General features: G+C 42.6%; 43 protein-coding genes and 1 tRNA gene (2 of these 44 cut by a window edge). 23 read left to right on the top strand and 21 right to left on the bottom strand.

Annotated features, from left to right (window positions below):
- From AC2FA3_RS03790 to AC2FA3_RS03750, 9 genes are all read right to left on the bottom strand, one after another.
- A protein-coding gene (locus AC2FA3_RS03790) for an SIR2 family NAD-dependent protein deacylase (protein ID WP_490508388.1) crosses the window boundary here: on the bottom strand, positions 1–2,112 show its 5' portion. Its footprint begins 1,422 nt before the window's first position; only the first 2,112 of its 3,534 coding nucleotides appear in the window; the start codon lies at positions 2,110–2,112; the stop codon falls past the left edge of the window.
- 331 nt (positions 2,113–2,443) lie between these two features.
- Complete coding sequence (locus AC2FA3_RS03785) at positions 2,444–3,715, bottom strand: site-specific integrase (RefSeq protein ID WP_490508387.1); 1,272 nt, start codon at positions 3,713–3,715, stop codon at positions 2,444–2,446.
- A 171-nt stretch (positions 3,716–3,886) separates the two neighbouring features.
- Positions 3,887–3,963, bottom strand: a tRNA-Ile gene (locus tag AC2FA3_RS03780).
- Between the two features lie 93 nt (positions 3,964–4,056).
- Positions 4,057–4,869, bottom strand: coding sequence for a pteridine reductase (locus AC2FA3_RS03775; protein WP_490508386.1), 813 nt, complete (start codon positions 4,867–4,869; stop codon positions 4,057–4,059).
- 46 nt (positions 4,870–4,915) lie between these two features.
- Complete coding sequence (locus tag AC2FA3_RS03770; protein ID WP_490508385.1) at positions 4,916–6,115, bottom strand: tRNA nucleotidyltransferase/poly(A) polymerase-related protein; 1,200 nt, start codon at positions 6,113–6,115, stop codon at positions 4,916–4,918.
- A 342-nt stretch (positions 6,116–6,457) separates the two neighbouring features.
- Positions 6,458–8,779, bottom strand: a complete 2,322-nt coding sequence (locus AC2FA3_RS03765; protein ID WP_490508384.1) for an NADP-dependent malic enzyme — start codon at positions 8,777–8,779, stop codon at positions 6,458–6,460.
- Positions 8,780–9,121: 342 nt separating this feature from the next.
- Complete coding sequence (locus AC2FA3_RS03760; protein ID WP_490508383.1) at positions 9,122–10,588, bottom strand: protein adenylyltransferase SelO; 1,467 nt, start codon at positions 10,586–10,588, stop codon at positions 9,122–9,124.
- 287 nt (positions 10,589–10,875) lie between these two features.
- A complete protein-coding gene (locus tag AC2FA3_RS03755; RefSeq protein ID WP_490508382.1) occupies positions 10,876–12,273 on the bottom strand; it encodes an acyl-CoA desaturase in 1,398 nt (465 codons plus the stop codon).
- A gap of 303 nt (positions 12,274–12,576) precedes the next feature.
- On the bottom strand, positions 12,577–13,308 hold the full coding sequence (locus AC2FA3_RS03750) for a glycerophosphodiester phosphodiesterase (RefSeq protein WP_490508381.1): 732 nt from the start codon (positions 13,306–13,308) through the stop codon (positions 12,577–12,579).
- A gap of 390 nt (positions 13,309–13,698) precedes the next feature.
- Between AC2FA3_RS03750 and AC2FA3_RS03745 the strand changes: the two genes are divergently transcribed.
- Positions 13,699–14,709 (top strand): hypothetical protein, encoded by a 1,011-nt coding sequence (locus AC2FA3_RS03745; protein ID WP_490508380.1) that lies wholly within the window; start codon positions 13,699–13,701, stop codon positions 14,707–14,709.
- Positions 14,710–14,848: 139 nt separating this feature from the next.
- Here AC2FA3_RS03745 and AC2FA3_RS03740 read toward each other — a convergent pair whose 3' ends face one another.
- Entirely contained in the window at positions 14,849–15,448 is a 600-nt protein-coding gene (locus AC2FA3_RS03740; RefSeq protein WP_490508379.1) for a cob(I)yrinic acid a,c-diamide adenosyltransferase, read from the bottom strand.
- Between the two features lie 233 nt (positions 15,449–15,681).
- Here AC2FA3_RS03740 and cysS point away from each other — a divergent pair, with 233 nt between their 5' ends.
- The 7 genes from cysS to AC2FA3_RS03705 all read left to right on the top strand — a co-directional run bounded on the left by cysS (position 15,682) and on the right by AC2FA3_RS03705 (position 26,728).
- Positions 15,682–17,142 carry a cysteine--tRNA ligase gene (gene cysS, locus AC2FA3_RS03735; RefSeq protein ID WP_490508378.1) on the top strand — a complete coding sequence of 487 codons (1,461 nt, stop codon included), beginning with the start codon at positions 15,682–15,684 and terminating at the stop codon, positions 17,140–17,142.
- 242 nt (positions 17,143–17,384) lie between these two features.
- On the top strand, positions 17,385–19,511 hold the full coding sequence (locus AC2FA3_RS03730) for a mechanosensitive ion channel family protein (RefSeq protein ID WP_490508377.1): 2,127 nt from the start codon (positions 17,385–17,387) through the stop codon (positions 19,509–19,511).
- 534 nt (positions 19,512–20,045) lie between these two features.
- Positions 20,046–21,518 (top strand): IMP dehydrogenase, encoded by a 1,473-nt coding sequence (guaB, locus tag AC2FA3_RS03725; protein WP_490508376.1) that lies wholly within the window; start codon positions 20,046–20,048, stop codon positions 21,516–21,518.
- A gap of 200 nt (positions 21,519–21,718) precedes the next feature.
- Positions 21,719–23,086 carry a phosphoglucosamine mutase gene (gene glmM, locus AC2FA3_RS03720; RefSeq protein ID WP_490508375.1) on the top strand — a complete coding sequence of 456 codons (1,368 nt, stop codon included), beginning with the start codon at positions 21,719–21,721 and terminating at the stop codon, positions 23,084–23,086.
- 63 nt (positions 23,087–23,149) lie between these two features.
- Positions 23,150–23,815: a pyridoxamine 5'-phosphate oxidase gene (gene pdxH / locus AC2FA3_RS03715; RefSeq protein ID WP_490508374.1), complete on the top strand. Its 666-nt coding sequence runs from the start codon at positions 23,150–23,152 to the stop codon at positions 23,813–23,815.
- A gap of 283 nt (positions 23,816–24,098) precedes the next feature.
- Positions 24,099–25,394 carry an alanine racemase gene (locus tag AC2FA3_RS03710; protein WP_490508373.1) on the top strand — a complete coding sequence of 432 codons (1,296 nt, stop codon included), beginning with the start codon at positions 24,099–24,101 and terminating at the stop codon, positions 25,392–25,394.
- Positions 25,382–26,728, top strand: coding sequence for a D-arabinono-1,4-lactone oxidase (locus AC2FA3_RS03705; protein ID WP_490508372.1), 1,347 nt, complete (start codon positions 25,382–25,384; stop codon positions 26,726–26,728). Before AC2FA3_RS03710 ends, AC2FA3_RS03705 begins: the two co-directional genes overlap by 13 nt.
- Positions 26,729–26,866: 138 nt before the next feature.
- Here AC2FA3_RS03705 and AC2FA3_RS03700 read toward each other — a convergent pair whose 3' ends face one another.
- The 5 genes from AC2FA3_RS03700 to AC2FA3_RS03680 all read right to left on the bottom strand — a co-directional run bounded on the left by AC2FA3_RS03700 (position 26,867) and on the right by AC2FA3_RS03680 (position 31,758).
- Positions 26,867–27,502: a glutathione S-transferase family protein gene (locus AC2FA3_RS03700; protein ID WP_490508371.1), complete on the bottom strand. Its 636-nt coding sequence runs from the start codon at positions 27,500–27,502 to the stop codon at positions 26,867–26,869.
- Positions 27,503–27,531: 29 nt separating this feature from the next.
- Positions 27,532–28,218 carry a type 1 glutamine amidotransferase domain-containing protein gene (locus tag AC2FA3_RS03695; protein ID WP_490508370.1) on the bottom strand — a complete coding sequence of 229 codons (687 nt, stop codon included), beginning with the start codon at positions 28,216–28,218 and terminating at the stop codon, positions 27,532–27,534.
- A 246-nt stretch (positions 28,219–28,464) separates the two neighbouring features.
- Positions 28,465–29,526, bottom strand: a complete 1,062-nt coding sequence (locus AC2FA3_RS03690) for an NADP-dependent oxidoreductase (RefSeq protein WP_490508369.1) — start codon at positions 29,524–29,526, stop codon at positions 28,465–28,467.
- Between the two features lie 154 nt (positions 29,527–29,680).
- On the bottom strand, positions 29,681–30,898 hold the full coding sequence (locus AC2FA3_RS03685) for an iron-containing alcohol dehydrogenase (protein WP_490508368.1): 1,218 nt from the start codon (positions 30,896–30,898) through the stop codon (positions 29,681–29,683).
- A gap of 257 nt (positions 30,899–31,155) precedes the next feature.
- A complete protein-coding gene (locus AC2FA3_RS03680; protein ID WP_490508367.1) occupies positions 31,156–31,758 on the bottom strand; it encodes a TetR/AcrR family transcriptional regulator in 603 nt (200 codons plus the stop codon).
- 350 nt (positions 31,759–32,108) lie between these two features.
- On the opposite strand from AC2FA3_RS03680, the gene AC2FA3_RS03675 reads away from it, so the two are divergent.
- A complete protein-coding gene (locus AC2FA3_RS03675; RefSeq protein WP_490508366.1) occupies positions 32,109–33,599 on the top strand; it encodes an aldehyde dehydrogenase family protein in 1,491 nt (496 codons plus the stop codon).
- 422 nt (positions 33,600–34,021) lie between these two features.
- Here the strand turns inward: AC2FA3_RS03675 and AC2FA3_RS03670 are convergent, their stop codons facing one another.
- Positions 34,022–34,252 (bottom strand): hypothetical protein, encoded by a 231-nt coding sequence (locus tag AC2FA3_RS03670; protein WP_490508365.1) that lies wholly within the window; start codon positions 34,250–34,252, stop codon positions 34,022–34,024.
- Between the two features lie 187 nt (positions 34,253–34,439).
- Between AC2FA3_RS03670 and AC2FA3_RS03665 the strand changes: the two genes are divergently transcribed.
- The 5 genes from AC2FA3_RS03665 to AC2FA3_RS03645 all read left to right on the top strand — a co-directional run bounded on the left by AC2FA3_RS03665 (position 34,440) and on the right by AC2FA3_RS03645 (position 40,132).
- The gene (locus AC2FA3_RS03665; RefSeq protein ID WP_490508364.1) at positions 34,440–35,846 is read left to right on the top strand and encodes a DASH family cryptochrome; all 1,407 of its coding nucleotides are present in this window, start codon (positions 34,440–34,442) and stop codon (positions 35,844–35,846) included.
- Positions 35,847–35,886: 40 nt separating this feature from the next.
- The gene (locus AC2FA3_RS03660) at positions 35,887–36,411 is read left to right on the top strand and encodes a DUF3429 domain-containing protein (protein WP_490508363.1); all 525 of its coding nucleotides are present in this window, start codon (positions 35,887–35,889) and stop codon (positions 36,409–36,411) included.
- A 149-nt stretch (positions 36,412–36,560) separates the two neighbouring features.
- Positions 36,561–38,009: a hypothetical protein gene (locus AC2FA3_RS03655; protein ID WP_490508362.1), complete on the top strand. Its 1,449-nt coding sequence runs from the start codon at positions 36,561–36,563 to the stop codon at positions 38,007–38,009.
- Positions 38,010–38,148: 139 nt separating this feature from the next.
- Positions 38,149–39,402, top strand: a complete 1,254-nt coding sequence (locus AC2FA3_RS03650) for an NnrS family protein (protein WP_490508361.1) — start codon at positions 38,149–38,151, stop codon at positions 39,400–39,402.
- A gap of 133 nt (positions 39,403–39,535) precedes the next feature.
- Positions 39,536–40,132 (top strand): Rrf2 family transcriptional regulator, encoded by a 597-nt coding sequence (locus AC2FA3_RS03645; protein WP_490508360.1) that lies wholly within the window; start codon positions 39,536–39,538, stop codon positions 40,130–40,132.
- A gap of 98 nt (positions 40,133–40,230) precedes the next feature.
- On the opposite strand, the gene AC2FA3_RS03640 is transcribed toward AC2FA3_RS03645, so the two are convergent.
- From AC2FA3_RS03640 to AC2FA3_RS03630, 3 genes are all read right to left on the bottom strand, one after another.
- Positions 40,231–40,977 carry a hypothetical protein gene (locus AC2FA3_RS03640; RefSeq protein ID WP_490508359.1) on the bottom strand — a complete coding sequence of 249 codons (747 nt, stop codon included), beginning with the start codon at positions 40,975–40,977 and terminating at the stop codon, positions 40,231–40,233.
- Between the two features lie 140 nt (positions 40,978–41,117).
- Positions 41,118–41,303 (bottom strand): hypothetical protein, encoded by a 186-nt coding sequence (locus AC2FA3_RS03635; RefSeq protein ID WP_490508358.1) that lies wholly within the window; start codon positions 41,301–41,303, stop codon positions 41,118–41,120.
- Between the two features lie 58 nt (positions 41,304–41,361).
- Positions 41,362–42,381, bottom strand: coding sequence for a dienelactone hydrolase family protein (locus AC2FA3_RS03630; protein ID WP_490508357.1), 1,020 nt, complete (start codon positions 42,379–42,381; stop codon positions 41,362–41,364).
- A 358-nt stretch (positions 42,382–42,739) separates the two neighbouring features.
- On the opposite strand from AC2FA3_RS03630, the gene AC2FA3_RS03625 reads away from it, so the two are divergent.
- The 8 genes from AC2FA3_RS03625 (at position 42,740) to mmsB (ending at position 54,754) form a co-directional block, all read left to right on the top strand.
- The gene (locus AC2FA3_RS03625) at positions 42,740–44,029 is read left to right on the top strand and encodes an MFS transporter (protein WP_490508356.1); all 1,290 of its coding nucleotides are present in this window, start codon (positions 42,740–42,742) and stop codon (positions 44,027–44,029) included.
- A gap of 347 nt (positions 44,030–44,376) precedes the next feature.
- On the top strand, positions 44,377–46,047 hold the full coding sequence (locus tag AC2FA3_RS03620; protein ID WP_490508355.1) for a fatty acid--CoA ligase: 1,671 nt from the start codon (positions 44,377–44,379) through the stop codon (positions 46,045–46,047).
- Between the two features lie 220 nt (positions 46,048–46,267).
- The gene (locus AC2FA3_RS03615) at positions 46,268–48,313 is read left to right on the top strand and encodes a propionate--CoA ligase (RefSeq protein WP_490508354.1); all 2,046 of its coding nucleotides are present in this window, start codon (positions 46,268–46,270) and stop codon (positions 48,311–48,313) included.
- A gap of 298 nt (positions 48,314–48,611) precedes the next feature.
- Entirely contained in the window at positions 48,612–50,096 is a 1,485-nt protein-coding gene (locus tag AC2FA3_RS03610; RefSeq protein WP_490508353.1) for a CoA-acylating methylmalonate-semialdehyde dehydrogenase, read from the top strand.
- A gap of 200 nt (positions 50,097–50,296) precedes the next feature.
- Positions 50,297–51,457, top strand: a complete 1,161-nt coding sequence (locus AC2FA3_RS03605) for an acyl-CoA dehydrogenase family protein (protein ID WP_490508352.1) — start codon at positions 50,297–50,299, stop codon at positions 51,455–51,457.
- 105 nt (positions 51,458–51,562) lie between these two features.
- A complete protein-coding gene (locus tag AC2FA3_RS03600; RefSeq protein WP_490508351.1) occupies positions 51,563–52,345 on the top strand; it encodes an enoyl-CoA hydratase in 783 nt (260 codons plus the stop codon).
- A 60-nt stretch (positions 52,346–52,405) separates the two neighbouring features.
- On the top strand, positions 52,406–53,671 hold the full coding sequence (locus AC2FA3_RS03595) for an enoyl-CoA hydratase/isomerase family protein (RefSeq protein ID WP_490508350.1): 1,266 nt from the start codon (positions 52,406–52,408) through the stop codon (positions 53,669–53,671).
- A 108-nt stretch (positions 53,672–53,779) separates the two neighbouring features.
- Positions 53,780–54,754: a 3-hydroxyisobutyrate dehydrogenase gene (gene mmsB / locus AC2FA3_RS03590; RefSeq protein ID WP_490508349.1), complete on the top strand. Its 975-nt coding sequence runs from the start codon at positions 53,780–53,782 to the stop codon at positions 54,752–54,754.
- Positions 54,755–54,894: 140 nt separating this feature from the next.
- On the opposite strand, the gene AC2FA3_RS03585 is transcribed toward mmsB, so the two are convergent.
- On the bottom strand, positions 54,895–55,653 hold the full coding sequence (locus AC2FA3_RS03585; RefSeq protein WP_490508348.1) for an IclR family transcriptional regulator: 759 nt from the start codon (positions 55,651–55,653) through the stop codon (positions 54,895–54,897).
- Between the two features lie 629 nt (positions 55,654–56,282).
- On the opposite strand from AC2FA3_RS03585, the gene AC2FA3_RS03580 reads away from it, so the two are divergent.
- Positions 56,283–57,164, top strand: a complete 882-nt coding sequence (locus AC2FA3_RS03580) for a hypothetical protein (protein ID WP_490508347.1) — start codon at positions 56,283–56,285, stop codon at positions 57,162–57,164.
- Positions 57,165–57,285: 121 nt separating this feature from the next.
- Here AC2FA3_RS03580 and AC2FA3_RS03575 read toward each other — a convergent pair whose 3' ends face one another.
- A protein-coding gene (locus AC2FA3_RS03575; protein WP_490508346.1) for a 4'-phosphopantetheinyl transferase family protein crosses the window boundary here: on the bottom strand, positions 57,286–57,671 show its 3' portion. 331 nt of this gene lie beyond the right edge of the window; only the last 386 of its 717 coding nucleotides appear in the window; its start codon lies beyond the right edge, outside the window; the stop codon is at positions 57,286–57,288.

Raw genomic sequence — 57,671 nt, 5'->3', positions numbered from 1 at the left:
TTCTAGCCAATAAATACAACCTTTAAACGTCTGATCTAATAAATATCTTGAATCCTCTCCTGTTAGCTTTGCAATATTAATTCGTGATAAGGTTGTTTTGAGTATGTCTGTGGAGTCTGAGCTTGATGCTCGTATAGCATACAAAAAACGGTTTTTATCTTCCAAACTGTCTAGCTTAGCTAAATTCGCTATCATATCACCAATGATATTGACGTTTCTCCATTTGATAGGGATTCCAACAGTATTTGTTAGTCCTTCAACGAGTAGAATAGAAGGCAATCCGTTATTAAATACTATTGACTTAGTATGATCTGTATATACTCCAGGTTGAAAAGCAGGCTCTACACTATTGTTTTTTATTTGTTCGCCCAAGTCTTTTGATAACTCTTTTCTAATATTTTCAAGATAGCTCCAAGGATTTGATTTCATAAAATCAAAATCATTAGGCTTTACTTCTAAATCATTACGGTTAAAGAAACTAGCTCCTTGAAGAAGAAAACTAACCCAAGCTAAACGTGATAAGACATAAACTGACGTTGGATCATTTCGAGATTGTAATTTGAGTTCTTTGTATGCATTTTTTAAAAGTTTTTCACCTTCGTCAAATTTACCTAACTCGGCTAGAAGCGATGCTTTTTTCATACCCCATGATGGGTCTATGACTTCAATCTCTTCAACTAATTTTTCTAAATCAGAGTAATCAAAGCTTTCTCTAGCTAAGATAGCTTTATGATAGTGTATTTCATTTTTCACTTCTAAAGAGTTTAGTTTAACTGTGTTTAAAATCTGAGCTACTCTTGAGTTAATCTTTTTATAATCGTTATCATCAAACCAGCGTGTACTCCTAAAAAGCCATAATGCTATTTCAATCTGCTGTTTGCTGGTTAGTCCACTAGGTTGAGAAGGATCACAAATTTCTAGAAGCTCTTCAGCTAGATGTATGGCATCCACACTGAAGGTAATGATGTTACGCCATACGATTTCGTAAAGCATCTTTGAACGCAAATCAGGTTCCATTTCAGACAAGTTTTTAGAGTTTGGAAAAGGATCATTAATCTGATTCTGTAAGCTCGACCTTATACTAGAAGGGCATACCAACCATGCTGGATAAGACTCTCTATCTTTAGTAAGTTGATCTAGCTGATTCTCTAGTAACGTTGCTGCATAGCTATGATCCTTATGGACTCTACTTATTTCGTTTTCTGGAATAGTTTTACGAGTAATCGAAGTTGGTCGCCAATCCCAGCTATCTTTAGGCTTGAGTATCTGAAGAGTGTCGAGAAACATCTTGGTTGCTTTACGATGTTTTTCATCATGGTTGTCCAAGTGTCTAACTAGAGTTGATAAATCAATAGGTGCCACATTGATTGACTCTAAGTATTTGCGCTTAGCTGGACTCAGATCTAAGGCGCCCACTAAGTAAATTCGACGAGCATGGCTAGCTAGATGATCTCTGACCCAACCAACCCATTGTAAAAAATTAGGATCATCACCTGAAAATCCTAGTAAGCAAAACTCATTTTCGATAAATACTTGACGAGCTAGGTTTACAAATGCTGCATGAGTCTTTGGATATTGTCGATAGTCTTCTTGAGTAAATATCAGATTATGAGAAATTTGTACTGTGCCATGTAATTTTACGATTCTAGGAGAGCGAGAAGAGGATAGATCTTCAGGTTTATTGACAATACTGTAGATGGGTTTATAGATATCAGATGCTGCCCGCTCTAACAGCGTATCCCAATTAGTTGTAAGCACTTCTGTCCAAGGCAGCTTTAACAATGAGCCGTATAAATCGCCTGGTATCCATGCAGGGTCATTAACAGTTTGCTCTATTACATCCTTCAATGCTTGTTCGCCGAAGTAAGAACTATATTCCTCAGCGATTCGTAGAGGATCGCCCCATGGATCGGATCCTAAATCTTTTGATAGTACCTTTAGAAGGTCATTCCACAAAGGTAACTTACTATTTATATCACCACTACTAGCAGCGCTTCTACTAAAACCAGAGCCCACCATAATAGCAGCGCCTTGATATGACGTTTCATTTCGCCAAAGAGCTTCGGCGAGCTTTTTTAGTAATGGATAGTCGGGTAAGCTTTTAATACTCATAATGGCTACTCGTAAATAGTTAAATATTTATCATTATATTTAGTCAAACACAGCGTACCCGAAACTGAACGTAAAGCACGATCAAACAATGACTGCTCTCACTGCTATGACAGTCCAATTTATCATACTAAGAAATATACTGCTTATAAAATAGAGTAGTAGTAAAACCCATCACAGAGAAGCGCTAATTGCGTTGATTAAACTCTTGCAAACGACAGTAATAGAGCTATTATAAATGAGTATAGGTAATGGGACTGGTCGCCATCACGGCTTGTTCTTACTAAATCAGCTGATGATATTTTTATAGTGATCTTCTTAAGGTCTTATTAGATTAGTAATATTTAATGATGATTTCATCTTGCGTCATGCCAGCATGCTTACAATAGAAAGACTCTATTGAGTTTAAAGCGTCTCTTAGTTGCCTCTGTGATACCTGCACATACTGTAAGGTAACATCATCGCTTGATTTAGCTTCACGATGATTGAGCAAGCGTTTAAGGACTGGATAGCTAATATTTAAGCTATTAGCTACCGTTCCGAAAGTACGGCGCAAATCATGTGGAGTAATATATAGGTTTGCTTGATTACCTATGGCCTTATAACTACCGCTTAAATCTTTTATATGGTCATCGCTGGCTTGCAAGTCACTTGGGAATACCCATTGCTTGCCGGAACTCAGCCTCCACCTTTCCTCGAGTAGAGCCTGTAGGATATTACTAGTAGGCATATGATAATCAGAACCGTTTTTTGTATCTTTAAATACTATCCGGCCAGCTTTAAGGTCGATGTCAGACCACTTTAAGGACTGCGCTTCATTCAAACGCACACCAGTGAACATAAAAAGTAGCATGATATCTCGTGCATTATTGCTATGAGGCGCTTGCATGTGTGAGCTTCTATCAACATAATTTAAAAGTGTTTTGAGGTACATACCTAAATACTCTTCTTCAATATGTTTGGTACGTGGCTTAACTTTATTCCAATCTTTCTTGGCGTTGAGTATGCGTACTGGTTGCTCTTTGATTAAAAAATCTTCGTCATCATCTAAAAAGCTATCACGACAATAATTCCAAACGGATCTTAGAGCTCTCATAGTTGCGTTAGCCTGAGCTTCACTATGCTTACTTATCTCTTTATGCTTATCACTTATCATTGACTTAGTAATATCATTTAGAGAAATATTTAACCAGTCTTTTAGCTTATGTAATATTTGACGATCATAAGTGGTAATAGTGCCTTTAGCTAACCCAGTCTTTGTTGATTTAAAGTATTTATAAGCCTCTTTAAGTGTTGGTACATTATTGGTCTTATCTTTCGGGTCTTCCAAGTTCTCATGAAGACCATCGTAAACATGCATACCTTTTTTTATATTTGCCATCATTATGCTGGCTTTCTCACGCGCTTCGGTTAGCGTAATCAAGTGCGTTTCTTCTACTTCGTCTCTATACAGCTTTCCATTGATGCGCTTATGCAGTGTATAGCGCTTTGACTGCTTGCCTACCCGTAGCGCAAAACCAGTTAGTACATCGTCCATATAGATTTCAGTACCTTTAGCAGTATAGTCTACTGAATCGATAAGTTTTTTGGTAAGTTTAACTTTCATATATCACCCATGCAGCAGTACATAACCATAGTGTTAGTAGTCATCATACTTTAATTACTACAAGGGTCAAAGTATCAAGATAGTATCAAAAATTTAATTACATCTATGTATTCGCATAAATTTTAGACAATAAAAAACCCTTACAAGTCAATGACTGTAAGGGTTTGAATTTGGTGGGCCCAGTAGGACTTGAACCTACGACCAAAGGATTATGAGTCCTCTGCTCTAACCAACTGAGCTATGGGCCCTAACGTTAGACGCACAATGATACCTGATTTTTTTAGATTTTCAAGTAAAAGATAGGAACTAATACAGATATTTTTACGCAGTGCTACTTTCTATCAAATATGACCGCCAGCCAATGTCAGGCTTCGGCCTCCATCTACCGTAATTATCTCACCAGTGACATAACTGGCTTGTGCAAGATAAAGGACACTATGCGCAATCTCAGCAGGTTTGCCTATTCGCTGCATAGGAATAGAGTCGACAATACTTTTTTGCTGCTGTTGGTCAAGTGCTTGGTCGCTATCCGCATCTGGTAAGATGTTAACGCCAGGAGCGACGCCGTTGACGCGTACATCAGGCGCCATATCAAGCGCCAGTGACTGCACCATCATCCTATGCGCCGCCTTTGCCATATTGTAGACAGCATAATGCCCAAAAGGTTTATTATGCGCATGGATATCAAGTAGGCTAACAATACAGCCTTGTTGTGTCCGTAGATAAGGATATAATGCTTGGCTCAATAATAAAGGCGCTTTGGCGTTAGTCAAAAATAATTCATCCCACTGATCAAGATTGATATGACCAAGCGGACTTGGATAAAAGCGTGAGGCGTTGTGTACTAGGACATCGAGTTGCCCAAATGCTTGCATGATATTGCGAGTAAATTGCTGTAGCGTCTCGCTATTATTAACAACCGCCAAATCTGCAAGGACAACGACCACACTATCGGGACGACTTTGATTAAGCGCATCAGCTAACGCATTGGCTTCTTGCTTACTATGATGGCAATGAATAATAACACGGTAGCCTTGCTCATGGGCGGCACGAACAATAGCCGCACCGATACGCTTAGCGCCACCAGTTACTAGCATGACTGGCGCTGAGGCATTAGTGTCTTTTGGTTGGTTTAAGCTAAATTCTTGGTTCATATTAAAGGTGTTTTTATAATCTAAAATGCTGGTTGCAAGAGCTTGTTTACGAGAAATGTCGTGCTTGTAAATGCTCAATTCTACGTTGTCGTAATGCTTCGCCAATCGCTGGACCTTTGAGATTTTCATCAATATCATCCATGCCGATTGCACGAAAGCTACTCAGTGCCAACATCATTTGTCGATGCTGTATGGCGAGTTGTAATACATGGCCAGTGACCAAGAGCTGCGAGAGTTTTTCCGGTGCTTTATGGGCGCCACAGGCTTGGATAAGATCAATTTTCTGAGCGGCGTTAAGCTGGTTTATGATGCTAAGATTCTTTGCTTGCTGCACAAACAAAGTAGCAAATTGAGTCTGTGCTTTTGGTACCTTCGCGCTGTTACCTATCTCATTAATACCTTTAACGGCAGTCGCCATCATATCTGAATTTAAGTCTGTAGATTCTAAAATAAATAAATCTCTGTTCAGACTTGCCATTAATAACGCCCAGCGCTGTGACAAATTTAACTGCATTTGACCAGCGAAATATAACGCCGTTTGTACAATCTCTCTTATTTGGCCGTATTGAGCCTGGCTCCAAGCTTGATGTAGCGGGGCAAAATATTCTATCAGCGCACCAATCTCAAAAAGCTGCTGCCAATAAACCTGAGGCGATACTTGCATCATGGCACGGCTTGATTCTTGCCAAATGCGTTCACTACTTAAATGCGCAAGCTCTCCTGAGCCTACCAATTGGCGCATCAATAGCAAGGTTTCATCGGCGATTCTAAAACCCAAATCATAATAGCGTCCATAAAAGCGCGCGGTTCGTAGTACCCGTAATGGGTCTTCACTAAACGCGCTTGAGACATGACGTAGAGTTTTGCTGTTAATGTCATCCAATCCGCCATAGTAATCGACGACTTTACCAGTTATAGGCGTGTCATCGGTTAGGCTTTTGACTTCAATCGCCATGGCATTGACGGTCAAATCGCGACGTTGTAAGTCTTCACGTAATGTCACATCAGGGCTAGCATGCACACTAAAGCCTTGATAGCCTAGACCTTGTTTGCGCTCCGTACGTGCTAATGCATACTCTTCACGGCTGACAGGATGCAAAAATACCGGAAAGTCTGCGCCTACTTGTTGGAAACCTGCCGCCAGCATATCTGCGACAGTGGCGCCGACGACGACAAAGTCTTTGTCTTTAATAGGACGACCTAACAGTTGGTCACGGACAGCACCGCCGACGAGATACACTTGCATAATAGTCTCTTTTTTATCCAGTATTTAGTAGGGCGTGTCCTCAATTCAATCGATGGACATCTAGATGGGCTAAAAATGGCTAAAAATGGCTAAATTTTGCCAAACCTCGTCAAATAGCTGGGTAATATCCCGATATTAACTGCGCTATTTTCCTTGTTTGGCTGCAATTTATCTCATTTTTATCACCACTTTTAAAATGAGGACACGCCCTGAAGTATTTTGCCAAAAAAAACCAGTCAACGCTCGCTTAGGAGTATTGACTGGTTTTAGTATAGCAGACGGCTTCTATAAATAACTAACAGAAGACCGGCTTAGCCATGTGTTTATACGCTATATAAACAACTACTTCTGCTCATTGATTAAGTCTTGAGCTTCAGTAACTGCAAGCGCTGTCATATTAACTACACGACGCGCTGTCGCTGATGGGGTTAGGATATGCACAGGTTTATTAGCCCCTAGCAAGATAGGACCAATAGACGCACTGCGGGTTGCTGTTTTGAGTAGGTTAAAAGCAATGTTCGCTGCATCAAGCGTTGGCAAGATAAGCAAGTTTGCTGAGCCTTTTAGGTTGCTTGATGGTAAATCATTAGCACGAATATGCTCATCAAGGGCCGCATCACCTTGCATTTCACCATCGAACTCAAAGTCGACATTCATTTCTGTCAGCAGCTGATGTACTTTGCGCATTTTTACCGCGCTGGCACGGTCTGATGTACCGAAGTTTGAATGCGAAACCAGTGCTACGCGTGGCGTGATACTAAAGCGGCGCAATTGATCGGCTGCTAATACCGTCATTTCAGCCAATTGCTCAGCCGTTGGGTCTTCGTGGATATAAGTATCAGCAATAAAGATATTGCGATCTTGCATCAAGACAGCATTCATCGCATAAAAATCACTGACGCCTTCTTTTTTACCAATGACTCTGCTAACGTATTTTAAATGCAGATGATAGTAGCTGAATGTGCCACAAATCATACCATCAGCATCACCATTTTCAACCAATAGCGCACCGATTAAAGAAGTCTTGCGGCGGACATCACGGCGGGCAAGCTCGATACTGACGCCATTACGTTTGTTTTTCTCGTAATAGCCTTGCCAGTAGTCTTTATAGCGTGGATCATCATCTTGATTCACAATGGTGATGTTCTCACCATCTTTTAGGCGTAGCGCTAGCTTTTCAATGTTCTTTTCGATGATGGCAGGACGACCTACCAAGATTGGATGTGCCAACTGTTCATCGACGACCACTTGTACCGCGAGCAAGACGTTGCTGTCTTCACCTTCACAGTAAACAATACGTTTAGGATCGGCTTTCGCGCGGGCAAAGATAGGCTTCATAACAAATGCTGAGTTATAAACAAACTCAGATAAGCGTTGACGATAGGCTTTCATATCCGCGATAGGAAGGGTTGCAACCCCAGAATCCATTGCCGCTTTAGCAACGGCAGAAGCGATTTCAATGATTAAATTTGGCTCAAGTGGTCCTGGAATGAGATATTCGCGTCCAAAGCTTGGTGTGCTTTCAACGTTTTTCACGTTGCTCATTGGCGTCGCTTCAACATGTGCCATGGCGGCGATTGCTTTTACGCAAGCAATTTTCATCTCTTCGTTAACGGTCGTTGCCCCAACGTCTAACGCACCGCGGAAGATATAAGGGAAGCATAGCGCGTTGTTTACTTGATTTGGATAATCTGAGCGACCTGTTGCCATGATGACGTCTGGACGTACCGCATGAGCCAACTCTGGCATAATCTCAGGCGTTGGGTTGGCAAGGGCAAAGACGATAGGGTCTTTTGCCATACGGCGAACCATGTCTTCGGTCAATGTACCAGGCATAGATAGGCCTAAGAACATATCGACATCATCCATCACTTCTTCAATAGTAGAGGCGGTGCTATCACGGGCATAACGCTGCTTAGTCTCATCAAGATTTTCACGGCTAGTAGTAATGATACCGCGTGAGTCTGATACCAAGATGTTGTTTTTATCAACACCAAGCGCACAAATGATATCCAAGCAAGAGATAGCTGCAGCACCTGCGCCTGAACAGACTACTTTAATTTCTTCAATTTTTTTGCCAGTGATGAGCAAAGCGTTTAGCATCGCTGCGGCAACAATGATTGACGTACCATGTTGGTCATCGTGGAATACCGGAATGTTCATACGTTTGCGCAATTCGCGCTCGATTTTGAAACATTCTGGAGCTTTGATATCTTCTAGGTTAATACCGCCAAAAGTAGGCTCTAAAGACGCAACGGCTTCGATAAACTTGTCTGGATCGTTTTGAGCAATTTCAATATCAAAAACGTCGATACCTGCGAATTTTTTGAATAGTACCCCTTTACCTTCCATTACAGGCTTTGATGCCAATGGACCAATATCCCCTAAACCAAGTACCGCAGTACCGTTGGTAATCACACCGACCAAGTTGCTGCGAGCGGTATACTTAGCCGCTAATGCTGGATCTCTTTGAATCTCAAGGCAAGGTACGGCAACCCCTGGTGAATAGGCGAGCGCCAGATCGCGTTGGTTGGCCAGTTGCTTGATAGGCGTAACTGAGATTTTACCTGGGCGTGGAAACTCATGGTAATGTAAGGCAGCTTGTTCGAACTGCTCTTTTTCCGTGATAGGGGTATCCGTATTCAAAGTGATATCGTCATTCATAATAATTGCCATGGTTGGGATAATTGGAATAAAGTAAATGGTGATAAAAACTAATGCTTAAGCCTTAAAAATCATAAAATATGACAATGAAGCTAGCTTTATACTAAAAGAGTCTTCATTAGTGGCTAGACATCAGGGTAAAAACAACAATGCTACAAAAACAGCTATTCTAGCATCATTGGCATTTAGCTGCCTAGTAAGCTGAGCGCAATAGTACGAGTAATATAATAAAATGATATTCATTATTTCGCTAATTGATGATGACAAATAATAGGGCTAAATATCAACCCTAATTGCATCATGTTTCAAAACATTACAGAATAGCATTTTAATAGCATGTTGTTAAGACGAGCAGCTGATTGGCATTTGCGGCGCATGCGGGGCAGGTGGCATCGTATCGAGTTCGGTGGCGATGTCTTGTACCGTATAAGGGGTCGCAAGCAATTCAAAGACTCGATTTAACTCATTAAATTGCCCTTGTTCAGCGGCCGTGATGACGCGCTGCGCCATACTATTACGTAACACATAAACCGGATTATTGCTGCACATCTCATCAATAGAGTGCTCGCTAGGTAACGACTGTAGCGCTGCCAAATAACGTGTTGACCAATCTTGCCAGACGTTTAGCGCCTCATTATTAAACCCAGTAGTCATTATTGTAAGCAGCTGCTGCTCATAAGGATACTCGTTTGGCGCGACCAAACCCAATAGGGCTCGGAAACTATTGGTATAGTCTAGTAAATTGTCTTCTAGTAACGTCAACCATTCAAAGGTAAGGGTTAAACTCTCTTTGGCATGCGGTAATCCCAACTTACGGCACAGTCCTTGTTGATAATGCTGCATAAAGGTCGCTTCATACGGCGCTAAGCAATCAGCCAACGTTTCGCGCGTTACGCCATCTAAACGCATAAAGTGTGGTAGCCAGATATTTAAGTTCCAATGACCGATAGCAGGTTGGTTTTGATAGGCATAACGTCCGGTATGGTCAGAGTGATTGTTAATCCACGCAGGATTAAAACGCTCCATAAAACCAAATGGACCAAAGTCTAAGGTGCTACCAGTAATCGATAGGTTATCGGTATTCATCACCCCATGGGCAAAGCCAATCAGTTGCCAGTCGGCAATCATGCGCGCCGTACGCTCAACCACCGCCTGAAAAAATGCCAAGACTGGCGTTTCACTATCACGGCATTCTGGGTAATAAGTATCAATCATATAGTCGGTAAACTCGCCAAGCAGGTCAGGCGCAAAGCTGGCAATCCACTCAACATGACCGAAGCGAATATGGCTGTCAGCGACGCGCATCAATGCTGCCCCAGCTTCCATACGCTCGCGGCGCACTTTTGTATCTGATACCACAAAGCCCAAGGCGTTAGATGAAGGAATACCAAGCTGGGTCAGCGCATGCCCAGATAAATATTCGCGAATGGTGCTGCGTAACACCGCACGCCCATCACCCATACGTGAGTAGGGCGTTAAACCTGCACCCTTTAGATGTAAGTCTTGTAATTCATTGTTTTTATCAAGGACTTGCGCCATGAGTAAACCGCGGCCATCGCCCAATTGTCCTGCCCATTGTCCAAACTGATGACCGGCGTAAGCCATCGATAGCGGTTGAAACTCGGCTGGCACGTATTGACCACCTAAGATTTCAACCCAGCGCGCCATCAAATCTTTATCATCAAGCCAGCCCAATTGCTCAGCAACTTGCGTATTAAAATGACCGGCGCGAGGATTGTCTAGCGGTGTCGGCAGCTGCTCATGATAGAGGCGGGTGTCTAATTTGACATAAGTATTCTGATAGCGCATAAGTGCTGTTCCAATATAGGGGAGTAGATTAATAAGGTACTAGAGTATAGATTTGTAGCTGTATAAATATAGACGCAAATAGTGAGGGCTGATATTCATAAACTCACTATAACATAGCCTTAATAAAGCCGCGTTTCACTCTGTCCATCTCTTGTAATTAGTCTATAAGTAATTAGGGCGCAAATCATTACCATAAAAAAACCCTCTATCTTTACAGATAGAGGGCAGGAGAGACTAACAATAGAGGCTGAAAATAAAGTAATTAAAGGATTACTCTGTATGAATGCTTACGCTGCTTTTGGGCTTTGACCAATAGAGCGAAACGCATTTTTTAGATTACTGTTATGCGCCAGTATTTTTTGTTCAACCTTAGCATAATCCTGTTTTAACGTCTCTTCAACTTCATGCAAACGATCAGCAAATTCTGTCTTTTTCAGCTCAATGGTTTTAGCTTTTAGAGCTTGCCATTCTTCGACCGTTTGGGTAAAGGCATCGTATTCAAACTTGATACGATCTTGGAAGCTCTTCATCGTATGAGGAATATCAAGTCCGTTTGCAGTGGCATTATCAATCTGCTGTTGGGCTTTTTTGAATTGCATTTGCACTTCAGCATGCTTGATGGTGGTGTCATCAACCGTACGCAATTCACTGGTTAAACCAAGTTTAGATAAGCCAACAATCAACCATTTAGTTGGATCATATTGCCACCATTTCACGCCATTACGATAGTCGTATTGGAAGAAGTGATGGTAGTTATGATAACCCTCACCCCACGTAAAGATAGCAAGGAAGAAGTTATCACGCGCACTATTAGTGTCGGTATAAGGACGCGTACCAAACATGTGACAGAGCGAGTTAATAAAGAAGGTAAAGTGATGGGTCAGTACCAAACGCAGTAGACCTGCCAATACCAATGTGCCCCAAACATCACCGATTAACCAGCCAACTGCAGCGACCATGGCGACGTTGGTTGCTAGTACCCATAAACCATAGTATTTGTGCTGAATCTGCAGCACTTTATCTTTGGTTAAATCAGGAATATTTTTATAGTCAAAGCGACCGCTAGGATAATTGCGTAGCATCCAACCGATATGGCTAAAGAAAAAACCACGCTGTGCTGAATATGGATCTTCCATAAGATCATCAACATGACGGTGATGCGTACGGTGACCTGATACCCAATCGAAAGCGGAGCCTTGAACCGCAAGGGTTGAGCCTAGTAATAGGAAGTTTTTTACCAAAGGATGTGCTTTATAGGCACGATGCGACAATAGGCGGTGATAGCCTGCGGTAATACTAATACCTGTCCAAACCATAAAGGCACCAAATACACCCCAAACGGGCGCACTAACCTGATGGGTCATCAAGTACCATGGTGTAATGACAGCAGCAGCAATAGGCGTTGCAATCAGAAAAATCGCTGGAACCAAGTTGATCGGCGACTTTTGGAATTCAAGCTCTAGAGGATCAATGCCCTCATAATTTTCCACGACATTGGCGTTTTTATCGCAACTGGTGGTCACCAATTGCGTATCAGCAGCAGCGTCAATTTTACCTTTTTCGGTATCAAGCCATGTCTTCACGCGCAGCGCTTGAGTGCCAGCATGCTGTATCAGCGTATCACCAGACTTTATAGCGAGACGCAAGCCCTTAAGTGGTAAGCCTATTACTTTCTTAGCAATCATGTAATATCCCTAACGGTATTAATTTCAGCCTCTATATTACCCTAAAACAAGTATAAAGTGAACACTTATACACTAGAAAAATATTGCTAAATAACAATAACTTGTATGAGTTATGGGAAGTATTATTGTAAATACCCCATGATTTATCAGCAATTGGGTAAAAGTGTAAGTAGCAAGACATATATGTAGGTTATCAAAATACACAGGTGACTATTCGGACAATTAATTAACTGGCTTTTTAAGTGGATTTCTAAACACTATTATTCGAATGGTGAGAGAAAAATGAGTGAGAAATTTACCTGTTTAGTGCGTAAGAAAATACGTTGGATAATCGGTAATAATGGCATCGACTTGCCATGCAATCAGGTTTTCCATCGTGTCGCTATCATTGACCGTCCATGCGCTCACCGGTAAGTCATAGCGATGACAGTGGTCAATGACTGCTGGATTCAGAAGCGGGTAGTGAATACCCAGTTGCATGCAGCCAAGTTGCAGTGCAGTATTAGGCGCTTTTATCAAAGTCTCAGGCGTCCGAATTAGCAAACCACGCGGTAAATCCTGCAACAGCTTATTGCGTTGCAGTCCTGCATGTAGCTCGACATCAAAACTAGTTAGCACGATAGGTAGATTGGCAAGTGGACTGTCAATTAGATCCGTCATTAATGCTCTGATAAGCTTGCGGTAATCCGTACGCTCATGTGTCTTAATCTCAAGCTCAATATAAGTAAAGCCTTCTAAAGCAAGTGCTATATGCGCTAACGACGTAATCTTGTGACCAGACTGTGAAGAGCGTTGAATTTCAGCAAGGCTTAACTGATCGATGCGCGATTGCTGTCCGCACAGTCGTTGTAAATTGTCATCGTGAAAGACCATTAAGTGACCATCAGCACTTAGCTGGACATCGAATTCGACACCGACCAAGCCCGCCGTTTGCAGATTTTGCGCCAGCTTAAAACCTGCTAAGGTATTTTCTAATGCTTCGCCGCGCGCCCCGCGATGCCCTAATAAAAGCGTGTTTTTAAAATTCATCATCATTAATAACTATCAAATATTTTATCGCCATCATATCGCCTCTGCAAAATTGGGTCTAATACAATTTTTACTTACGGAATATTCTTCGCCAACGGAATATCTAGTTAAGGATTTGGGTCATTTGAAAAATGAGTAAGTTAAAGGTTGAACAAGCTAAAAATTGAACCAGTCGAAAACTTACGCCATTATTAAAATATGTATTTGTTGCGTTTTTGCAACCAAACCTCGATTTTAGGGCGAATGTTGGACGTTATTTGTACATCAATAGGCTACACTGATGACCATTTAACACAAACACCGTATAATAATGTGGTTTTCAAAACTTGCGTTATCACTACTATAAGATATTAAGATTTAAAAATTTAGAGATAATAGTTTGGGCGTAAAATTTGAATGTCAAACACTGTCCGTCAGTGGCGGTACGAATCAGGTAATTGGAGCAAAATAAAGATGAGCGTAGCAAATAAGAGTTTGAGCAAGTGGTATAAAGTTGCTGGTATTGGTATCGCATGTAGTTTGGTGCTTACTGGCTGTAACCGCTCAGAAAAAGAAGAGACCACGGAGACAGCAGAGCTAACCGAAGAGACCGCTGCCAGTGAAAACGCTGCTGCTACGGCGGTTAGCTGTGATGATCCTATGGTACAAGATCGCCTCAAATCTGCCTTAAAAAATACGCTCAATCAACAAGCAAAAACCTTGGCTGCAAGCTACGCTAATGATGCTGAGATTGGTTTAAATAATGGCGTTGTCACTGAGAAAACCAATGGTATCGTCATCGATGTGCAAAACGCTGCAGTGTTACAAGCTACTAACGATAATGGCATGACAACGTGTCAAGCGAGCGTCAGCATGACCTTGCCAAGTGAAGATTTATACCAAGCCAGCCAACTACAAGCAGCTAACAATCAGCCGAGCTTGCAATCACGTCTAGCTAATGACAATATCCGCATCAATAACAACATGCTCGTTGATGATGCCTTTACTTATGTTGTTGGTACGCAAGGCGGTCAAGTACGTACGCGTATCGCAGGGCAGCCTGCATTGCTTACTGTGGTATCGGAAGTGGTGGCAGGCTCAGCCTTCCAGTCGGCTTTAGAAGAGCAGCGTGCCCAGCGCGCCGCACAAGAAGCCGAACGCCGCCGTCAAGCTGCGCAAAACAATAGCGAAAACCAAAATCGTCAACCAAGACAAGTAACGCCAGTTACCCCTGTGCGTCCAACTGAACCGGCTACGCCACCGACTGTCAATCAAAATAGCAGTCAGAACAGTAGTAATCAAAACAATAATCAAGCGGCTGCAACGCCTAGTACTTCAGCGCCTGCGGCTCCAGCCACGCCTAAGTCAGTACCTAAAGATGAAAGTATCGACATGGTAATTATCGAAGATAAAGACGCAACTTATTAATTATTAATAAAACGTCAGTAGTTGGTCTTTAATTAGAGAATTTGAAATAAAAAAGCCCGCAACTATTATAAGTTGCGGGCTTTTTTATTTGCTGGAATCGGTTTTTAGCTATTAATTTTAGATGTTAGCAAAGATTAAACTATTTATTATCAGCGAATTTTTGTAGTACTTGACTGTCCCACAGCACTTCAGAAACTTCCTCAGGGTCGGTGCAAAAACGGGCGGCGACGAATAGCCAGTCCGACAAACGATTGATGAAGCTGACTGCCGTCGGACGAATGGCTTCTGGGCGCTGCTGTTGCAATAGCACCGCTTGGCGCTCAGCACGGCGGCAGACGGTACGTGCCACATGCAATTGACTGACAAGCACTGAGCCCGTCGGTAAGATAAAATCTTTCAGCGGTAGCAAGGTAGTATTCATCGCATCAATCTGCTGCTCTAACCAGTCGATATGCGCGGCGCTCACGCCTTCATATTCTGGCATGGCAAGCTCGCCACCGATATTAAATAGCAAATGCTGAATAATCACTAACGCTTGTGCAAAATCAGCTTCTTTCGTCACTTCAGTCGTAGTTTGTGCCAGTTGTGCGCGTATCAAACCTATGTGTGAGTTGAGCTCATCAATATCACCCATGACGCTAAATAGATTGTCAGCTTTACTCACGCGGCTGCCATCTGCCATACCTGTAGTACCGTCATCTCCAGTACGTGTGTATATTTTGCTTAAACGATTGCCCATGTTCGTATCCTTAACGTTCAGTATTCTTTATCATTGCGAGTGTTAGTTGTGCGCTCATTGTAGTATTTTACGAGCATTTTCGCTAAGATAATGGGTTAAGTTTTATATTGCTGCTTTTCTTAAGCTAATAATCACGTTCAAAGCTTTCATAGCTAGACGTTTTTATTATTTAAGTGTGCAGTATGGATATGCTCGTTTCATTCTTATACTTTTTATCAAAAGGCTTTTCTACTATGACCACACCTCTTGCAGACGCTATGTCTCAGCTTGCCATCTACGATTCACTTAATGGACGCAAGCAGTCATTCAAGCCGCTTGTGTCGGGCAAAGTCGGCATATATGTGTGCGGAATGACGGTCTATGATTATTGTCATATTGGTCATGCTCGGATGATGGTTGCCTTTGATATGGCGGTACGCTGGCTGAAGCAATTGGGTTATGACGTGAATTATGTGCGTAACATCACCGATATTGATGACAAAATCATCACCCGTGCTGCCGAAAATGGCGAAGAGATTGGTGCATTAACCCAGCGTTTTATTACAGCGATGCACGAAGATTTCTCTGCACTTGGCTGCTTAGCGCCTGATGCAGAGCCACGTGCGACCGACCATATCGATGAGATGCAGCAGATGATTGGCAATTTGGTCAGCAATGACTACGCTTACGCTGGCGATAATGGCGATGTCTATTATGCGGTCGATAGCTTCCCTGATTATGGTAAATTATCCAAGCGTAATTTGGATGATATGCAAGCGGGCTCACGCGTTGATGTCGAAAATGACAAGCGCAATCCGTTTGACTTTGTCTTATGGAAAGCGGCAAAACCTGGTGAGCCACAATGGGCATCGCCATGGGGTCAAGGGCGTCCGGGCTGGCATATTGAATGCTCGGCGATGTCGACCAAATGCCTTGGCAATACCTTCGATATTCATGGCGGCGGTCATGATTTACAGTTTCCACATCATGAAAATGAGATAGCGCAATCTGAAGCGGCGACGGGCTGCGAGTACGCACGTAATTGGATGCACGTTGGCTTTATTAATGTCGATGGCGAAAAGATGTCTAAATCTTTGGGTAACTTTGCCACCATTCGTGACGTCATCAAGCATTTTCATCCTGAAACGCTGCGCTTTTTCTTACTATCAAGTCACTATCGCAGCCAAGTAAATTTCTCGGACAAAGCTTTAGATGAAGCGCACAATAGCCTAAGTAGATTGTATCAAGCCTTAAAAGCTGCTGAGCAACAAAAAGGGCAGGAACTCGTCATCAATGATGAGCTGATAACCGCTGCTTATAGTAGTGCCGCCGGACAAGATTTTATAAAAGCCATGAATGATGATTTCAATAGCTCAACGGCAATCAGTGTGTTATTTGGGCTGGCGCGTGATATCAATAAAGCAGTCAAAGCTGAAGACGTAGAGGCTGCATGGCAGTTGGCGCAGCAGCTTAAAGCCTTGGCGCAAACGCTAAATATTTTACAGCTGCCCGTACAGCAGTTTTTACAAGCTGTGGTCGGTGAGGCGCAAGCAGACGGTTTAACCGATGCCGCTATCGATGGATTAATTATTGAGCGTGCGGATGCTAAAACCAATAAGAACTTTGCCCGTGCTGACGAGATACGCGAGCAGTTAAAAAATGCAGGTATTGAACTTGAAGACAGCCGTGCGGGTACGACTTGGCGCCGCGCTTAAGTTATATTGTTTCTACAAGCAATTGTATTGATTAATAGTTTACCCCTAAATTAAGTCAGCTTAGCGCTGGCTTTTTTTTGTTCATTGCATTAGCTTAAGCTTATATTAACCTTTAACCTTTAACCTTTAACCTTTAACCTTTAACCTTTAACCCTTAACCTTTAACCCTTAACCCTTAACCCTTAACCCTTAACCTTTAATTTTAATAACTAATTTCACTAATCAGCCCAGAACCTTATCGTATGAAACATTTTCCTCAGTCTTTGATTGCTAAAAATATCCAATCTCACAATACGGGCGATATTGGCGACACTGATTTTTCTAGTTTTAGGAGCTTTGAGAACTTTGAAAGCTCTGAGCGCTTTAAAAGTTGTGAGAGTTTAAATACTGTTAAGGGTAAGCCTAAATTAATGGCGAGCCATTTGAGCATACGCCATTTTATTCTCAGTATCTCCGTTATTATCCTAAGCATTGTTTATCTGCCTGCTTATGCCGCTAGCAGTTACAACGCTGTGCTTGATGAAAACTCAGCGATTAAAAATTCAGCTAGCAGTTCAACTACAGGCAATCAAAACGAGACAACTGCGCCAATCACCGACGCACCAGAGAATATCGTTGATTATGCATCGCAAAGCATTGATAAGCTGAAAAGAGAAGGGATTAGCGTCTCTGCTATAGCGGAAGAAGTGATTAGCCCGCTTGAGAAAAAGACTGTGCAGCAGGCAGGCGTGTTACAGGGCGATTCTGGTCTGACGGGCGATTATAACGAAAGCTATTATGCGTTAAATAAGCTCAATGTAGGCTTGCCGCCCCTATCTGAGCCACCGAATTTATCGACACCATTGGCAACGTTAGAGTTTTTTCAATCAGCGGTCATGAAGCAGCAATATGACTTGGCCGCTTATGCGCTCAATATGAACTTGATTGATAAGGAGTTGCAGCGTAACCAAGCGATGGAGCTTGCCAAACAGCTTGATTTTTTATTGGTAGAGAGAAAGCTCTATGTGTTTGATAAGCTGCCTGACCGTCCTGATGGTTTGATTGAACCGCCGCTTGGTAGCAATAATAGTATCCAAGGTATTCCTAGGCGCTCAATCCAATTGGGCTATATCGATTATCGCGAGCGCCGTGTACCGATACATCTTGAGCGCGTGCGCATCGATGACAATGCGCCTTTTTGGGTGTTTTCCGCGCAGACGGTGTCTAATATCAATAAGCTATACGAGCAATATCAGCCCGCAAAGTTTGAGCGTTATTTGCCCGACTGGACCAAATTAAAAGTCTTTGGTATTGCTATTTGGGAATTTATAGCACTATTCATGTTCTTTTCTTTTACCATGGGCGCCGGTTGGTTACTTAGTAAAGCGGCTGGTAAATTGCTGAATTGGTATGTTTTAGACAAAGAGGGCAATCGACTTGGTACTGTTCATCACAACGGGGTGGAGGATTTGGTTAATAAGCTGACCGTACCTTTGACTTTTACCATCAGTTTCTCCTCTGTTTATACGTTGGTATCGGGCGGCCTTCCTTATCTAGATGCCTTAGCCTCATCGACACGCCCCATTATTTGGATTGGCTTAGTATTTAGTACCATGTGGCTTGGTATTCGCGCCATTAATTTTTTTGCCAATCGTTATAAAGATTTGCAAATAGAAAATTTAAGCGAAGCGCAGTTTGATAAAGGTCGCAGCCGTCGCACTTATGTGTCTATCTTTCGCCGTGTCTTTATCTTTGTGATGATTTTGGGCGGAATTTGGATAGGAATGAGTGAATTTACCAATATTGATGGTTTGGGTAAAACGCTACTCACCTCAGCAGGGATTGCGGGCGCGGTGATAGGTATTGCCGCGCAGCCTATTTTGGGAAATATTATCGCAGGTATGCAAGTTGCGATTACCCAGCCTGTGCGTATTGGCGATACGGTGATGATGGAAGGTGAGTGGTGCACGATTGAGGATTTGGGTTACACCTATGCGGTACTAAAGACGTGGGATGAGCGCCGCTTAATTGTGCCCATGCGGCATTTTATTACTGAGATTGTCGAGAACTGGTCGCATACCGAATCGCATCAAACCTCGGTGATTTATTTATATGTCGATTACGGTGCCGATATTGACGCCATTCGGCAAAAATATATCGAGCTGGTAAAAGACAATGCGCTATGGGACAGTGAAGTTGAGCCTGAGTTGTTTACCGTCTCGGTATCAGAAACCACCATTAAGCTGCGTTGTAGCCAAGCGTCTGATAATCCTCTCAATGCTTGGACACTCGAATGTGAAGTGCGTGAGCAGATGCTGAGCTATTTATATAGCGAACAAAAAGAGTATTTACCAGCTGAGCGTTTGATAGTCAAAAATAGTGCTGATTAAGTTCGGCTAATTTTAATCATTTTTTAACGGTCTTAATTTATTCTCTATTAATTTTCTCAAAAACGGTTTTTCAAAACTTTCCAAATAAATATAAATTATCAGAGAACCTTGTATTATTAAATGAATTTATGTTATTAAGAGACCTTAGATTATCAAATGACAGTGCCATCATATCATCGTATTAATATAGCAAAATAAGCTGACAAATATGTTATGCGTAGGCTTGCCTTATTTGTTATAATATGGCGTTATTTTTAAGGGATAATTCAGTTATTAAGCATCGTGTAAGCAGACTTTAGGAGGTTTAGAGGCGCTGTATTGGCAAATCTACTGACTAATCGTTTTATTACTACTGATAAATAGATAACGTGCCGAGCGAATATTGGTGTTTAGAGTTTGTTCCTCATGGTTTTCTCATAATCTAACGGCTTTATCTTTATTTGCATTTTAGCCTACCGTTTTTGACAAAACGTTCGTTTATTGACTTAATACTGCATTGCCCACCCATCAAAATAACCACCACTAGGGGTCTGTATGTTGCGAATTGTCGATGAAGCCTTAACCTTTGATGACGTTTTATTATTGCCAGCTTATTCTGAAATCCTACCAAAAGCTGCTGATTTAACGACCCGCCTAACCAAAAATATCACATTGAACTTACCAATAATCTCCGCTGCGATGGATACTGTCACTGAATCTGAGATGGCCATCACTATGGCACAGCTCGGTGGTTTGGGTATCTTACATAAAAGCATGGATATCGATAAGCAAGCCATGCAAGTACGCCGCGTTAAAAAATTCGAAGCAGGTACAGTGGTTGACCCTATCACGGTTCATCCAGAGATGACGATTGGTGAGCTATTAAGATTGGCCCAAGATAATAATATCTCAGGTGTGCCTGTGGTTGAGAAAGGCACTGATAAAGTCATCGGTATCGTTACCCACCGCGATTGGCGTTTTGAGACCAATCTATCATTGCCAGTCAGTCATATTATGACGCCAAAAGATCAGCTGGTCACCGTTAAAGAAGGTGAAAGCAACGAAAACATCAAAAAACTCCTTCATGAGCACCGTATCGAAAAAGTTATCGTCATTAATGATGATTTTCGTTTGCGTGGTCTGATTACGGTTAATGATTTTGCCAAAGCAGAAAACAATCCTAATGCTTGTAAAGATGAGCACGGTCGTCTGCGAGTTGGCGCAGCTGTTGGTACTGGCGCTGATACCCAAGCACGTGTTGAAGCCTTGATTGCTGCTGACGTCGATATTATCGTTGTTGATACCGCGCATGGTCACTCAAAAGGCGTAATTGATAAAGTTTCTTGGATTAAAAAGCACTTTCCAAACGTTCAAGTTATCGGTGGTAATATTGCTACTGGTGATGCCGCTAAAGCGTTACGTGATGCTGGTGCAGATGCGGTCAAAGTAGGTATCGGCCCAGGATCTATCTGTACCACGCGTATTATCGCTGGTGTAGGTATGCCACAAATCTCTGCGATTGATAGCGTCGCAAATGCGCTACAAGACAGTATCCCACTAATTGCTGATGGTGGTATTCGTTATTCAGGCGATATGGCAAAAGCCATTGCTGCTGGCGCGTCGTGCATCATGGTTGGTTCGCTGATGGCCGGTACCGAAGAAGCGCCAGGTGAGGTCGAACTATTCCAAGGTCGCTATTATAAAGCTTATCGCGGTATGGGTAGCTTGGGTGCGATGTCAGGTCAAAACGGCTCGTCAGATCGCTATTTCCAAGATGCCAAAGATGGGGTAGAAAAACTGGTACCAGAAGGTATCGAAGGTCGCGTACCTTATAAAGGGCCAGTGGCTGGTATCGTTAACCAAATGATGGGTGGGCTGCGTTCATCAATGGGCTATACTGGCTGTGCAACCATCGAAGAGATGCGTACCAAGCCACAGTTTGTTAAAGTGACTTCAGCGGGTATGAAAGAATCACATGTCCATGATGTGCAGATTACCAAAGAAGCGCCTAACTATCGTGTCGACTAATCACGTTTCTAACGCTATATAAGCGCAAATCACCTACTTAGTAGAGTTGTCGTGACGTCGAGATACAAACAGCCAACAATGCCTTGTTATTGTTGGCTGTTTTTTTTGTAAAATACAAGATTGGATTAAGCGTATTTTTATCTAAGGCTATGCCTGTGCGCACGTCTGGTTTTTACTTTTAACATTGAGGAATAATAATAATGAGCTACTTTGGCACTGATGGTATTCGCGGAAAATTTGGTGAACTACCTATTACCCCTGATTTTATTTTAAAGTTGGGCTATGTGACGGGGTTGGTGCTGATAGAAAATAACAATAATCCTACTCGTAAACCCAGTGTGGTCATCGGTAAAGATACGCGTCTATCAGGTTATGTAATTGAAGGGGCTCTGCAAGCGGGCTTTAATGCTGCAGGTGTCGATGTACACATGCTAGGACCGCTACCAACGCCTGCTATCGCGCATCTGACGCGTAGTTTTAACGCTGATGCTGGTGTGGTGATTTCTGCCTCACACAATCCATACTATGATAATGGCATCAAACTATTCTCAGGTGATGGCAAAAAACTGACCGATGAGATGCAAAATGCCATTAATGATAAATTAAAAGCCATTATGGCTTCCTCTGATAGTAATGATGTACTCATGCCTATTCTTGATCCGGCACAATTGGGTAAAAACAATCGTATCAATGATGCCAAAGGGCGCTATATTGAATTTTGCAAAGGTAGCTTCCCTTATCAATACGATTTAGACCATTTAACCGTCGTCGTCGACTGTGCCAATGGTGCAGGCTACAGTGTCGCCCCGCGTGTTATGCGTGAGCTTGGGGCCAATGTGATTGCGATTAATAATAAGCCTGACGGCATCAATATTAATGCACAGTGCGGCTCGACGCATCCTGAAAGCCTGCAAAAAGCCGTACTCGAATATGAAGCAGATGTCGGTATTGCTTTAGATGGTGATGGTGACCGTATCGTGATGGTCGATGAAGCGGGTGAGTTGGTCGATGGTGATGGCATTTTGTATGTGCTTGCTACCCAAGGTCAAATCAAAGCCAAAGGCGTCGTTGGTACCCTAATGAGCAACATGGGCTTAGAGTTGGCGTTAAAAGACGCTGACATTGAGTTTACTCGTGCAAAGGTGGGCGACCGCTATGTGATGCAAGAGCTTGAAGCCAATGGCTGGATATTGGGCGGTGAGCCATCGGGCCATATCTTATGCTTGGATAAAAGCCGTACCGGCGATGCCATCATTGCAGGCTTACAAGTACTCGCGGTGATGCAAGCAAGTGGTAAAGCGCTTAGTGATTTAACCGAAGTTTTTGAGGTATTACCACAGAAGCTCGTCAATGTGTGCCTATCTCAAATGCAAGATCCGTTTGAGCATGAAGAATTGGTCGCCGCTTTTGATAAAGCCCGTGCCACTTTAGAAGGTCGTGGCCGCTTGCTTATTCGCCAATCGGGTACAGAGCCGATGATTCGAGTCATGGTCGAGTCAGATGATGAGATAGAATGCGATGTAATGGCAAATGATTTGGCAGATAAAATCAAAACGGTCTTGGGTTAAAAGCCTCGGGTTAATAGTATTTACGAGTATGGTTTGTATTTACGAATATAATGAGAAACAATCATGAGTATGGATTTTACCGATCAGCGCCTATCCTATGAGAAAGGCCAACTAGACCAACAGTCAGTCCCCACATCCCCATTTGAGCTGTTAAAAGCTTGGATGAATGAAGCCATAGAAGCACAAGTGCAAGAACCGTATGCGATGAGCTTAGCGACGTGCGGGGCAGATAATAAGCCCAGTGTACGTATTGTCTTGCTGCGCGAGATTACCGATACCGGTATCGTTTTTTATACCAACTATGAAAGTGCGAAGGGTCAAGATATCGCTGAAAACCCCAATGCTGAAGCACTGTTTTTTTGGCATAAGCTTGAGCGTCAAATTCGTATCAGCGGCAGTATTGCTAAAATCGATGCCGCTAAATCTGCGGCTTATTTTCAAAAACGTCCGCATGATAGTCAAGTGGGCGCGTGGGTTAGTCAGCCGCAAAGTGGTGAGGTCGCCAATCGTACTCTAATGGAGCAAACGTTTGAGCAATTGCAGACCGATTACCCAACAGACAGCAAAGTACCAACCCCTGATTTTTGGGGTGGTTATGAGATTACGATTGAGAAAATTGAGTTTTGGCAAGGTCGTGCCAATCGTATGCATGACCGTATTGTTTATACCTTAGAGACGACTGGCTCGAACGGCGTGCTAAACTGGACAACCAAGCGCTTATTGCCATAATATTTGTACATTTATAGCGAATATTTATAGCGCACTGTTTCATTGATAAAACACAAACCCCTCTAAACCGAATAATATAGGTATTTAGAGGGGTTTTTTTATGTGCTCATAATTATAAATTATCTTATTATCCTAACAATTGTTCTATTTTATAGAGATGATGCTTGACTGTCTTATACGCTAGGTTCAAACTATGGTGCTGATTTATGCTCTTTTATAGAGTGTAATTGAGAGAATAATAAAAAAAGGGGCTTTTTTTAATCGTTGTTACAAGGAAAGTAAAATGGATTTTGCTCACATTACTCCGCCAAAAACCCCGAGTGCATGGCTTGATATGGATGCACTTGATCATAATATAAAACTGGTCAATCAAAAAACTCAAGCCGTTAAACTGCGTTTGGCAACGAAGTCTATTCGTTCTCTCGATGTCCTGCGTTATATTCAAAACAAATCTCCTCACTTTATCGGCCTCATGTCCTATGCTGCCGACGAGTCATTGTATCTATTAGAAAACGGCTTTGATAATATTCTCTGTGCTTATCCAACCTTGGATATGGAGAGCGTTGGAGCAACCTTTAACTATACCAAGCAAGGCGCAACCATGATTTGGATGGTTGATCGCCCAGAGCATATTGATGTACTCAATAAAGTCGGCAAAGCTCATGATGTCATCATCGACGTTTGCCTCGATATCAATATGTCGATGCCGCTACCAAAGCTATATTTTGGTACCAAGCGCTCCGCCTTAATGAGCATCAAAGACGTTAAAAAACTACTGAAGCATATCAAGAAATGTGTCCATATCAATGTCAGTGCGGCGATGGGTTATGAGGCACAAATTGCTGGTTTGCCCGAGCATTTACCGGGCAAAAATTTGTTGTCACCTGCCATTCGTTTATTAAAAAGCCGCTCACAAAAACAAGTCAGTCAACGTCGTCGTTCAATCGTTGAATATCTTCATAAACAAGGCTATACCCTGAAGCTAGTCAACGGTGGCGGTAGTGGAAGTATGGATTTCACCTCAAGCCAACCTGAGGTCAGCGAGATAACGGTTGGTTCGGCGTATTATAAACCGGCGTATTTCGATTATATGGATAGCATGCATGAGTTTCAGCCTGCCGCTGGCTTTGTGCTGCCTGTGACGCGTCAGCCTGAAAAAGGCGTCATCACGTGTCATGGTGGCGGCTTTATTGCTTCGGGTGCGACAGGTGCGGATAAAGCGCCAGTGATACATTATCCCGAATATTTATCATCATTAAGCGATGAAGGTTTTGGTGAGGTACAAACGCCAATGGCTCTCTCTAAAAATAAAAAAGGCAGCAATAGCCCGCGTGTTAGTATCGGTGATGGGGTTTGGTGCCGGCATGCGAAGGCAGGCGAGCTGTGTGAGCATTTTAACGAGCTTATTTGTTATCGACAGTCTGTTCAATCTACAGCAGATGGTTTTGCAAGCGATGATTGTGTAAGAAAGGGTTTTGTAAGCGATGGAACGCTTGCAGAGAAAAGTGAAAAAACAAACAAAGAAGAAAAGCAGCAAATAATGACAACTTACCGAGGAGAGGGCAAATGTTTTCATTAAGGCAGTGGCAAGAAAGTAATGACTGGCAAAACTGGGTAGGATACGAGCGTGCTGCCCCTGAACAAAAGCTTACGCCTTCATCGGTTGCAGAACTACAAGAGATTGTCAAAAATGCACGGGTAAATAAAAAGCGCGTTAGAGTCACTGGCGCGGCGCATTCTTTTAGTGGCTGCGCAAAACCTGAAGAAATTGCTGTCAGTTTGCATAATATGCGCGGTCTTATCTCGGTCGATAAAGAGGCGAAGCTTGCCACTTTACATGCCGGTACTTATTTATATGAAATTGGCACGGCACTTAAAGAGCATGGTTTGGCGTTAGAAAACATGGGTGATGTACAAGCGCAGACTATTGCTGGTGCTGCCAGTACCGCAACTCATGGCACAGGGATCACTCTGGGCTCTATCGCCAATCAAGTAATGATGTGGGAGTGGGTCGATGGTAAAGGAGAAGTACATACCCATCATCGCGGCGATCCGAAAACTGACGAGCTAGGTAATGCCTTACATGCCAGCCTTGGTATGCTCGGTATTTTCACCAAATTAACCCTTAAAGTGGTTGACCTTTATGGACTTAAAGAGTCCAACGAAGTATTAGACTTTGAAGAAGGCTTGGCACGTTTTCATGAAACCGCGCACAGCCATCGTCATCTAGAATGGTTTTTATTTCCCGGCACCAATAAGATTCAGCAAAAGACGCTGTCGGTAATAGAGCCCAAAGCGATGACGGGTACACAAAAGCTAAAAGACCATTTCGACAGCGTTGTCACTTTGAATGGTGCTTTTTATGTATTGTGTGAGCTGGCTCGTATGAAGCCGTCGCTGACCAAAAAGGTCAGTGAAATATCTGCCAGCTCCATTCCTAATACTAAGCGTGAAGGCTATAGCTATGAGGTGTTTCCGACACCGCGCGGCGTTAAGTTTAATGAGTCCGAGTACTTTATTAAGTTATCTGATTTTGATGAATGTATCTCTGAGGTCAATCATATTTTATTAAACGACAATAAAGGCTCGCACTTTCCCATCGAAGTGCGCACGCATAAAGGTGAGACTGGCATGCTCAGTCCTACGCAAGGAGAGGATTGCGCGGTATTATCGTTCCACGTCTATAAAGGTATGGACTGTGAGCCACTATTTAAATGGCTGTACGAATATATGAAAAAATGGCAGGGTCGCCCGCACTGGGGTAAAGTGAATAAATTGAACCATCTCGAGCTGCAAAGCTTATATCCTAAGCTCAATCGCTTTTTAGAAATTCGCCGTGAGTTTGATCCTGATAACGTTTTTATGAATAGCTGGCTTGAGCAAAAGTTTTGTATTTCAAGCGTTTATAAGTGAACGAAGTTATAAAATAGTCGAACGCCAATAATCTATTCACGAACAAGCTATTTAAAGACAATCTATTTATAAAAACCGGACATAAAAAAACAGCTCTCAAAGAGCTGTTTTTTTATTAAATAATCAAAACTGTCTTACTTAGCGCTTAATAGAGTCATCATGATTGGCTTCCAAACGCATAGCGCGCCGATAGCTATCAATACTGGTCAATTGCAGCGCATATTGCTTGATATGCATATAATCGTCCAACTCGCCACGCTTAGCCAGCATGATTAAGTCAAACGACAACATAAAGTCGGCGCCGCTTAGCTTATTACCAACGATAAACGCTTTGTCTTTAACCTCGTCATTTAAGTAACCCAGCAATTTATGCTTTTCTTGCTTGATATAACCCGTCAAGAATTCATTATCAACAACGCCTGCTTTATTGGTAAACAGTTCAAGCAATAACGGCAACATGAGCGAGCTTTCAGCAAAGTGAATCCACTGCAAGTAATGACCATACTCTGCGCTATCAGTAGCAGGGCGCAAACGCTCAGGCGCAAAACGCTCAATCAGCATCTCAGTAATCGCCCCTGATTCTGTATAAAGCTCGCCATCCATCTCAATAACTGGAGATTTACCAAGTGGATGAATTGCTTTTAGACTGTCTGGTGCTAGATGCGTTTTGGTATCACGCTGATGACTAATAAGCTCATAGGGTTGTCCCAATTCTTCTAATAGCCATAACGTACGGATTGAGCGTGACTGATTGAGATGATGTAAGCGAATCATGATGTGAGCCTTTTCACGATATTTTTATATTAAGCTTGACGCTTTTGTAGTTTGGCAAGTAAACGTTTAGCCGCCTCTTCTGATGACGCTGGGTTTTGACCGGTAATCAATAGACCATCTTCAACGACATACGACTCCCAATCCGTGCCTTTTTCGTAATGACCGCCATGGTCTTTTAACGCATCTTCCAATAAGAAAGGTACCACGTCAGTAAGCTGAACGCCTTCTTCTTCAGTATTACTAAAACCGGTGACTTTTTTGCCTTTGACTAAATACTCACCGTCAATTTTGACGTTTTTAAGTGCAGCAGGAGAGTGACAAACAAAGGCAACAGGCTTGTCTTGCTTAACAAAGGTTTCGATTAATTCAATAGAATTTTTATCAACTGCTAAGTCCCATAATGGACCGTGACCACCAGGATAAAAAACGGAGTCAAAATCTTCGGCTTTTACTTCAGCAAGCTTTTTGGTATTTGCAAGACGCTCTTGAGCTTCAGAGTCTTCTTTAAAGCGTTTGGTATCTTTTGTTTGCGCGTCTTCAGTATCACTACTAGGATCTAGTGGAGGTTGACCACCAGCAGGAGAGGCTAGGGTAATGTTGACGCCAGCATCCAAGAAAGCATAATAAGGGGCGGCAAATTCTTCTAGCCAAAAACCGGTTTTTTTGCCTGTATCACCCAATTTGTCGTGTGAGGTTAGTACCATTAAAATATTCATAATTGTCCTTATTTATTATTTGTATTGATTGCTAAGTTTTAATACCAAGTTCAGGTGTGTCGCAGCCAGCATTGTTAAAGCTATGCAAAGACTAGGATAAAGCTGTCTTTGCTAAAAACTGACTGCTAATATTATTAATGCATTAATCATTATTTTCAGTAGCTGTCTTAACGTATTATGTTGTTAAGTCGTTATCCAAAGCATATTTCAGGATACGCCACAGTGCTTAATTACTTACTATAACCACTACTGAACATCGGCAACTTTAACCACGGTTTTACCGAAGTTTTTACCCTCTAGCATGTCAAAGAAAGCTTGCGGTGCTTGTGCTAAACCGTCGACGATATGCTCTTTGGTCTTGACTTTACCCGACTCAACCCATTCACCCATGGTTTTCAAGAACTCTGGGAAATGATCGCCGTATTCTTCAAAGATGATAAAGCCTTTGATCGTCAGGCGTTGACTAAGGATAAGACCCATCAACATACCTAGGCGGTCTTTGCCATCAGGAAGATCAGTTGCGTTATATTGCGACACTAAGCCACAAACTGGCATACGCGCATGGGCATTTAATAATGGCAATACACCATCTAATACCCTGCCACCGACGTTTTCATAATAGATATCGATACCATCTGGACAAGCATTTTTAAGCTGCTCGGCAAAGTCGTCTGCTTTATGATCAATACAGACATCAAAGCCCAACTCTTCGACTGCATAAGCACATTTTTCAGCACCGCCTGCGACACCGACAGTACGTAAGCCTAAATGATTACCCACTTGTCCAACCGTTGCGCCCACAGGACCAGTCGCCGCAGCTACTACTAAGGTTTCGCCTTTTTTTGGTTTGCCAATATCGGTCAAACCCATATAACCGGTAAAGCCTGGCATACCGAGGACACCAAGACCATAAGAAGGGTTGGACATGTTCTTGTCAAGCTTTAGCACGCCTTCGCCATCACTGACGCTATAATCCTGCCAGCCTGAATTCGACACCACTAAATCACCGACGGCAAATTTATCGATATTAGATTCGACGACTTGTGCGACCGTCCCGCCTAGCATAACATCGCCGACTTCTAGCGGGTCAGCATAGCTTTTTGAAGCACTCATACGTCCGCGCATATAGGGGTCAAGTGACATATAAACTGTGCGCAGAAGCATTTGATTGTCATTAGGAGTTGGGATGTCGCTGGTGGTTAGCTCAAAATTATCGCTGGTTGGTGCGCCATTAGGACGGCTGGCCAGTCTGATTTGACGATTTTGTGTTTGGTTTTGTTGTGCATTAAAATTATTATCAAGGCTCATATTAAAGCTCCTTATTTTAGTTATTGGTTGTAGTTATTGGTTTTCTTAAAGTTTTAAAATTCTTGAAGTCAGTAGCCACACCAATATGGATGGCTAACGATTGTTATGACGATAAAAATTTATAACCATAAATTATTTTGAAAATTAATAGCGATTAAGCTTTACTGGTAACAGCGCGTTCTAAAATACGGCGTGATACGTCTAAATCATTTTTACCATGTTCGCCCAATTTCACCATTTTGTGTGCTTCAAGTTGCTTGATGATAGGGTCAATGGCCGACTTATCTAACTCAGCATCTTCTAAGCTAACTGGCAATCCAAGCTCACGGAAGAATTTCTCAGTATGCACAATAGCATTTTCGATGATGGTGTCATCGTCGAGATCTGTACCTGTAATGTTCCAAACGTTACGCGCATACTGAAGCAATTTGTCTTTCTTGCTGTCTTTAAGCTCACGCAGCACTGATGGCAATACAATCGTTAGCGTACGAGCATGGTCAATCGCATGTAACGAAGTCAGCTCATGACCAATCATATGTGTCGTCCAATCTTGTGGCACACCGGTACCAATCAGACCATTCAATGCCATGGTTGCCGTCCACATGATGTTTTTACGCGTTTCTAAATTCTCTGGATCGGCTTTGACCGCTTTACCTTCTTCGATAAGGATTTTTAATAAGCTCTCAGAAAAGGCATCTTGAACTTTCGCATTAACTGGATAGGTAAGGTACTGCTCCATGACGTGAACAAAGGCGTCAGCAACACCGTTCATCACTTGGCGCTCAGGTAACGTTAAAGTCTTGGTAGGGTCTAGAATTGAAAATCTAGGGAAGGCAAGTGGGTTGCCAAATGGTAGTTTTGCTTGACGTTCGCTATAGTTAATCACGCCGCCAGAGTTCATCTCAGAACCTGTGGCTGGAATGGTCAATACCGCGCCTAAATCAATCGCTGAATCGATATTTTTACAATAACTGGTCAGTGCATCCCATGCTTTTTCACGAGATACCGTGCCATCCGTGCTGCCATCTTCGGTTAATGAAGAGATAAGGGCGACGAATTTACTGCCATCAATGACTGAACCGCCACCAACAGCTAATAAGAAGTCAATATTATGTTCATTGACCATATCAGCGGCTTTTAACAAGGTGGTGAATTCTGGATTGGCTTCAATACCGCCAAACTCAAATACTTCACGGTTGCCATTGGTTGATAACGCATTTTTAACTTCATCTAAGGTGCCAGTACGCTGCGCTGAACCACCGCCGTAAGTGATTAACACGCGCGCATCTGTTGGCACGAGCTCTGATAACTGTTTAATTTGACCTTCGCCAAAGACGATACGTACGGGATTGTAATATTGAAAGTTATTCATAATATTCCTAGTTTCTAATGAGAAGTCGTAAGTTGGTTTTAGAAAGTGTGGTTTAAAGACAAGGTTTTAATAAGTGTGTGTAGATTGTTATAGCAAATATGCGTTACAGCGATTATTGCATCTGTGCGCATTGTACATTAATTAGACCGGTCGTCTAGTTATTTTTTATTGATTTTACAAAATTATCGTATAACTAAAAATCGTCATTTACTAATTAGCGGGCTAAATAGTTACTAATTAAAGACCTGAATAGGAAGTTAACGACCAAGCTGCGAGGTTGTCATCAGCCAAACTTCTGCTAATGGCGTATCGGTTTGACTGATCTTAGCGACCAAACTGGCACCCAACCAAGAAAAATACCAACGCTTAGCCATACTCTCAGCGGCGATATTATCAGGGTGGGGTATAGAACCATCTGCCCAACCTGCTTTTATTTGCTCAGCAATCCAGTTAATAGTTTGCTGATAACCCGCGAATAAGGCTTTACGCATGGTTTCTGAGATATCAGCCACTTCGGCACTGAGCTTTACCACCAAACATTTTTCATGGTCGCAGCCGTTTTGCTGGGTGTCATACCAGTTTTGAAAATAGTTATAAATCTTTTGTTGCGAACTAATATCCTCAGCCGCAATCGACTCTAAGCGCTTTTTATAGTTAGCAAAATAATGCTCGATGATGGCTTCACCAAAGGCTTCTTTTGAGGCAAAGTAATGATAAAAGGAGCCTTTGGGCACACCCGCAGTATCGAGTATCTGCTTGATACCGACAGCGGTGAAGCCTTTTTGTGCGATGAGCTGATAACCTATTGCTAATAGGTGCGCTCTGGTATCTGATGGAGCAGTGGTTGTAATGGCGGACATGAAGAGGATGTTCTCCTTAGAGCTTTATTTGGTTATGTAATAGAATGGAAATCAGTTAAATAGAAAGTGCTATTTTTAATAATAGTTTTAAGTGTTACGTTTTTTCAACAATACGTAGTAATAAATGATTCTTGTTTTAATGGTTACTATGTTAGCATTAGACCAGTCGTCTAGCAAGTAGCGTTTGTTAAGAAACCTTTTATCAACGTTTAATAGCAAATGTTTATTGCACAATAGACAAGCCGACTATTTATATAACCAAGCTTTTATATGACTAAATGTTTTTAACTAAATAAATGCTTTTGATTAAACAGCTTTTAAAAACAACCATAAAATATATAAGGATAATTATGTCAACCGATACTAAGAATACTCAGCAGAGCGCTTATAGCGATTTCCATTTGCAATATATCGCCGGTACTTGGCAAAAAGGTCAAGACGATAGCGTCAATACTGATACCAACCCTTTTAATGGTGAAACCTTGGTAGAGATTCAGCAGGCAACCGATAAACAGCTTGATGAAGCTTTTCAGGCGGCAACCAAAGCACAGGCAGAGTGGGCGAATCAAACGCCAGCCCAGCGTGCAGCAGTGCTATATAATGTCGTCAATATCTTTGATGAGCGTCAAAAAGAAATCGTCGATTGGTTGATAAAAGAGTCGGGCAGTACGCGCATTAAGGCGATGGTAGAGTTCGGTAGTGCGCGAGCTATTACGCTTGAAGCTGCCAGTTTCCCTAACCGTGTGCATGGTGAAATTCGCCCTTCTAATACGCCGGGTAAAGAGAATTTTATTTATCGTGAACCGATGGGCGTGATTGCAGTGATTAGCCCGTGGAACTTTCCCCTACATTTAACCCAGCGTTCTATCGCGCCTGCGTTAGCCTTGGGTAATGCCGTGGTACTTAAGCCTGCCAGTGATACGCCGATTACCGGCGGTCTGCTATTGGCAAAAATATTTGAAGAGGCGGGTCTGCCAAAAGGCTTGCTGAGCGTGTTGGTTGGTGCGGGCAGCGAGATAGGCGATGCGATTGTCACCCACGATATTCCAAGCTTAGTATCATTTACCGGTTCAACTTCAGTCGGTAAACGTATCGGCGAGCTTGCTAATGGTGGCGATTATATCAAGCAAGTGGCGCTTGAGCTTGGTGGTAATAGCCCATTTGTGGTGCTAAAAGATGCCGATATTGAGCAAGCTGTGAAGGCGGCTGCCTTTGGTAAATTCCTCCACCAAGGTCAGATTTGTATTGCTATCAATCGCATCATTGTCGAAGATGAGATTTATGATGATTTCGTTGAGCGTTTCCTCGCCCATGTAAAAACCCTCAACGTGGGTGATCCTAGCAAGGCGGATACCGCGGTTGGTCCTATTATTAATAAAAAACAAGTCGAATCGCTGCAAGAAAAAATCGCCAAAGCGCAGGAAGAGGGCGCCAAAATGATATTAAGTGGTGAGATTAAAGGTCAAGTCGTGCCACCGCATATCTTTAGTGAAGTGACGCGTGAGATGGATTTGTCACGTAACGAAGTGTTTGGCCCCTTGGTTGGTATCATTCGTGCCAAAGATGAAGGCGATGCGCTATCGATTGCTAATGACTCTATGTATGGTCTATCGAGTGCGGTCTTTACCCAAGATATGGCAAAAGGTTTGCGTTTTGCGCGTGGTATCAAAGCGGGCATGACCCATATCAATGACATCTCAGTCAATGATGAAAGTAATGCACCATTTGGCGGGGAGAAAAACTCTGGTATCGGGCGCTTTAACGGCGAGTGGATATTAGAAGAATTTACCACTTTGCATTGGATTTCGGTGCAGCATACACCGCGTGATTATCCTTTTTAAAATCAGCCATTCTAGGAACAGCCATTTTAAATAATTGGATTAAATTTTTAGTATCAAAAAAGACTGCCTTCGGGGGCGGTCTTTTTATTTGTATACGATAACGAAAGATATCTAAAGGCTATTAAAAACCAAAGTCATATTAGATAACATGACTCACTCTTAAAAGCGTTACTATTATTAATAATATCGCGCATATCGTTATTAAGAACCAGGTCGTTTTAGCCCAGTTTTGCATAATCCCCTTACTCCAATATATTCGTTATTATGAATATAATATATAACAATATAAATAAGTCAAACTTTTTAGAGCGTAATGGAGATTTCAATGTGTTGTAGCCAGTTTTTAGGAATAATAGATTATCGCTCTCAATATAAATGAAAAGACCGCTATATAGCGGTCTTTTAAAAAAATTCAAACATAATTATTTAAGATGAAAGCCCAATAAGCCCTGTATCTCTTCAATAGTCATGTGCCTGACGAGCGCTTGTTCCTCAACCGTTAAGCGGTTGGTATGTTCCTTTATCATCGTATAAATGCTGCGAGAAATCTCAGACGTCGTGGCATAGTACATTTGTGGCTGTTCTTGGGTAAGCTTGATTAAAAATTTATTGATAAGTTTATGCTTTTGAGTGGAAGCGTGTTCTTCGGTCATGACATTCTCCTAGGTATAAACTATTTAAGCAGGCGCTTGAATGATAGTCAATCATGATACTTAGAATAATGATAAATATCACAGGCTACTGTTTAACAAGGCATCTATAGTATTTTTTATTATAAAGTATTATATTTATTTATCGGTAACTTATTAAGTAAATCTAATTAAAATATTGGGGATCATGATGAGCAATCAGCCAGCAGCTAAGTTATCACAAACACTGATGGACAGAAAAGTCGTGTTGATGCTTTTCTATAATGATTTACGTATTAATGATAATACAGCCTTACTAAAAGCGGCTGAAATAGCCAGTGATAATAACGGACGGCTGCTGTGTGTTTATGCCTCAGACTTGGAAGATTTGCTTGCCGAGCAGGCTAGTAAACGACCTTATCAGTTTGCCGATATGGGGCAGGCACGCACGACGTTTTTAGTTGAGAGCTTGGTTGATTTGGATAAATCACTACAACGCCTTGGCAATAGATTGCTGTATTTAGAAAAAGAACATTCATTGCAAAACGGTTCATTGCAAGCGTTAGATGCCTTTATACGGCTGTGCCAACTTATCGAGCAAAACGCGGTCACTGATATTTGTATCAGCCAAACTGCAGACTATAATCAAAATCAAGCTTATAAGGCGTTGCAAAATAAATTCCCGCATATTAATTGGCACAGCCAGTCAACAGCAACCTTATTTACTGCTATGCCAACGCATGAGCTGCCCAAAAGCTTTACCCAATTTCGTAAACAGGTAGAAGCACATCATGATTTATTAACCGCAGAAAGTGGCTTTGAAGTTTATCAGATACCAGAAGCATTGCCACCAATGCCCGATAACATGTTGAATGGTCACCAATATTTACTAAATCAGCAATCTGATGATTCATCACAGCAAACAAAACCATCTGAATTTCAAGGCGGTGAAACGAGCGCTATCAAGCATTTAAATAGCTATTTTGAGTCCGAAGCACCGAGCACTTATAAGATCACTCGTAATGCACTGGACGATTGGACGCACTCCACTAAGTTTTCAGCGTGGCTAGCGAATGGCACATTATCGGTCAAAATACTGCTGAATCGCTTACGGCTTTATGAAGCACAAGTTATCGCAAATGACTCCACTTATTGGATATGGTTTGAGCTGCTATGGCGCGAGTATTTCCACTGGTATGCAATGGCTCATCAACAAAAACTGTTTTGGTTCCGCGGTATTAGTCAGCATGCGCCAACGACTTGCATTGATAACGAACGTTTAGAGCAATGGCAAACGGGTACAACGCCATATCCTATCGTCAATGCCTGTATGCATCAGCTAAAAGCAACAGGCTATATGTCTAATCGAGGCAGGCAAATCGTTGCAAGTTGTCTGATTCATGAGTTGAATCTTGATTGGCGTTATGGCGCTAGCTATTTTGAGCAGCATCTTATCGATTATGATGTCGCTAGCAACTGGGGTAATTGGCAGTATTTAGCAGGCGTAGGCGCTGATCCACGAGGGTGCAGACAGTTTAATCTTAAAAAACAAACACAACAGTATGACCCCAACGGTGACTTTATTAAAAAATGGCAAGGGAATAAAATCAGTGAATAGCGATAATAAGCCTTAGATTAGATACCTTAATACGAGATAAATGAATACTATGAAAAAACCTAGTCCTTATTTAACTCTTGCAGGCACTATTTCCTTCAGTGTCTGCGCCATTTTTATTACTTTAGGTATTGATACTATCCCAGTCTTGGGAAAAACTACAGATATCCTATCTATTTATGGCTTAGTGATAGCGTCATTTATGGCAGGCGCGCATTGGGGTAATCATCTGAGTTTAGCTGATGACAATAGATGGGCAATCAAGCTACCTATATTTAGTAATATTATCGCGCTTGCACTGTGGTTAGGGTTTCTGACTTTATCAAGTGCTGGTTTTATTTGGCTGTTGGTCGCTGCCTTTATTAGCATGTTAATGATTGATTATGGTTTACATCAAGCGCATATTATTAATAATGAGTATTTTAGAGTAAGAAAGTACGTCACTATAAAAGTACGTCACTATAATAGTGGTGGTTGCACTTATTATTGCAGGGATTCAGCTGTAGATTTTTATTGGTTACCTTCATTTTCAAAACCATTATGCTCAAAATCACTCTATTCAAAATAATGGTGTAAATATTGCTATAGATTCTAATTTAATGCTTAGCACTATTTTTATTATTGATGTTATTGATGTTATTGATGTTATTGACACAGGCACAGGCACAGGCACAGGCACAGGGCTTTGCTTAATCGAAGAAGTAAAGGAGCTTGGTTATGAGATACTTATTTATTTCTCTTTGCTGCTTTAGCTTACTGTCTTGTGCGACTATTCCTGATCAGGCTTATCATAAAGTTGTGTGCGCTACAGAAGATTCTTGCGCCAAAACAGAGTTAGATGCCAATATCAAGCCGGTTACCAATATGGTGATTGTCAATGGCGTATCAGTCTTTCGAGAAGATCAGGTAGAGAAAAAACAGGGAGATACCATTGCTAATACCTCCTTCAATTTACTTTACTTGGAATATGCTGAGAGTGGTCAGAAATTTGAGGGCACTAGGCAACTCGATGTCATTAAGCGTGCCATAGCCACTTCAAATAAACCGGTTTATTTGGTTATTTATGTGAATAGTTGGAATAATAATGCGAGCAGCGACCAGCCAAGCCCAGATTTAATCAGCTTTCCTTATCTACTCGCTCGTCGCAATTTCCAGAATCCAGAGATGAATGTCATCGGTGTGTATATTGGCTGGAATGGTAAAAAACATCAGAATGCTCTAGCCAATATTTTATCGGTACAAAATAGAGCAAAAGTTGCGGATACGATTGGTAAAAAAGGAGAGGTAAGGGCAGATATTATTTCTTTAGTCAATAATGTGCAAGAGAACCCTCATTCAGGATACACGCTTATCATAGGCAAATCTTTTGGTGGGCGACTGTTGTCCCGAGCTTTTATCGATGATTTAGCGCCAGCAAAATCGGTTAAAGATTGGCCTCTGGGCAGTCGTTCATTGTTAGTGACATTAAACTCAGCAATTGGGGCAGACGCTTTTGATAAAATATATCAAAATATGCCTGGTCCTGACCCTAACTCTGGTTTGACACTGCAACGACCCTTTTGGATAAATTTAACCTCAAAAGATGATTGGGTGACTGGAAAAGCATTCCCAAAAGCGCGTTTAATCGGGCAAAAGCTCTCTGATTTGGCGAAAAAAAGAACGATTGGACATTATATGCCGTATGTTTCTCATTCTATTACCATTGAGAATGGTGATTCGGCATATAAAAAGTCTGAGTGTTTTTCTAGCTGCGATAGTCATGGTATTCAAGAGCAGGATGGGAAGTTAACGCCAACGCCTAATGTTAGAAGCACAGAGCCATGGTTCAAAATACCGGTGCAAGACCCAAATTATAATGAGAAAAATCGGCGCAATGATAAGGAGAATGTGGCGACCAATTTCTGTGATGAGACGCGATATGTATATGAAAATCCAAACGCTATAGCAACGGATGTTCGATATTACACCACCGTTTTACGACCTTTGTATCATCGACCAGAAAGTAAATTAGGTTATATGTGGAATTTCCACACTGATCAAAGTGTCATCGGCTATAGACCGGAGGAAGCAAAAGTCATAAAAAACTCAGGAAAACATAATGCTTATGTGCAGACCATTCTTGGTCGTATGGCTGACGATATGTTATTCACAGCCCCAGAAAAGTAATTGATTTTGCGTAAATTCAAAAATGATAACGGTGCTTTATAAAGGAACTTAAAAGCTAAAGACATTGAATAGTCAATAAGATTCATCTAAAATGAATCTTTCAGGTAGCTTTTCTAACATTCATTATAAGAAGCCCGCTATGCAATCGATTAATTTACCTACTAAGCCACCAAGCTCGCCGCATCCCATACTCAACTTGAGCTTTCGGATATTTTTTAGCGCAGCAGCATTGTTCGCCATTATAACAATGGCACTGTGGGCATTTGTGTTTACCGGACACACGGATATCGATGCGCAAACGTTGAATCCACTGTATTGGCATGGTCATGAAATGATATATGGCTACGCATTGGCAGTTGTGGCGGGCTTTTTATTGACTGCAGTGAAGACCTGGACAGGCGTTATGATGCCGCATGGTTATAAGCTGCTCGGTATTTTTATGTGTTGGTTGCTGGCGCGTTTAGGCTGGGTGGCATTTGGCTTGGGTATCACGGTTGCTGGCAGTGGGGCAGCGTTACTATATGCGGCTGCGGTATTTGATTTATTGTTTGTTGGCTCGATGGCGTTCGTGATTTTTCGGGCAGTACTGCAAGTTAAGCAATATAAGCAGATGGGTATTTTAGCCAAGCTTGCGCTCCTGACACTAGGTAATGCTTTGTGCTATTGGGGCATTATCAGCGCCAACATGAATCTAACCAAGTTAGGGGTGTATTTAGGCTTCTATATCATTATAGGCTTGGTATTGACCATTGGTCGCCGCGTGGTGCCGTTCTTTATCGAGCGTGGTCTGAGTATTCCAAACGCTAAAGGTGAAACGGAAGCGGTAACGGTACGTAATAATAAAGCACAAGATATCGCAAGCTTATTGTTCTTTTTCGCTTTCTTCCTCGTTGATTTGTTTTATCCCAATAAATACTTGCTGACCATTAGCGCACTTGGGGTGGCGGTGGTCAACATTGTACGCTTGGTAGGCTGGTATCATCGCGGCATTTGGCAAAAACCGCTGCTATGGTCGTTATATATCGCGTTTTTAGGGATGTGTCTGAGTTTTGTACTGTACGCATTGCAGCCATGGCTCGGCTACAGTCACAGTATCGCCGTCCATGGATTATCAATCTCTGGCGTGGGCATGATGACCGTAGCAATGATGGCGCGGGTATCGCTCGGTCATACGGGACGTAGTATTCATCAACCACCTAAAATAGTTAATGTCATGTTTGCGCTCGTGGTACTGACGTTTGTCAGTCGGGTATTTTTGCCCTTGGTCGATATGAGTCATTACTTATTATGGATTATGGTGGCGCAAGGTGCTTGGATCGCTTGTTTTGCGCTATTTTGCATCAGTTATTTGCCGATGCTGGCACGGCAGCGACCAGACGGCTTGTTTGGTTGATAATGTCTTATTAATTTTAAAATGCAATTTATGAAAAAATAAAATTTACTTAACAATCGATGTGGTATATAAAGTATTATTTAAGAGATACAATGTAAGTTCAACATCGACATTAATAATCGGAGCGCTTAATATGCGACTGACAAACTATAGTGATTATGCGCTGCGCTCATTAATATATTTGGCGATTAAGCCTGAGCCGCATCTATTGGCAAATATCAGTGACATTGCCAATAGCTACAATATCTCCAAAAGTCATTTAACCAAAATTATTCACCAGCTCGGTCAGCTTGGCTACATAGATAGCGTACGCGGTAAAAATGGTGGTATCCGCTTAGCTTGTCCGCCAAAAGATATCAATTTAGGCGTATTAATTAAAAAAATTGAGCCAGATTTTAATTTGGTTGAGTGTTTTTCGACAGATTTATTAATAACCGCTGAGCGTGAGCCTGATAAGGATAGCAGTGCTAATAGTCCGGTTATTAGTGATGACGACATAGGGGCTGCCAAAGATTTATCTTTGACGCTTATCGATGAAGAGGGAAGTGCGGTGGTCAAATCGGGCTGTATCATTAGCCCTGTCTGTCAGCTTAAACAAGTATTCTTTGAAGCATTGACCGCTTTTATTAACGTCCTTGAGCGCTATACTTTGGCCGATATTATCAGTAATGAAGCAGAGCTTGCGGAGTTATTATTTTATAGAAATGGCTTAAATAGCTTTGTAAAATAAAAGCTTTATATATAAAGTTACTAAAAAAGGCTGCCCCACTAGTAATAGTGTCGCCAGCCTTTTTTACTATCAATTTTTAAATTATTCAATTCAAGCAGTTAAGCGTTTTCAAGCTTAGGACGTGCTTTATCGATGGCTTTTAATAAAGCGTTTTCAAACTCGCCCTCTTTAAACTTAACCAAATAAGAATGCGCCGCGCAAAAGTTTCGTACCTCGCGCCATTCATGTGCCAAATTGGTCGCCCAATCACAATATTGCTTGCCAGCATCAGGCTCATCTTTAAGCGCTTTTTTGGTCGTTGGATGCAACAAAAGCTCCGGTAATACCGCTTCTAGTAGTTTTGTTGGTGGGCTCATAAAAGTGTCATCGACGTGCAGGCTTTTACTGGCAGGATGAAATGCCAACAGCGAGCCTGCGTGAATCATCTCATTAGGCGAGATATAGTGAATACCCTCCGATATAGAAAACTTCAGCTCAGAGTAACGCTCGGCGACCGCATCGCTTTCGACTAAATCTTCTGCCCATTGAACTTCAGGGATTTTTTTATGATGACGGCGACTGCCATAAAATATTGCTTGCGGGAAGTCTTTTGCCATTTGCGCGCAGTGTATCGTATGAAAGGGATGGACATTGAGTACTGCCTCGACATCTTGCCCATTATTGGTTAAGGCCATTATCTCATCGCGTACGTCGCCGGTGAGCTCGTAGCTGTCCAAAAACACAAAGCGCCCTGAGGCTAATTTTATAAGTGAGCATTGGGTGCCTATATTAATGACGCCACCTAAGCGAAACGTGCCGCGAATATTCCAAAATCCTGCACCCAAATCATGTATTTTATCGGTCATTGATATTTTCCTTAATCGTTATTTTCTGAGTTTTTTAATTGTTGGTAATAGCAACTAATTATGCATACTTTCTGATTATGATTTTTTAAGGTCGTAAAGTCTGTAAGGAAATAGATATCAGCCATATAGATGTGTAAATATTAAAAGCTCTGATATATGGTCAGTTTGATAGAAAAGGGGTCGTTCAAAATAGCGTTCTGCTGAGATAATTTTTCCTTGCTTCCTTGCTTCCTTGCTTCCTTGCTTCCTTGCTTCCTTGCTTGCTTGCTTGCTTCCTTGCTTGCTTGCTTGCTTGCTTGCTTGCTTGCTTGCTGTGTGCTGCGCACTCCAGAGGCTTCGCAAAGTTTATACCAGCCGCCCTGTATTCTTTTTAGCTTAAACTAACTATACACAGTTTTTATAATCGTAGGCCGATATACGAGGGCTGCTGCCATAGTTTTCATTATTGCATAAGAATTTATCGAAGCGAGTATCACCATTGATGTAGCGGTGCATCCAAGCAATACTAGGTTTACTGAGTAATATCTCGTTAAAGCGATAACTTGGACAAAAGTGGCTGCCGTTCTTTATCTCAATCTTAATTTTTGGCCCAGCAGCATTATTATAAAAGGGACTGCTATATTTCTTATTGGAAGCAATACGGTCGTTCTGGCAGGTAATAAATAAAGCAGGCGTGTCCATGTTGCCGTAGTCTTTATCATGATAGGGCGTTTGCGGAATAATGGCCCGAACGTCACTGCGCTTGGTCGCTAACTGCAGCGCCCCACCACCGCCCATTGACCAGCCTATAGCGCCTAAACGTGTGGTATCTATTTGCGCACCCACCGTACTATCGCTAAGAATATGATCGAGTGCGGCGCTTAATTGGGTGGCACGGCTATCGGGGTCATCATAAATAGAGTTGGTATCGATAGTAATCACCACAAATCCCCAAGATGCCAGACGCGGGCCCCACCATTTAATCGACGCTTCATAAGACACGTAACCAGGAATTACTGCGATGCCGCCTAACAGACCGCAGTCGCCAGCATTGGTTGGATAATGAATGGTGCCGCCACCAAAGCCATTTGATAGCTGACGGGGAACGGCTTTACTCGCCACCGCAAAAGGGCCGTTATCACGCGTAGCTGACAGCTCAGATGCCGTAATGACAGTATCGGCGATACAGTTTGATCTGGAGGCTGTAGATGTTGTGGTGGTTAAAGGTGCTTTACTTGCGGGCACTTTGGTTAATGGTGCTTCTGTTGAAGGTACTTTGGTAGCTAAGGTAACGGTTGATTGCTCTTTAATTGAAATGGTTTCAATTGAGTTTACTGGTTGTGCTGCGACTGCTGCCATATTCACAGAAACAATAAGTGCGCCTGTCGCGGCAATCAGTTTTAGATAAATAGGGTTTTTTAACATGATAAAGGGTCTGTTAGATGAAGGTTTGTTTTAATAGCGAGGCAAAATAATAGTAGATAGTAATCTATTAGCTGTCAAAAATATCAGTTAACTCTATAGTTTTATAAACAGTCTAGCCGTTTGAGCACAAGCCCTTTAAGAATAAGAGGTTTCATAAATAGCACTGTGAATAACACACCGAAACCTGAGTCTGGTATTTGCTGTGATAAACTCACAAATTAGGCATCGTTTTATAGTCAGTCATAAGTTCTATTATGAGTATAATTCCGGTGCCACCTTCTTATTTCTATCACCCATGCGTCATTTAGTACGAGTCAGCTCTAGCTAAAAAAAGGCGTCCAATATAGTCAGCAATACTTTGAATAATAATATAAATAACAGTATAGATAACAACATCAACATCAGTATTAATGGCAATGGCAAAGATAACAGCAACATCAGCCGCCGTATTCAAGCGCCCAATCAGCCAGTGCCATTTGATGCGCCCTCATGGGTATTGAAGCTGACGATTGGTTTGATCGGGATGTTTGCTTTTTTGCAGGTGTATTCTATTCAGGCTATTTTGCCGGTATTGATGGTGGATTTTTCGGCAACTGAGGTGCAGGCAGGCATGATCGTCGGTGCTACCATATTGGCGATTGCTATCATGTCGCCATTTTTGGGCATGCTTTCGGATGCCGTGGGGCGCAAATCATTTATTGTTGGGGCGCTATTATTTTTAGCCATACCCACTGCATTAATTGCCCAAAGCCCAGATATTGGCTGGATGGGTATGTGGCGGTTTATGCAGGGATTGTCTGTGCCTGGTATTACGGTGGTGACGATTGCTTATATCGGTGAAGAGTTTGAGGGACGCGCGGTTACTGAGCTGATGTCATTTTATGTGTCAGGCTCGGTGCTTGGCGGCTTTATGGGGCGTTTTTTACTTGGGCACTTGCATGAGCTTATCGGTTGGCGCGCCGGCTACTATGTGATGGCAGCTATGACTCTTGTCGGGTCGCTGTGGGTCGGTAAAATGCTGCCATCGTCACGGCACTTTATCGCTAACCCCAACTTTCGTTCAGCCATGCAGACCCTCGGTGAGCATTTAGTCAACCGTTATGTCGTCACGTCCTGCTTACTTGGTGCCTGTGTTCTGTTTTCTTTGGTAGGCTGTTTTACCTTTATTAATTTGCATCTTGCGGACACGCCTTATGAATTAAGCACGGGTGCGCTTGCCAATATTTTTGCCGTGTATTTAATCGGGGTTATTATCACGCCATTGTCGACGACGTTGCTACGCCGATTTGGCTCAGCGCGTACGGTTCGAGTAGCGATGGTTATCTCGATGCTTGGCGTGCTGCTAACATTGTTAACACCGCTTTGGGGAGTCGTAATAGGGCTTGCTGTCATGTCCACTGGGGTTTTTATTACCCAAGCTGCTACCATCAGCTATATCGCAGTCAATGTCAAAAAAGGACGCTCATTGGCGTCGGGCTTATATTATATGGGCTATTACGCGGGCGGTACGATGGGCGCATGGTTATGCGGTATCGCTTATACGCGTGGGCAATGGTCACTGACAGTCTGGTTATTATTGTTTGTACAAGTGCTTGCTTTATTAGTCGCTGGCATCGGTATGGTTAAAACAACTGCTCGCGCAAATTAATGCAGTTTTTGATACCGTGATTTTTAAGACAACACCTTTTTATTTTTATACCGCATCTTTTAGCACAATGTTGCCATAGCATAATAATTTAAGTGTTTAAATGCGAATTAATGTACCTGTAGTCGTATGCTACTTACGCAAGCACGCTTTACATAGCCTAGGTTTTTTCTTATTATCAACAGCACCTTATTAAGAAGGACGATAAGAATCACAACAACCTATAACTCCGTGTATACCGATAATAACAGTGAACGAGGCGATAAAAACGCTCTGTTTTTATGAGGTTCTCTAAGACCCACAAGAACCATTGAAACCCCCTTAAAACCATTCACAAGGAAGTCGAATTTATGTCAAATATTTATAATAGCGCGCCGTCAGCCTACGATTATCCACTAATCATCAAGCAACTGTTAAACCGTGCCAAAACGGTATCGCTAGAGCAAGAAGTTGTGTATGCAGATAAAAAGCGTTTCACTTATAAAGAGTTGTTTCAGCGTATCAATTGCTTAGCCAATGTCTTAGCAGGTTTAAATCTTGATGCCGGTGATGTGATTGCGGTCATGGATTGGGACAGTCATCGCTATTTAGAATCGTATTTTGCCATACCGATGTCAGAATATATCCTGCAAACCGTTAATATCCGTCTGTCGCCCGAAAAAATCCTCTATACCATCAATCATGCTAAGCCTAAAGTGCTACTACTCAATTCTGAATTTGCGCCATTGGTGAAAGATTATCAGTTTGAAAACTCCAGCATTGAGCATATTATTTGGCTCGATGACAATGGGGTATCTTACGAAGGCGTCTTCGGTGGTAACCAAAACCGCGTTACAGGTGAGTATGAGGCATTGTTAGAGGCGGCCAATAGCGAATTTGATTTCCCAGATTTTGATGAAAACACCATTGCCACCACTTTTTATACTTCAGGCACGACCGGCGATCCAAAAGGTGTGTTCTTTAGCCATCGCCAATTGGTATTACATACCCTCACAGAGGCGGCGACATTGGGTATGCTGCCAAACAAGCAAGGCGTCAGTTATGGCGACGTTTATATGCCGATGACGCCGATGTTCCACGTTCATGCGTGGGGCTTCCCATTTACCGCGACGATGGTTGGTTTAAAACAAGTCTATCCTGGACGTTACGCGCCTGATGCCTTGATGGATTTGATTATCAATGAAAAGGTCAGTATCACCCATTGCGTACCAACGATTTTGCAGATGGTACTCAAAGAAGCGCAAGATCGCGATGCCAGTTTTAATGGTTTAAAAATGATTATCGGTGGTTCTAAACTGACTGAAGGCTTAGCAAAAGCAGCACTGGCGCAAGATATTGAGGTTTATACCGGCTACGGTATGTCTGAGACAGCGCCCCTTATTAGCTTGACAGAGTTTAGCCTCAATGAGCCTGAGATGTCTGAGGACGAAGATATCGCTCGCCGCTGTATGACTGGCAAGCCGGTACTAATGGTGGATGCCCAAGTATGGAATACTGACAATCAGCCTGTTGGTACGGGTAAAGACAATACGGGCGAGTTGGTGCTGCGTGCCCCTTGGCTAACGCAGAGCTATCTAAAAAATGACGATGCCGGTAAAGAGCTGTGGGAAAATGGCTATATGCACACCCAAGATATCGCCTATATCCAACCTGATGGTTATATTAAAATCACCGATCGTTTAAAGGATGTGATCAAATCAGGCGGTGAGTGGATATCGTCATTAGAGATTGAAACGATTTTATCGCTACATCCAGCGGTTGCTGACGTATCAGTGATTGGTGTACGTGATAAGCAGTGGGGCGAGCGTCCTTTAGCATTGATAGTACTTAAACCTGCTTGCCAAGATACCAGTGCTGATGACATCAAAGCGATTGCTGAGCAGGCAGTAGAGCGTGGTATCATTCCTAAATACGGTGTACCAAGTCAGTTTAAGTTTGTCGATGAGCTACCTAAAACCTCTGTTGGTAAACATGACAAAAAAGTTATGCGTGAGATGTATGGTAATCAGACTGAGGTGTAATGGTTTAGGGAGTGGTCGGCTTTTAAACATACTTACGCCTAGCAAAATATCGAATGGCTTACGTGCTTAATAGTTGACCTTTATCGTTCGCTCTGCTACATTTTAAACCGATACATAACGTATCGGTTTTTTAGTTCTGGCCGGGATAGCCAGTCTTATATTATGATATTATCGGATACATATATCGCATCACCCATCATTTATGCTAAGGACAGCTATTATGAGCGAGCAAACCGCCACTGCAGTGACCAACCAAACTTCAACCCAAACCTCTCAAGCGCCAACTAACAATCAAACCTTTGCTGATATTTATCGCTCCTCTATTGAAAATAAAGCGCAGTTTTGGGCAGAGCAAGCTAAGCGTATTTATTGGCATAAAGAGCCTGAGCAAATTCTTGATGACAGGAATTTGCCGTTTGCCAAATGGTACGTCGGCGGTGAAACCAATCTCTGCTATAACTGTGTCGATCGTCACCTTGAAGAACGCGCAGAGCAGGATGCTTTTATCTGGCTCTCATCTGAGATTAATCAAGAATTAATAGAAACCTTCCCCGCTGTGGTTGATGCGTTTAAAGATTTGGGCAATAACGTTGAGTTTTATACTGACTATACCAAGCGTCGCCTGACTTACAACGATCTTTATAAAGAAGTCAATTATTTCGCAGATGTACTACAGCGTCACGGTATTAAGCAAGGCGATCGCGTCATTATCTATATGCCGATGATACTAGAAGCCGCTTACGCGATGTTAGCCTGCGCTCGTATTGGTGCGGTGCATTCAGTGGTGTTTGGTGGCTTTGCCGCGCATAATCTGGCTATTCGTATGGATGATGCCGAAGCAAAAATGGTGATTACCGTTGATGCCGGCCTACGTGGCGGTAAGGTCGTTAACTATAAGAGCCTTGTGAATCAAGGTATCGAGCAAGCAACGGTCAAGCCAGAGCATGTGCTAGTGGTCAATCGCGGTGTACTACCATTTGAGCCGCAAGCTATTGATGTGGATTATGCAACCCAGCGCCGCATCAGCTGTAAAGCCAATGCCATTGTTGAACCAGTTTGGCTAGAATCTAACACGCCCTCTTATTTGCTTTATACCTCAGGTACCACTGGTACGCCAAAAGGCGTGCAACGCGATACGGGCGGTCATGCAGTGGCACTGACGACGTCGATGGATTATATCTACGATGGCAAGGCGGGCGAGACGTTTTGGGCAATATCAGATATCGGCTGGGCCGTTGGGCATTCTTATACCATTTATGCACCGTTGCTCGCTGGCATGACCAGTATCATGTATGAAGGCTTACCGCATCGCCCAAATCCAGGTATCTGGTGGCGCATTGTCGAAGCCAATAAAGTGAATATCTTATTCACCGCACCGACCGGTGTACGTATGCTCAAAAAACAAGATGAGACTTGGATGACGCGCTATGATGTTTCAAGCGTCAAGTCGTTCTTTTTAGCAGGTGAGCCACTTGATGAGTCAACGGCCAATTGGCTGACTAAGCATTTAGGAGTGCCAATTTTAGATCATTACTGGCAGACAGAATCGGGTTGGCCGATTCTAAGTAATACGCCCAAGTTTAATCATAAACCGCACAAGCAAGGTTCACCCGGTTATCCGATGTATGGCTATGATGCGCATGTCATTAATGAAGAAACAGGCGAGCCTTGTGCTGCAGGTGAAAAAGGTCTGCTAGCGATTCGCGCACCTTTACCGCCAGGCTGTTTAACCACCGTATGGCGTAATGACGAGCGCTTTATTAGCAGTTATTTTGGTTTATTTGACGGCAAGCAATACTCAACCTCAGACTATGCTGTGACTGACAAAGAGGGTTATTTTTATATATTAGGACGTACCGATGATGTGATTAACGTTGCCGGTCATCGTATTGGGACGCAAGAGATTGAAGAGGCTATCAGCACCCATCCAGAAATGGCAGAGTGTGCGGTCGTCGGTATCCAAGATGAGTTAAAAGGCGAATTGCCCATCGCCTTCTGTGTGCTCAAAGATCACGAGCAAGTGGCAACGACAGAAAACCGCTTCCGCATTGAGCAGCAGGTCATTGGTGCGGTGATCAAATCGCTTGGCGGTATTGCAAGGCCAGCGGCGATTTACTTCCCGCAAGCATTACCAAAGACGCGCTCTGGTAAGATCTTACGCCGTGCTATTCGCGCTTTAGCAGAAGGTAATGAGACGGGAGATATGTCAACGCTTGATAATCCAACAGCGATTGATGCCATTAAACAATCGATGAAAGACTATTGATAAATACCAGTGGTTGAATGGTACTGATAGTAGATCGATAAAGCTATTAACACCATAAAATTAGTGTCATTAAAAAAGCTCATGAATCATCATGAGCTTTTTTAGTTTAACGGTAGACACGATTAGTACCAATAAAAGACTTGACCCTAAAATTGTTTTATTGTTATAGTCAATAATGATACGAAACAAATCATTTTAAAATTATATTTGATTGCTAAAAACTTATTATTTTTAACACCTTTTACGCACACGAAGACACCGTCACACGGCAGTCCGGTAAACAAGATAAGGAAATCTTATGCACCACGTTCAGCAGCTCATCAATGGTCAATTTGTTGATTCTAATACCAGCGAATGGATTGATATTACCGATCCCGCCACGCAAGAAGTTATCGCTAAAGTTCCGCAAACCACTGACGATGAAATCAATCAAGCCGTTGCAGCAGCAAAGGCCGCTTTTCAAACGTGGCGCAAAACACCAATTACCACGCGTGCCCGTATCTTTCTAAAATATCAGGCATTGATTCGCGACCATATGGACGAGCTGGCAGAAATCTTAACCGCTGAGCAAGGCAAAACGATTGCTGATGCGCGCGGTGATGTATTCCGTGGTTTAGAAGTGGTTGAGCATGCCGCTGGTATTGCTAACTTGCAGATTGGTGATTTCGTTGAAAACGTCGCCTCGGGCGTTGATACTTACAGCATTTGGCAGCCACTTGGCGTCTGCGCAGGCATTACACCGTTTAACTTTCCAGCGATGATTCCATTATGGATGTTCCCAATGGCGATTGCCACGGGCAATACCTTTATCCTTAAGCCTTCTGAACAGGATCCAATGGTGACCATGCGTTTGGTTGAGTTGGCAGTTGAAGCTGGCGTACCTGAAGGCGTACTCAACGTAGTGCATGGCGGCAAGGCTACGGTTGATGCCATTTGTGATCACCCAGACATCAAAGCGGTTTCATTTGTTGGCTCTACCAATGTCGGTAAGCACGTCTATGAGCGTGCTAGTAAATCAGGCAAACGTGCTCAATGTATGATGGGCGCAAAAAACCACGGCGTTATCTTACCTGATGCCAATAAAGAGCAAACGCTCAATCAGCTAGCGGGTGCTGCTTTTGGTGCTGCTGGCCAACGTTGTATGGCGCTGTCAGTCGTGGTACTAGTCGGTGCAGCAGGTGAGTGGATTGATGATATCAAAGCCAAAGCAGAAGGTTTGATTGTCTCAGCCGGTAAGCATGATAAAGATTTAGGTCCGCTGATTTCTCCTGCTGCAAAAGCTCGTGTTGAGCATTTGATTGGTACTGGTGTAGAAGAAGGGGCGAGCTTGATTCTTGATGGTCGTGGCATTACGGTTGAAGGTTATGAGAAGGGCAACTTTGTAGGACCTACTATCTTTGATAACGTCACTGCGGATATGCAAATTTATAAAGAAGAAATCTTTGGTCCAGTATTATGTATCATGCGTGCCAATAGCTTAGATGAAGCGATTGAGTTACTCAATGCCAATCCGCATGGTAATGGTACCGCTATCTTCACTCAGTCAGGAGCTGCAGCGCATAAGTTCCAGCAAGATATCCAAGTCGGTCAAATCGGTATTAATTTGCCGATTCCTGTGCCACTACCAATGTTCTCGTTCTCAGGCTCACGCGCTAGTAAGCTTGGTGATTTGGGTCCTTATGGTAAGCAGGCTGTGCAATTCTATACTCAAACCAAGACTGTCACGGCGCGCTGGTTTGATGATGAGGCGAGCCGCGGGGTTAATACCACTATTTCAATTTAATCATTAATTCACTATATTAGCGGTGTAACGTCAATCTTGCTTACTATGTTTTTTAGACACTGATGCATGATTTTTTGATTGTCGTTATGCCGCCGCTATTATAAGTGACATTTATAAGTAGCATTATATAAGTGACATTAAATTGACACTTTACCAAATTCTCTCCACCATATTTGCTTTTTAAGCACAAGGATGACCCTATGGATTTTTCACTGACCGAAGATCAAATGGCCTTTCGCCAAACTGCCAGACAGTTTGCCCAAAAAGAGCTAAGGCCCAATGCGGCTGAATGGGATCGCACCTCGCATTTCCCAGTCGATGTGATTAAAAAATCAGGCGAACTTGGCTTTTTAGGGCTATATACCAATCCAGAATATGATGGTTTGGGATTGCCACGCTTAGACTCTGCTATGGTTTTTGAGGAACTGGCATGGGGTGATACGGCGGTTGCTGCCTATATGAGTATTCATAATATGGCTAGCTGGATGATCGGTGAGTATGGCAGCGATACTTTGTGTAGGAAGTATTTGCCAAATATGGTCAGCGGTGAGTGGCTTGGCAGTTACTGCTTAACTGAGCCGAACGCCGGTTCTGATGCTGCATCGTTACGTACCAAAGCTGATAAGCAAGGCGACCATTACGTACTCAATGGGGAAAAAACCTTTATTTCAGGCGCAGGCTCGACTGATATCTTAGTAGTGATGGCTCGCACAGGTGGTGCAGGACCAAAAGGTATTTCAGCTTTTGTAGTAGACGCTGATAGCGCCGGTATCGAGTATGGGAAAAATGAGCATAAAATGGGCTGGAAAGCGCAGCCAACGCGCACCATCAGCTTTAAAGATGTCAAAGTGCCAGCAGAAAATCTGATAGGTGAGGAAGGCCAAGGTTTTCGTATCGCTATGAAAGGTTTAGATGGCGGTCGTATTAATATCGGTATCTGTGCAGTGGGTACCGCGCAGTCTGCACTAGAAACAGCAACCAATTACGTGCAAGAACGCAGCCAATTTGGTAGCGCGATTGCCAGCTTACAATCAGTACAGTTTAAACTGGCCGATATGCTCACTCAAACCATTACTGCAAGGCAAATGCTGTATTTAGCAGCTAATAAAGTCGATAACAATGATGGGCAAGCATCCACCTACTGTGCTATGGCCAAGCGTCTTTCTACAGATCTTTGTTTTGATGTCGCTAATGAAGCTCTGCAACTACATGGTGGCTATGGCTATCTAAATGAGTATCCACTTGAGCGCCATGTGCGAGATTTGCGTGTTCATCAAATTTTAGAAGGCACCAATGAAATCATGCGCGTGATTGTCTCGCGTCAGCTGCTACAAGATGAGGCATTGAGTCAATTGCGTTGATTTTATAATGCTACTATTTATATTTCGCTATGGTTTTCTATGGCTGTTTAATAACTTTACTTTTTAAGAAGCCGTATCAAATTCAAATAAAATAAAGGATTATTTATGACGGATTATACCAATCTTCAATTATCGATTGACGGTCATACTGCTACCGTGACATTAAACAACCCACCAGCTCATACATGGACGATTGAAAGTCTACCAGCGCTCAAGCAGCTGGTTTCTGACCTCAATGCGAATGATGATGTTTATGCCTTAATTATTCATGGCGATGGCGAGAAGTTCTTTTCAGCTGGTGCAGATTTAAATAATTTTGCAGATGGTGATAAAGGTCGTGCCATCAGCATGGCTATCGCTTTTGGTGAAGCGTTTGAAGCGCTATCAGCCTATCGCGGCGTTAGCATCGCGGTCATCAACGGTTATGCGATGGGTGGTGGACTTGAGTGCGCGCTGGCCTGTGATATCCGTATCGCAGAAGCGCATGCACAGATGGCATTGCCCGAGACAGGCGTTGGCTTATTGCCGTGCGCTGGTGGCACACAAAACCTGACTATGTTGGTTGGCGAAGGCTGGGCAAAGCGCATGATATTATGCGGTGAGCGCGTCGATGCTGATACCGCATTACGCATTGGTTTAGTCGAAGAAGTCACGGCAAAAGGTGGTGGTTTATTAGCGGCGCAAGCATTGGCGCAAAAAGTCGCTAAGCAATCGCCTGTCGCCGTCAGTTACTCTAAAGAACTTATTCAAGCAGCAAGAAACACCCCGCCTGCACAAAACCTTATCCATGAGCGCGAAGCTTTTGTTAAGTTATTCGACACCAAAGACCAGCGTGAAGGCGTGCAAGCCTTCTTAGAGAAACGTAAACCCACTTGGCAAAATAAATAGGCAAAATTGCATCAGACTTCATTCTAATACTTTCCCTTTTAATCTTTGTAGGTCACTTTTATGACAGCAGCTATGACAGCGACGGATGACAATAATCAGAAAGCCGTAGAAAAAATTGCACAAGAAGCACCAGTATTGTTTCAAACTGAAACGACAGACTGTGGTCATCTCATTGGGATAATGACGTTGAATACACCAAAATCTCTCAATGCTTTAAGTGTGGAGATGTGTCAGTTGTTATCCCAAAAGCTAGAGCAGTGGAAAAGTGATGATCAGGTAGTGGCATTGGTGCTAAAAGGGGCAGGGGATAAAGCCTTTTGTGCTGGCGGTGATATCCGTAAACTCTATGACAGTATGTCAGAAACAGCACCGCTGCCAAACCCTTATGCGACAGAGTTTTTCGGTAGTGAGTACAATCTCTATCGACAGATGCACTTTTACCCTAAGCCGCTTATCCTATGGGGTGATGGCATTATTATGGGTGGCGGTATGGGCCTAATGGCTGGTTGCAGTCATCGTCTGGTCACTGAGCGCACCCGCTTTGCGATGCCAGAAGTGACTATTGGACTTTTCCCTGACGCCTCTGGCAGTTGGTTCTTGCAGCGCATGCCGGCTAAGACAGGTTTGTTTTTAGGGCTAACGGGTGCGATGTGTAATGGCAATGACGCTTTATTAGCTAATCTTGCAGAGTATGCCGTTGCCAGTAGTGATTATGATGCCATCATACAAGGTTTAAAACAGAGCAATTGGCAAGTGGCAGCTGGTAATACCTATAAATGCCATAACGATAGCGCTCATAGTATCGTGAGCCGCGCACTGGCAGCGCAACCAGTTGCTAAATTGCCTGCTAGTAAGCTTGCACAGCATTGGAGTGCTATCCAGCATCTGATGAACAGCGGTGGCTTGGGTGATATTAATGCGCTATTACAAAGCGACGAAGCGCTTACACAACTTGATGCAGATTTTGCTGCCGACAGTTGGACGCAGCGAGCCGTAGCAACCTATCGACATGGCTGCCCAGTGACTGCAGCGCTGACCTATGCGCTTTATCATAAAGTCACTGACTTATCGCTAGAGCAAGTTCTGTATTTAGAAACCAACGTGGCGGTACACTGTGCAGCCAATCCTGACTTTAAAGAAGGCGTACGCGCACTACTGATTGATAAAGATCGTAACCCACAATGGTCGCGTTCACTAGCAGACTGTCTCAGCACCGAAGGGCAGGCGTATATTCATAGCCACTTTGTGAATCCTTATGCTACAGGTGAGCATCCATTAGGCAATTGGTTGGGTGAAGAAGCGTTAGGTAGTCAGCTTGTGCGCTAAAGGCTTGTAAGCTCATTATAAGAATCAGGTATAAATTAAGAAATGTAATACTCTATGTAGCACTGTCTACACATATATATAAATAAGCAATCATCAAGGAGCGATGAGATGGGTACAAAGGATACAGATCTAAGTAATCAAGAAACAAAGAATACGGTTACGACCAATAACAATACTGCCAAGCCAAATATAGCCTTTATTGGTCTTGGTAATATGGGTGCACCGATGGCAGAGAACTTGTTAAAAGCAGGTTATACACTGTCTGTTTATGATTTGTCTGCGGATGCGACCCAGCGCTTGCAGCAAGCAGGCGCTAGTGTGGCTGATAGTCCTAAAGATGCTGCGAGCAATGCACAGGTCATCATTAGCATGTTGCCGGCTGGTAAGCACGTCCATTCTGTCTATCTAGGTGACAGCGGCGCTGATGGTTTGCTGGCAGTATTGCCTAAAGGTACATTAGTTATTGATAGCAGTACCATCGCTGCTGCTGATGCAAGATTGGTTGCAGAGGCGGCAAGTAAGCTTGGTATCGACTTCTTAGATGCACCAGTCTCTGGCGGTACAGGCGGTGCTATCGTTGGTACGTTAACCTTTATCGTCGGTGGCAGCGACGACGCCTTTGCCAAAGCCGAGCCGATACTAGCTGTCATGGGGAAAAATATTTTTCATGCAGGCGAACACGGTGCAGGACAAGTTGCAAAAATCTGTAATAACATGCTGCTTGGGATTTTGATGGCAGGAACAGCAGAAGCCATTAATCTGGGCGTCAAAAACGGCCTCGACCCTAAAGTATTATCAGATATCATGCTACAAAGCTCAGGCCGTAATTGGACATTAGAAGTCTATAACCCTTATCCGCAAGTGATGGAAAACGTTCCCTCTAGTAATGGCTATCAAGGGGGCTTTATGAGTAAGTTGATGCAAAAGGATCTTAATCTTGCGATGCAAACGGCTAAGGATACCAATGTTGAGACGCCAATGGGAGCCAAAGCGACAGAGCTTTACGAAGCACATACGGTAGAAAATGGCGATAAGGACTTTTCCAGTATTATGGCGCGTCATGACAGTTCGGTCTTGTCTTAGTTTTCTTAAGGAGCTTTCTAAATTAGAACGTTTATCTATATTTAGTCTTAATACCTTTTCATATAGATAGTATGAGCAAGAAAAAAGGTCTGCGCTAGTTTTATAGCGCAGACCTTTTTTTATTTAGCAATATACAGATTTTAGTTTTGTAGCTCATACACCAAAGCTTGAATATCCTGCGCTGCTGTTTGCAAACGCGGCACGTGTGTCATTAGCTCATCTAATGACACACGGATGGTTGGGGCATGAATATATAAGGATGCTAAATAGCGTAATTTTTTATCCAATACCGGTACCGACACCGCGACCATCTCTGAGATAAACTCTTCGTTATCGATACCGATACCCGTCTCAGCGATACGATCAAGCTCGGCATTTAACGCATCAATATCCGTAATCGTATTTTTGGTGAATTTATCTAGCGGTAGGCCTTGCAGTATTTTAGCGCGGCTGGTCGCAGATAATTGGCTTAGATACAACTTACCCGTGGCCGTACACCACATCGGTGATTTTGCGCCTACAGGAAGATAAATTTGCAAGGGTAACGAGGTGTTAGCTCGATTGGTATACATCATGTCCATTTGATACGGAATGGCAATACCACAGGTCTCTTTAATCTCATCAACCAATTTGTGCAGAATTATCTGACGCTCATTAAAGAACTGACGCTGCTGCCAAAGCTCGACGCTCAAGTTACGTACCCGCTTGCCAGGAATAATACCGCCGCCAATATCGACTGTAACAAACCCTTCATCAACCAAATTTTGAATCAATCGATGAATAGTAGGTTTTGGGATATCAAGCTCTTGCGACAGCTCAAGTGGTGAGAGGGGTTTAGAAGCGTAAGAGACCGCTTCGATAATCTCTAACACACGGGTAATCGACGATACTTTAGGCATATAAATGGCTCAATAAGAATGATAAGAGTAAAGCAAAGAACAAAAGGATGTTTTAAGTAAGGTAATAGAAGTCAATAAATCCAAAGACTAAAAACAAATCTATTGTTAAGTATAATTTAGCATAATATAGCGCTTAGACAAGCTTATATCTCATTATATATAAACACATTTATGTACCATACCGATTTCCTATATGGTTGGATTTTTAGCCTATCTGTGTTTCAGGTAATCTGTGGTTTAGGTAATGTTAGATACGTTAACTCACAAACGAAAACAAACTGTAGTAATAAACTCTATAACTGTAATTGAGTTAAAGTGTGAGGTAGGTCATTATACTGACATGTTTTGTAATACCTTTACATGAGCGTTAAGCAATTCAATATTCATGTTTGTACTATTCAGTTGCTTTGAGAGTGTTGTGTAACAGGAACGCGAAGTTTTACCGGTTGGTGTAGCAATTATTACAATATCTATGCAATCTTTACATAACGGCAAATAAAAAGCGCATCCATGGGGGTGACTTTTGGAGCCAAAATTGTTTTAATCAGCTCAACAAAAATGGTCGTTTAAAAAGAAGCTAAATTATCATTTTTTATGGGCGAGTTATTTCACACTTTAGGAGAGTATTTATGAAACTTATTAAATTGACAGCTATCTCTGCTGCAGTTTTAGCATCAAGTGCTGCATTGGCAGCGCAACCTGTTATCGTTGTAGACGGTAATGACGCAGTTGTATACGAAGCTGAGCCAGTAGCTGTTGCTTATGAAGTACAACCTGCTTATGCATACAATGCTGATGCTGGTGTTGTACGTAATACTACTGGTGCTGTTGTTGGTGGTACTAAAACTTTCTTCCAAACGGTTACTCATCCAGCTGCTATCAGCGCTGAAGTTGGTACACTAGGTTATGGTGCTAACATCGGTTGGGCACTTAACGACAAAACTGAACTACAAGCTGGTTGGGCAGGCGGCGATGTTGCTGACCTATTCGGCGGCGACTTTGATGCAAACGATGTAAACTACGACGTTGATTCTGATTTTAGCAACCCGTACCTAGGTGTACAATTACGTCCTATGGCGAACTGGTTCACTATGGGTGCTGGTATCATCGTTCCTGATAATAGCTTTGATGTAACTGCTAACCCTAATGGCGGCGTTTATAAAGTTAATGGCGTGAAATATAATGCTGATGACGTAGGCGTTCTTAAAGGTAGTATGGATCATCGCAACAAGCTAGCACCTTACGCTACTATCGGTTTCCGTCCTAATATTACCAACAACTTCGGTTTGTTTGGTGAAATCGGTGCTGCATACATGGGTCAAACTGATGCAAATGTTACTGCAAGTAAGTCAGGTCCAGTACGTGTAGAAGATGGCGTTAATCCTGGTGGTACTGTTGTACCAGGACTAACTCCTGGCCAAGTAGCTAATTTAGCTAAAAATGAGCTTGAAGATAAAGATTGGTTAGAGTGGATGCCAATTGTTAAAGTTGGTGCAACTTACCGCTTCTAAGCTAATCACAGTTTAACGACTGCTATTAGAAGAAAAGTAATAATAAAAAAACGATCCTGAGAGGGGTCGTTTTTTTTGGTCTAAAATCACTTAGCACAACTTTGATTGAATTAAAAAATCGTTAATGAACAATCACAGTTTGCTGAGAGAGTGAAAGAGTAATATAGTAATTGCTTTTGTTATCGCTAAAGACCAGTAAAGGTGAATTGCTTGTAGCGCCACGTATTAAATCAGCAATGAGATAGGAGTAATCCATTCCTAAACCTTGCGCCAGCTTATATTGATAAACCTTGATAAAACTTTCTTTTATTTGCCATAGTAGCTTAGCGATAATATCTCGTTGAACAGTTGGTAGAGTTTGCAATATGGCTATCTCATTATCATGGTAAAAACGCGGCGCGACCTGCCATTTAACATTATTAAGTTCTATATCGATGCCTGCAGGGCGATCACGACTAATGACAACCGCGACCTTATTGTCTAAATCTTCAAATAATTTTTCATTAT

This window comes from Janibacter sp. CoH_79_TC_3 (genome assembly GCF_058197955.1).
The sequence above is the reverse complement of the archived record's forward strand: the minus strand, read 5'-3'. Positions and strand labels throughout refer to the sequence as shown.

What these genes read in the sequence shown, in the direction of transcription:
- AC2FA3_RS03785 (WP_490508387.1), bottom strand. Translation starts at nt 3,715, where the DNA reads ATGAAAGTTAAACTTACCAAAAAACTTATCGATTCAGTAGACTATACT.
- AC2FA3_RS03775 (WP_490508386.1), bottom strand. Translation starts at nt 4,869, where the DNA reads ATGAACCAAGAATTTAGCTTAAACCAACCAAAAGACACTAATGCCTCA.
- AC2FA3_RS03770 (WP_490508385.1), bottom strand. Translation starts at nt 6,115, where the DNA reads ATGCAAGTGTATCTCGTCGGCGGTGCTGTCCGTGACCAACTGTTAGGT.
- AC2FA3_RS03765 (WP_490508384.1), bottom strand. Translation starts at nt 8,779, where the DNA reads ATGAATGACGATATCACTTTGAATACGGATACCCCTATCACGGAAAAA.
- AC2FA3_RS03760 (WP_490508383.1), bottom strand. Translation starts at nt 10,588, where the DNA reads ATGCGCTATCAGAATACTTATGTCAAATTAGACACCCGCCTCTATCAT.
- AC2FA3_RS03755 (WP_490508382.1), bottom strand. Translation starts at nt 12,273, where the DNA reads ATGATTGCTAAGAAAGTAATAGGCTTACCACTTAAGGGCTTGCGTCTC.
- AC2FA3_RS03750 (WP_490508381.1), bottom strand. Translation starts at nt 13,308, where the DNA reads ATGATGATGAATTTTAAAAACACGCTTTTATTAGGGCATCGCGGGGCG.
- AC2FA3_RS03745 (WP_490508380.1), top strand. Translation starts at nt 13,699, where the DNA reads ATGTCAAACACTGTCCGTCAGTGGCGGTACGAATCAGGTAATTGGAGC.
- AC2FA3_RS03740 (WP_490508379.1), bottom strand. Translation starts at nt 15,448, where the DNA reads ATGGGCAATCGTTTAAGCAAAATATACACACGTACTGGAGATGACGGT.
- cysS (WP_490508378.1), top strand. Translation starts at nt 15,682, where the DNA reads ATGACCACACCTCTTGCAGACGCTATGTCTCAGCTTGCCATCTACGAT.
- AC2FA3_RS03730 (WP_490508377.1), top strand. Translation starts at nt 17,385, where the DNA reads ATGAAACATTTTCCTCAGTCTTTGATTGCTAAAAATATCCAATCTCAC.
- guaB (WP_490508376.1), top strand. Translation starts at nt 20,046, where the DNA reads ATGTTGCGAATTGTCGATGAAGCCTTAACCTTTGATGACGTTTTATTA.
- glmM (WP_490508375.1), top strand. Translation starts at nt 21,719, where the DNA reads ATGAGCTACTTTGGCACTGATGGTATTCGCGGAAAATTTGGTGAACTA.
- pdxH (WP_490508374.1), top strand. Translation starts at nt 23,150, where the DNA reads ATGAGTATGGATTTTACCGATCAGCGCCTATCCTATGAGAAAGGCCAA.
- AC2FA3_RS03710 (WP_490508373.1), top strand. Translation starts at nt 24,099, where the DNA reads ATGGATTTTGCTCACATTACTCCGCCAAAAACCCCGAGTGCATGGCTT.
- AC2FA3_RS03705 (WP_490508372.1), top strand. Translation starts at nt 25,382, where the DNA reads ATGTTTTCATTAAGGCAGTGGCAAGAAAGTAATGACTGGCAAAACTGG.
- AC2FA3_RS03700 (WP_490508371.1), bottom strand. Translation starts at nt 27,502, where the DNA reads ATGATTCGCTTACATCATCTCAATCAGTCACGCTCAATCCGTACGTTA.
- AC2FA3_RS03695 (WP_490508370.1), bottom strand. Translation starts at nt 28,218, where the DNA reads ATGAATATTTTAATGGTACTAACCTCACACGACAAATTGGGTGATACA.
- AC2FA3_RS03690 (WP_490508369.1), bottom strand. Translation starts at nt 29,526, where the DNA reads ATGAGCCTTGATAATAATTTTAATGCACAACAAAACCAAACACAAAAT.
- AC2FA3_RS03685 (WP_490508368.1), bottom strand. Translation starts at nt 30,898, where the DNA reads ATGAATAACTTTCAATATTACAATCCCGTACGTATCGTCTTTGGCGAA.
- AC2FA3_RS03680 (WP_490508367.1), bottom strand. Translation starts at nt 31,758, where the DNA reads ATGTCCGCCATTACAACCACTGCTCCATCAGATACCAGAGCGCACCTA.
- AC2FA3_RS03675 (WP_490508366.1), top strand. Translation starts at nt 32,109, where the DNA reads ATGTCAACCGATACTAAGAATACTCAGCAGAGCGCTTATAGCGATTTC.
- AC2FA3_RS03670 (WP_490508365.1), bottom strand. Translation starts at nt 34,252, where the DNA reads ATGACCGAAGAACACGCTTCCACTCAAAAGCATAAACTTATCAATAAA.
- AC2FA3_RS03665 (WP_490508364.1), top strand. Translation starts at nt 34,440, where the DNA reads ATGAGCAATCAGCCAGCAGCTAAGTTATCACAAACACTGATGGACAGA.
- AC2FA3_RS03660 (WP_490508363.1), top strand. Translation starts at nt 35,887, where the DNA reads ATGAATACTATGAAAAAACCTAGTCCTTATTTAACTCTTGCAGGCACT.
- AC2FA3_RS03655 (WP_490508362.1), top strand. Translation starts at nt 36,561, where the DNA reads ATGAGATACTTATTTATTTCTCTTTGCTGCTTTAGCTTACTGTCTTGT.
- AC2FA3_RS03650 (WP_490508361.1), top strand. Translation starts at nt 38,149, where the DNA reads ATGCAATCGATTAATTTACCTACTAAGCCACCAAGCTCGCCGCATCCC.
- AC2FA3_RS03645 (WP_490508360.1), top strand. Translation starts at nt 39,536, where the DNA reads ATGCGACTGACAAACTATAGTGATTATGCGCTGCGCTCATTAATATAT.
- AC2FA3_RS03640 (WP_490508359.1), bottom strand. Translation starts at nt 40,977, where the DNA reads ATGACCGATAAAATACATGATTTGGGTGCAGGATTTTGGAATATTCGC.
- AC2FA3_RS03630 (WP_490508357.1), bottom strand. Translation starts at nt 42,381, where the DNA reads ATGTTAAAAAACCCTATTTATCTAAAACTGATTGCCGCGACAGGCGCA.
- AC2FA3_RS03620 (WP_490508355.1), top strand. Translation starts at nt 44,377, where the DNA reads ATGTCAAATATTTATAATAGCGCGCCGTCAGCCTACGATTATCCACTA.
- AC2FA3_RS03615 (WP_490508354.1), top strand. Translation starts at nt 46,268, where the DNA reads ATGAGCGAGCAAACCGCCACTGCAGTGACCAACCAAACTTCAACCCAA.
- AC2FA3_RS03610 (WP_490508353.1), top strand. Translation starts at nt 48,612, where the DNA reads ATGCACCACGTTCAGCAGCTCATCAATGGTCAATTTGTTGATTCTAAT.
- AC2FA3_RS03605 (WP_490508352.1), top strand. Translation starts at nt 50,297, where the DNA reads ATGGATTTTTCACTGACCGAAGATCAAATGGCCTTTCGCCAAACTGCC.
- AC2FA3_RS03600 (WP_490508351.1), top strand. Translation starts at nt 51,563, where the DNA reads ATGACGGATTATACCAATCTTCAATTATCGATTGACGGTCATACTGCT.
- AC2FA3_RS03595 (WP_490508350.1), top strand. Translation starts at nt 52,406, where the DNA reads ATGACAGCAGCTATGACAGCGACGGATGACAATAATCAGAAAGCCGTA.
- mmsB (WP_490508349.1), top strand. Translation starts at nt 53,780, where the DNA reads ATGGGTACAAAGGATACAGATCTAAGTAATCAAGAAACAAAGAATACG.
- AC2FA3_RS03585 (WP_490508348.1), bottom strand. Translation starts at nt 55,653, where the DNA reads ATGCCTAAAGTATCGTCGATTACCCGTGTGTTAGAGATTATCGAAGCG.
- AC2FA3_RS03580 (WP_490508347.1), top strand. Translation starts at nt 56,283, where the DNA reads ATGAAACTTATTAAATTGACAGCTATCTCTGCTGCAGTTTTAGCATCA.